Annotated in this window: 51 protein-coding genes and 1 pseudogene (1 of these 52 running past the window's edge); 15 read left to right on the forward strand and 37 right to left on the reverse strand. The window is 72.2% G+C overall.

From position 1 onward, the window contains the following. Positions 1–101: 101 nt before the first annotated feature. The 3 genes and pseudogenes from ACFXAZ_RS01670 to ACFXAZ_RS01680 form a co-directional block, all read left to right on the forward strand. Positions 102–1,356: pseudogene (locus ACFXAZ_RS01670) on the forward strand (ADP-ribosylglycohydrolase family protein); the annotation flags it as partial. Between the two features lie 15 nt (positions 1,357–1,371). After that, the gene (locus ACFXAZ_RS01675; protein ID WP_384583401.1) at positions 1,372–2,574 is read left to right on the forward strand and encodes a CaiB/BaiF CoA transferase family protein; all 1,203 of its coding nucleotides are present in this window, start codon (positions 1,372–1,374) and stop codon (positions 2,572–2,574) included. Next, complete coding sequence (locus ACFXAZ_RS01680; RefSeq protein ID WP_384583404.1) at positions 2,571–3,419, forward strand: HpcH/HpaI aldolase/citrate lyase family protein; 849 nt, start codon at positions 2,571–2,573, stop codon at positions 3,417–3,419. Before ACFXAZ_RS01675 ends, ACFXAZ_RS01680 begins: the two co-directional genes overlap by 4 nt. Positions 3,420–3,521: 102 nt before the next feature. Here the strand turns inward: ACFXAZ_RS01680 and lgt are convergent, their stop codons facing one another. The 11 genes from lgt to hisI all read right to left on the reverse strand — a co-directional run bounded on the left by lgt (position 3,522) and on the right by hisI (position 12,944). Beyond that, entirely contained in the window at positions 3,522–4,538 is a 1,017-nt protein-coding gene (lgt, locus tag ACFXAZ_RS01685; RefSeq protein ID WP_384583407.1) for a prolipoprotein diacylglyceryl transferase, read from the reverse strand. Positions 4,539–4,638: 100 nt separating this feature from the next. Then, a complete protein-coding gene (locus ACFXAZ_RS01690) occupies positions 4,639–5,412 on the reverse strand; it encodes a DsbA family protein (protein ID WP_384583410.1) in 774 nt (257 codons plus the stop codon). A gap of 229 nt (positions 5,413–5,641) precedes the next feature. Further along, entirely contained in the window at positions 5,642–6,475 is an 834-nt protein-coding gene (gene trpA / locus ACFXAZ_RS01695; protein ID WP_384583413.1) for a tryptophan synthase subunit alpha, read from the reverse strand. Continuing rightward, positions 6,472–7,761 carry a tryptophan synthase subunit beta gene (gene trpB, locus ACFXAZ_RS01700; RefSeq protein WP_384583416.1) on the reverse strand — a complete coding sequence of 430 codons (1,290 nt, stop codon included), beginning with the start codon at positions 7,759–7,761 and terminating at the stop codon, positions 6,472–6,474. The genes trpA and trpB overlap by 4 nt, the downstream gene beginning before the upstream one ends. Positions 7,762–7,983: 222 nt before the next feature. After that, positions 7,984–8,208: a tryptophan biosynthesis modulator TrpM gene (gene trpM / locus ACFXAZ_RS01705; RefSeq protein ID WP_384583419.1), complete on the reverse strand. Its 225-nt coding sequence runs from the start codon at positions 8,206–8,208 to the stop codon at positions 7,984–7,986. A 21-nt stretch (positions 8,209–8,229) separates the two neighbouring features. Beyond that, positions 8,230–9,039 carry an indole-3-glycerol phosphate synthase TrpC gene (gene trpC, locus ACFXAZ_RS01710; protein ID WP_384583422.1) on the reverse strand — a complete coding sequence of 270 codons (810 nt, stop codon included), beginning with the start codon at positions 9,037–9,039 and terminating at the stop codon, positions 8,230–8,232. Between the two features lie 162 nt (positions 9,040–9,201). Beyond that, the gene (locus tag ACFXAZ_RS01715; protein ID WP_384583425.1) at positions 9,202–9,669 is read right to left on the reverse strand and encodes a DUF2752 domain-containing protein; all 468 of its coding nucleotides are present in this window, start codon (positions 9,667–9,669) and stop codon (positions 9,202–9,204) included. 240 nt (positions 9,670–9,909) lie between these two features. Then, entirely contained in the window at positions 9,910–10,182 is a 273-nt protein-coding gene (locus tag ACFXAZ_RS01720) for an HGxxPAAW family protein (RefSeq protein ID WP_384583428.1), read from the reverse strand. Positions 10,183–10,337: 155 nt separating this feature from the next. Continuing rightward, positions 10,338–10,982, reverse strand: a complete 645-nt coding sequence (locus ACFXAZ_RS01725; protein ID WP_384583431.1) for a TIGR02234 family membrane protein — start codon at positions 10,980–10,982, stop codon at positions 10,338–10,340. Positions 10,983–11,034: 52 nt separating this feature from the next. Beyond that, positions 11,035–12,522 (reverse strand): anthranilate synthase component I, encoded by a 1,488-nt coding sequence (locus tag ACFXAZ_RS01730; RefSeq protein WP_384583434.1) that lies wholly within the window; start codon positions 12,520–12,522, stop codon positions 11,035–11,037. Positions 12,523–12,533: 11 nt separating this feature from the next. After that, a complete protein-coding gene (hisI, locus tag ACFXAZ_RS01735) occupies positions 12,534–12,944 on the reverse strand; it encodes a phosphoribosyl-AMP cyclohydrolase (protein WP_384583436.1) in 411 nt (136 codons plus the stop codon). 163 nt (positions 12,945–13,107) lie between these two features. Here hisI and ACFXAZ_RS01740 point away from each other — a divergent pair, with 163 nt between their 5' ends. Then, positions 13,108–13,743, forward strand: coding sequence for a TIGR03085 family metal-binding protein (locus ACFXAZ_RS01740; RefSeq protein ID WP_384583439.1), 636 nt, complete (start codon positions 13,108–13,110; stop codon positions 13,741–13,743). A 265-nt stretch (positions 13,744–14,008) separates the two neighbouring features. On the opposite strand, the gene hisF is transcribed toward ACFXAZ_RS01740, so the two are convergent. Genes hisF through hisD form a run of 8 tightly spaced genes read right to left on the reverse strand, consistent with a single transcriptional unit; the run spans position 14,009 to position 19,776 of the window. Next, positions 14,009–14,764: an imidazole glycerol phosphate synthase subunit HisF gene (gene hisF / locus ACFXAZ_RS01745; RefSeq protein ID WP_384583442.1), complete on the reverse strand. Its 756-nt coding sequence runs from the start codon at positions 14,762–14,764 to the stop codon at positions 14,009–14,011. Further along, complete coding sequence (locus ACFXAZ_RS01750; RefSeq protein ID WP_384583445.1) at positions 14,761–15,195, reverse strand: Rid family hydrolase; 435 nt, start codon at positions 15,193–15,195, stop codon at positions 14,761–14,763. The genes hisF and ACFXAZ_RS01750 overlap by 4 nt, the downstream gene beginning before the upstream one ends. After that, positions 15,192–15,920 carry a bifunctional 1-(5-phosphoribosyl)-5-((5-phosphoribosylamino)methylideneamino)imidazole-4-carboxamide isomerase/phosphoribosylanthranilate isomerase PriA gene (gene priA / locus ACFXAZ_RS01755; RefSeq protein ID WP_384583448.1) on the reverse strand — a complete coding sequence of 243 codons (729 nt, stop codon included), beginning with the start codon at positions 15,918–15,920 and terminating at the stop codon, positions 15,192–15,194. Before priA ends, ACFXAZ_RS01750 begins: the two co-directional genes overlap by 4 nt. After that, positions 15,920–16,567 (reverse strand): imidazole glycerol phosphate synthase subunit HisH, encoded by a 648-nt coding sequence (gene hisH, locus ACFXAZ_RS01760; RefSeq protein ID WP_384583451.1) that lies wholly within the window; start codon positions 16,565–16,567, stop codon positions 15,920–15,922. The genes priA and hisH overlap by 1 nt, the downstream gene beginning before the upstream one ends. Then, entirely contained in the window at positions 16,558–16,722 is a 165-nt protein-coding gene (locus ACFXAZ_RS01765) for a hypothetical protein (protein WP_384583453.1), read from the reverse strand. The genes hisH and ACFXAZ_RS01765 overlap by 10 nt, the downstream gene beginning before the upstream one ends. Continuing rightward, on the reverse strand, positions 16,719–17,312 hold the full coding sequence (gene hisB, locus ACFXAZ_RS01770) for an imidazoleglycerol-phosphate dehydratase HisB (protein WP_382688722.1): 594 nt from the start codon (positions 17,310–17,312) through the stop codon (positions 16,719–16,721). The genes ACFXAZ_RS01765 and hisB overlap by 4 nt, the downstream gene beginning before the upstream one ends. Further along, positions 17,309–18,454, reverse strand: coding sequence for a histidinol-phosphate transaminase (locus ACFXAZ_RS01775; RefSeq protein WP_384583456.1), 1,146 nt, complete (start codon positions 18,452–18,454; stop codon positions 17,309–17,311). The genes hisB and ACFXAZ_RS01775 overlap by 4 nt, the downstream gene beginning before the upstream one ends. Then, complete coding sequence (hisD, locus tag ACFXAZ_RS01780; protein ID WP_384583459.1) at positions 18,451–19,776, reverse strand: histidinol dehydrogenase; 1,326 nt, start codon at positions 19,774–19,776, stop codon at positions 18,451–18,453. The genes ACFXAZ_RS01775 and hisD overlap by 4 nt, the downstream gene beginning before the upstream one ends. A gap of 320 nt (positions 19,777–20,096) precedes the next feature. Here hisD and ACFXAZ_RS01785 point away from each other — a divergent pair, with 320 nt between their 5' ends. From ACFXAZ_RS01785 to ybaK, 4 genes are all read left to right on the forward strand, one after another. Next, positions 20,097–21,677, forward strand: a complete 1,581-nt coding sequence (locus ACFXAZ_RS01785) for an oxidoreductase (RefSeq protein ID WP_384583462.1) — start codon at positions 20,097–20,099, stop codon at positions 21,675–21,677. Positions 21,678–22,068: 391 nt separating this feature from the next. After that, positions 22,069–23,133 (forward strand): hypothetical protein, encoded by a 1,065-nt coding sequence (locus ACFXAZ_RS01790; RefSeq protein WP_384583465.1) that lies wholly within the window; start codon positions 22,069–22,071, stop codon positions 23,131–23,133. An 11-nt stretch (positions 23,134–23,144) separates the two neighbouring features. Continuing rightward, on the forward strand, positions 23,145–23,885 hold the full coding sequence (locus ACFXAZ_RS01795) for an LON peptidase substrate-binding domain-containing protein (RefSeq protein WP_384583468.1): 741 nt from the start codon (positions 23,145–23,147) through the stop codon (positions 23,883–23,885). Between the two features lie 161 nt (positions 23,886–24,046). Next, positions 24,047–24,550, forward strand: a complete 504-nt coding sequence (ybaK, locus tag ACFXAZ_RS01800; RefSeq protein WP_384583471.1) for a Cys-tRNA(Pro) deacylase — start codon at positions 24,047–24,049, stop codon at positions 24,548–24,550. A 313-nt stretch (positions 24,551–24,863) separates the two neighbouring features. Here ybaK and ACFXAZ_RS01805 read toward each other — a convergent pair whose 3' ends face one another. From ACFXAZ_RS01805 to ACFXAZ_RS01820, 4 genes are all read right to left on the reverse strand, one after another. Beyond that, complete coding sequence (locus ACFXAZ_RS01805) at positions 24,864–25,580, reverse strand: AAA family ATPase (RefSeq protein ID WP_384583474.1); 717 nt, start codon at positions 25,578–25,580, stop codon at positions 24,864–24,866. 34 nt (positions 25,581–25,614) lie between these two features. Continuing rightward, a complete protein-coding gene (locus ACFXAZ_RS01810) occupies positions 25,615–26,439 on the reverse strand; it encodes an ABC transporter permease (protein ID WP_384583477.1) in 825 nt (274 codons plus the stop codon). A gap of 136 nt (positions 26,440–26,575) precedes the next feature. After that, positions 26,576–27,550, reverse strand: coding sequence for an ABC transporter ATP-binding protein (locus ACFXAZ_RS01815; RefSeq protein WP_384583599.1), 975 nt, complete (start codon positions 27,548–27,550; stop codon positions 26,576–26,578). A 164-nt stretch (positions 27,551–27,714) separates the two neighbouring features. Further along, entirely contained in the window at positions 27,715–28,926 is a 1,212-nt protein-coding gene (locus ACFXAZ_RS01820) for an NYN domain-containing protein (protein ID WP_384583480.1), read from the reverse strand. 225 nt (positions 28,927–29,151) lie between these two features. On the opposite strand from ACFXAZ_RS01820, the gene ACFXAZ_RS01825 reads away from it, so the two are divergent. Beyond that, positions 29,152–29,316, forward strand: coding sequence for a hypothetical protein (locus ACFXAZ_RS01825; protein WP_384583483.1), 165 nt, complete (start codon positions 29,152–29,154; stop codon positions 29,314–29,316). Positions 29,317–29,583: 267 nt separating this feature from the next. Here ACFXAZ_RS01825 and dnaE read toward each other — a convergent pair whose 3' ends face one another. Beyond that, positions 29,584–33,123 carry a DNA polymerase III subunit alpha gene (gene dnaE, locus ACFXAZ_RS01830; protein WP_384583486.1) on the reverse strand — a complete coding sequence of 1,180 codons (3,540 nt, stop codon included), beginning with the start codon at positions 33,121–33,123 and terminating at the stop codon, positions 29,584–29,586. 225 nt (positions 33,124–33,348) lie between these two features. Between dnaE and ACFXAZ_RS01835 the strand changes: the two genes are divergently transcribed. The 4 genes from ACFXAZ_RS01835 to ACFXAZ_RS01850 all read left to right on the forward strand — a co-directional run bounded on the left by ACFXAZ_RS01835 (position 33,349) and on the right by ACFXAZ_RS01850 (position 38,445). Then, entirely contained in the window at positions 33,349–34,674 is a 1,326-nt protein-coding gene (locus tag ACFXAZ_RS01835; RefSeq protein ID WP_384583489.1) for a DUF2252 domain-containing protein, read from the forward strand. A gap of 88 nt (positions 34,675–34,762) precedes the next feature. Next, entirely contained in the window at positions 34,763–35,458 is a 696-nt protein-coding gene (locus tag ACFXAZ_RS01840; RefSeq protein WP_384583492.1) for a hypothetical protein, read from the forward strand. A gap of 314 nt (positions 35,459–35,772) precedes the next feature. Next, positions 35,773–36,612: a thioredoxin domain-containing protein gene (locus tag ACFXAZ_RS01845; RefSeq protein ID WP_384583495.1), complete on the forward strand. Its 840-nt coding sequence runs from the start codon at positions 35,773–35,775 to the stop codon at positions 36,610–36,612. A 177-nt stretch (positions 36,613–36,789) separates the two neighbouring features. After that, positions 36,790–38,445: an alkaline phosphatase D family protein gene (locus tag ACFXAZ_RS01850; protein ID WP_384583497.1), complete on the forward strand. Its 1,656-nt coding sequence runs from the start codon at positions 36,790–36,792 to the stop codon at positions 38,443–38,445. Positions 38,446–38,460: 15 nt separating this feature from the next. On the opposite strand, the gene ACFXAZ_RS01855 is transcribed toward ACFXAZ_RS01850, so the two are convergent. Then, the gene (locus tag ACFXAZ_RS01855; RefSeq protein ID WP_384583500.1) at positions 38,461–39,030 is read right to left on the reverse strand and encodes a dienelactone hydrolase family protein; all 570 of its coding nucleotides are present in this window, start codon (positions 39,028–39,030) and stop codon (positions 38,461–38,463) included. Positions 39,031–39,141: 111 nt separating this feature from the next. Between ACFXAZ_RS01855 and ACFXAZ_RS01860 the strand changes: the two genes are divergently transcribed. After that, positions 39,142–40,275 (forward strand): mechanosensitive ion channel family protein, encoded by a 1,134-nt coding sequence (locus ACFXAZ_RS01860; protein WP_384583503.1) that lies wholly within the window; start codon positions 39,142–39,144, stop codon positions 40,273–40,275. Between the two features lie 46 nt (positions 40,276–40,321). On the opposite strand, the gene ACFXAZ_RS01865 is transcribed toward ACFXAZ_RS01860, so the two are convergent. From ACFXAZ_RS01865 to ACFXAZ_RS01890, 6 genes are all read right to left on the reverse strand, one after another. After that, positions 40,322–41,062, reverse strand: a complete 741-nt coding sequence (locus ACFXAZ_RS01865; protein ID WP_384583506.1) for an SDR family NAD(P)-dependent oxidoreductase — start codon at positions 41,060–41,062, stop codon at positions 40,322–40,324. A 48-nt stretch (positions 41,063–41,110) separates the two neighbouring features. After that, on the reverse strand, positions 41,111–42,697 hold the full coding sequence (locus ACFXAZ_RS01870) for a Na+/H+ antiporter (RefSeq protein ID WP_384583509.1): 1,587 nt from the start codon (positions 42,695–42,697) through the stop codon (positions 41,111–41,113). Between the two features lie 335 nt (positions 42,698–43,032). Continuing rightward, positions 43,033–43,503 (reverse strand): GNAT family N-acetyltransferase, encoded by a 471-nt coding sequence (locus ACFXAZ_RS01875; RefSeq protein ID WP_384583512.1) that lies wholly within the window; start codon positions 43,501–43,503, stop codon positions 43,033–43,035. Then, positions 43,500–44,444, reverse strand: coding sequence for an RluA family pseudouridine synthase (locus ACFXAZ_RS01880; protein WP_384583515.1), 945 nt, complete (start codon positions 44,442–44,444; stop codon positions 43,500–43,502). Before ACFXAZ_RS01880 ends, ACFXAZ_RS01875 begins: the two co-directional genes overlap by 4 nt. 73 nt (positions 44,445–44,517) lie before the next feature. Further along, positions 44,518–45,177 (reverse strand): signal peptidase II, encoded by a 660-nt coding sequence (lspA, locus tag ACFXAZ_RS01885; protein ID WP_384583518.1) that lies wholly within the window; start codon positions 45,175–45,177, stop codon positions 44,518–44,520. Positions 45,178–45,274: 97 nt separating this feature from the next. Next, the gene (locus tag ACFXAZ_RS01890; protein WP_384583521.1) at positions 45,275–45,748 is read right to left on the reverse strand and encodes a TraR/DksA family transcriptional regulator; all 474 of its coding nucleotides are present in this window, start codon (positions 45,746–45,748) and stop codon (positions 45,275–45,277) included. A gap of 2,438 nt (positions 45,749–48,186) precedes the next feature. Between ACFXAZ_RS01890 and ileS the strand changes: the two genes are divergently transcribed. Next, positions 48,187–51,333: an isoleucine--tRNA ligase gene (gene ileS, locus ACFXAZ_RS01895; RefSeq protein ID WP_384583526.1), complete on the forward strand. Its 3,147-nt coding sequence runs from the start codon at positions 48,187–48,189 to the stop codon at positions 51,331–51,333. Between the two features lie 358 nt (positions 51,334–51,691). Here ileS and ACFXAZ_RS01900 read toward each other — a convergent pair whose 3' ends face one another. The 6 genes from ACFXAZ_RS01900 to ftsZ all read right to left on the reverse strand — a co-directional run. Then, positions 51,692–53,050, reverse strand: a complete 1,359-nt coding sequence (locus ACFXAZ_RS01900; RefSeq protein ID WP_384583529.1) for a DivIVA domain-containing protein — start codon at positions 53,048–53,050, stop codon at positions 51,692–51,694. Between the two features lie 53 nt (positions 53,051–53,103). Then, positions 53,104–53,388: a YggT family protein gene (locus tag ACFXAZ_RS01905; RefSeq protein WP_384583532.1), complete on the reverse strand. Its 285-nt coding sequence runs from the start codon at positions 53,386–53,388 to the stop codon at positions 53,104–53,106. A gap of 60 nt (positions 53,389–53,448) precedes the next feature. Continuing rightward, positions 53,449–54,090, reverse strand: a complete 642-nt coding sequence (locus ACFXAZ_RS01910) for a cell division protein SepF (protein ID WP_384583535.1) — start codon at positions 54,088–54,090, stop codon at positions 53,449–53,451. Between the two features lie 129 nt (positions 54,091–54,219). Continuing rightward, positions 54,220–54,939 carry a YggS family pyridoxal phosphate-dependent enzyme gene (locus ACFXAZ_RS01915; protein ID WP_384583538.1) on the reverse strand — a complete coding sequence of 240 codons (720 nt, stop codon included), beginning with the start codon at positions 54,937–54,939 and terminating at the stop codon, positions 54,220–54,222. Between the two features lie 6 nt (positions 54,940–54,945). Continuing rightward, positions 54,946–55,674: a peptidoglycan editing factor PgeF gene (gene pgeF, locus ACFXAZ_RS01920; protein WP_384583541.1), complete on the reverse strand. Its 729-nt coding sequence runs from the start codon at positions 55,672–55,674 to the stop codon at positions 54,946–54,948. Next, positions 55,671–56,788, reverse strand: partial view of a cell division protein FtsZ gene (ftsZ, locus tag ACFXAZ_RS01925; protein ID WP_384583544.1) — the 3' portion only. Its footprint extends 70 nt past the window's final position; 1,118 of the gene's 1,188 nt are visible here — the last part of the coding sequence; its start codon lies beyond the right edge, outside the window; its stop codon occupies positions 55,671–55,673. Before ftsZ ends, pgeF begins: the two co-directional genes overlap by 4 nt.

The following is a 56,788-nucleotide window of genomic DNA, read 5'->3' on the forward strand; positions in this document are numbered from 1 at the left end:
GCCTCCCACGGCGACACCGTGACCGTCGTCGGGGGGCCCCCCGCGCCCCCCGCGGGCGGCGCCCCCACATAGCCCGCCGCCCGGGGGCGCGCGGCGGGCGGCCCCCCGCCCCCCACCCGAGCAGGCGCCTCCCCCACCCCATCCACCCGCTACCTACGCCTCCTCGCAACCGACCTCCTGGACGAACTGGCAGACCTCCCCAGCACATTGACAGAAACAGAACCAACAGACCTCCCGTCGATCCTCTCCAGCGGCACCCCGCCGACGCAGGCGAGCGACACGCCCCCCACCCCTATCCCCACCGCCACCCACCGCACCCGCCTGCACGCCGCCTGGCTAGGCCGAGCAGCCGGCTGCCTCCTGGGCAAACCGGTCGAGAAACTCCCCCTCACCGGCATCCGCCAACTCGCCAAATCCACCGGCAACTGGCCCCTCACCACCTACTTCACCGCAAGGGGCGTCCCCCAGGCCCTCCTCACCGAACACCCCTGGAACCGCCGCTCCGCCCCCACCTCCCTCGCCGAGAACATCGACGGCATGCCCGAGGACGACGACCTCAACTACCCCCTCCTCAACCTCCTCCTGCTCCAACGCCACGGAAAAGCCTTCACCACCACCGACGTAGCCCGCCTCTGGCTGGACGAACTCCCCGCCGGCCGCACCTTCACCGCCGAACGCGTCGCCTACCGCAACCTCCTCACCGGCATCGAACCCCCGCACACCGCCCGCCACCGCAACCCCTTCCGCGAATGGATCGGCGCCCTGATCCGCGCCGACGTCCACGGCTGGACCAACCCCGGCGCCCCCGAGTCCGCCGCCGCCCAGGCCCACCGCGACGCCACCCTCACCCACACCGCGAACGGCGTCTACGCGGCCATGTTCACCGCCGCCACCATCGCGACCGCGGCCACCGGCACCGCCGACATCCACACCAGCCTGCGCACCGGCCTGACGGTGATCCCACCCCGCTCCCGGCTGGCCGAAGCCATCACCCACGCGATCCGACTGGCCGAAACCCACGACGACTTCGACACGGTCGTCGACGAACTCCACACCCGCCACGCCCCCTACCACTGGGTCCACGCCGTCCCCAACACCGCCCTGATCGCCGCCGCCCTCACCCACGCCGACGGCGACTTCACCGGCTCCATCTGCCGCGCGGTCTCCGGCGGCTGGGACACCGACTCCAACGGCGCCACCGCCGGCGGCATCGCCGCCCTGCTGGCCGGTTCCCCCACCGCGCTCCCCGACCGCTGGACCGCCCCCCTGAAGAACCGCCTCGCCACCTCCATCGCCGACTTCAACGGCACCGGCTTCGACACCCTGGCCGACCTCACCGCCGACCTCTCCCACTAGGAGACCCCCCACCCCATGTCCCCCACACCCCCCACCACCCCCCTCACCGGCCTCCGCGTCCTCGACCTCGCCACCCTCTTCGCCGGTCCCCTCGCCGCCACCCTCCTCGGCGACTTCGGAGCGGAGGTCATCAAGGTCGAGCACCCCACCCGCCCCGACCCCTCGCGCGGCCACGGCCCCTCGAAGGACGGCATCGGCCTGTGGTGGAAGTTCCTCGGCCGCAACAAACGCACGATCACCCTCGATCTCTCCCGCCCCGGCGGCCGACGCACCCTGCTGCGCCTCGCCGCCTCCGCCGATGTGATCATCGAGAACTTCCGCCCCGGCACCCTGGAGAAATGGGACCTGGGCTGGCCGGAACTGTCGGCCGCCAACCCCCGTCTGGTCCTCACCCGCGTCACCGGCTTCGGCCAGTTCGGCCCCTACGCCCACCGCCCCGGCTTCGGCACCCTCGCCGAGGCCATGAGCGGCTTCGCGGCGATCACCGGCGAGCCCGACGCGCCCCCGACCCTCCCGCCGTTCGGCCTCGCCGACTCCATCACCGGCCTGGCCACCGCGTACGCGGTGCTCACCGCGCTCGCCGCCCGCGACCGCACCGGACAGGGCCAGGTCGTGGACATGGCCCTCATCGAGCCGATCCTGACCGTCCTGGGCCCGCACCCCACCTGGTACGACCAGCTCGGCCACGTCCAGCCGCGCACCGGCAACCGCTCCGCGAACAACGCCCCCCGCAACACCTACCGCACCGCCGACGGCACCTGGGTCGCCGTCTCCACCTCGGCCCAGTCGGTCGCCGAGCGCGTGATGCGGCTGGTCGGCCGCCCCGACCTGATCGACGAACCCTGGTTCGCCACGGGCGCCGACCGGGCCCGCCACGCCGACCTCCTGGACGAGGCCGTCGGCTCCTGGATCGCCGCCCGCCCCCGCGCGGAGGTCCTCGCCGCCTTCGAGAAGGCGGAGGCGGCCATCGCCCCCATCCAGGACGTACGGGATGTGATGACCGACCCGCAGTACACGGCCCTGAACACCATCACCACCGTCGACGACCCCGACCTCGGCCCCCTGCGCATGCAGAACGTCCTCTTCCGCCTCTCTCAGACCCCCGGCGCCATCCGCTGGGCCGGCCGCCCGCACGGCGCCGACACCGACACCGTCCTCACCGACCTGGGCCTCACCCCCGCCGACCTCACCGCCCTACGCGCCGAGGGCGCCGTATGACCCGCGAGATCCCTGGAACCCCTGTACCCCCACTGACCTGGCTGTACGTTCCCGGCGACCGCCCGGAGAGAGTCGCCAAGGCCCTCGCCTGCGGCGCCGACGTCGTGGTGATCGACCTGGAGGACGCGGTCGCGCCCGACCGCAAGGAGTACGCCAGGGCCGCCACCGCCGAGCTGCTGGCCGACCCGCCACCGGTCCCGGTGCACGTCCGGGTGAACGCCCTCGACGGTCCCTGGGCCGCCCTGGACCTCAAGGCCCTGGCCGCCCTTCCCGGCCTCGCGGCGCTGCGCCTGCCGAAGGTCACCGCACCGGCCCAGCTCGTCCGGATCGCCGGGACCACCGCCGCCGAAGGACGGACCCCGCCCCTCCATCCCCTCCTGGAATCGGCCCTCGGTATCGAACACGCCTACGCCATCGCCACCGCCCACCCGGCGGTGGCCGGGCTCGCCCTGGGCGAGGCGGACCTCCGCGCCGATCTCGGCGTCCGTGACGACACCGCTCTCGACTGGCCCCGCTCCCGGATCGTCGTGGCGGCCCGGGCAGCCGCCCTGCCGCCCCCGCCCCAGTCGGTCCACCCCGACACCCGCGACCTGACCGGCCTGGCCGCCACCTGCGCGCACGGCCGCGCCCTGGGTTTCCTGGGCCGCGCCGCCATCCACCCCCGCCAGCTCCCGGTCATCGCCCGCGCCTACCTCCCCACCCCCGAGGAGATCGAGCAGGCGCAGGCGATCGCCGAGGCGGCGGCCCGGCGGACGGGCGCCCAGTCCCTCCCCGACGGCACCTTCATCGACCCGGCGGTCACGGCCCAGGCCCACCGCACCCTGTCCCTGGCCCACCGCCGCTAGCCCACCGCCCGCGCACGACGAAGGGCGCCCTGGAATCCCGGGGCGCCCTGACCGTCGTAGGACCTGCTGTCAGATCCTCTTCAGCTCGTCTTCAGCTCTTCTTCAGCTCTTCTTCAACCGATCGCCGGAGGCGTCGGCGGCGACCTCTTCCCTGCCGTCGGACCCCTCCGAAGCACTCTCCGAGTCATCCTTCGAGGCATCCTCGGACGCGTCCTCGGAAGCCGTGTCCCGCGGACCCTTGCCCTCGGCGTCGCTCGCTCCGGCGGCGGCCTCCCCGGCCTCACCGGGTCCGTCCCCGTCGGACGCGCCCGGCTCGACGATCTCCTCCCGGCCCGGCCGCTTCTTCGCCGAGACGACGATGTAGACCACCGCGAGGACGAACACCACCAGCGCGGTCCAGTTGTTCAGCCGCAGGCCGAGGATGTGGTGGGCGTCGTCGACGCGCAGGTACTCGATCCAGAAGCGGCCCGCGCAGTACGCGGCGACATACAGGGCGAAGGCCCGGCCGTGGCCCAGCTTGAAGCGCCGGTCGGCCCAGATGACCAGCACGGCGACGCCGACGCACCACAGGGACTCGTACAGGAACGTCGGCTGGTAGTAGCCGGGGACCCGGCCGTCCGCCGAGGACGTGATGTGCAGCGCCCACGGGAGGTCGCTCTCGCGTCCGTACAGCTCCTGGTTGAACCAGTTGCCCCAGCGGCCGATCGCCTGGGCGAGGGCGATTCCGGGGGCGACGGCGTCGGCGTAGGCGGGCAGCGGGATGCCCCGGCGGCGGCAGCCGATCCAGGCACCGACCGCGCCGAGCGCGATCGCGCCCCAGATACCGAGGCCGCCCTCCCAGATCTTGAAGGCGTCGACCCAGTCACGGCCCTCGCTGAAGTACAGCTCGTAGTCCGTGATCACGTGGTAGAGCCGGCCGCCGATCAGGCCGAAGGGCACCGCCCAGACCGCGATGTCGGCCACGGTGCCGGCCCGGCCGCCGCGGGCGATCCAGCGCCGGTTGCCGAGCCAGACGGCCACGAAGACACCGGCGATGATGCAGAGCGCGTAGCCGCGCAGCGGAATGGGGCCGAGATACAGCACTCCGCGCGACGGGCTGGGGATGTAGGCAATTTCCATGGCAAGGACGACGCTACCGTGCCGGACGGGCCGCACGGCAAGCCGCTCCGGCTACGGGTGCATAACAGGCGGGCGCCCGGCCCGGCCGCCCGCCGCCGGATCAGCCCTTGTCGGCCTCCTGCACCAGCTGCTTCAGCTTGGCCGGGGTCATGGTCTGGTCCTGGTAGATGTTGGTGCCGTTGAGCAGGACGGTCGGGGTGCCGGTGAAGCCGCCGCTGCTGAAGGCGGCGTTGGATTTGTCCACCCAGGCGTCGTGCGTGCCGTCCTGGACACAGGTGCGGAAGGCCGGGGTGTCGAGGCCGTCGACCTTCCCGGCCAGCTCGATCAGCTTGGCGTTGTCGGCGAAGGCGTCATCGGTCTCGGGCGGCTGATTGTCGAACAGCACGTCGTGGTACGCGGTGAACTTGCCGGCGTCCTGGGCGCAGGCGGCGGCGTTGGCGGCCTTGCGGGAGCCGGTGCCGCCCATGTTGCCGTCGATGATCGTGGCCAGGTGGTACTCGACCTTGAGCTGGCCTGCGGTCGTCAGCTCGTGGATGGTCTGGCGGTAGGTCGTCTCGAAGGACTTGCAGGCCGGGCAGCGGAAGTCCTCCCAGACGGTGAGCGTCGACTTGGCGCTCTGCTCGCCGACCGGGATGGCCAGGCCGTCCTCGCCCTGGGCGCCGGAGGGGGCGACCACCGGGCCCGCGCTGCCGCCGGTGTCCTTTCCCGCGTTGGCGGCGACCACGCCGATCACCGCCGCCAGGCCCAGCACACAGACCACGCTCGCACCGACGATCAGGGTGCGCCTGCGCCGGTCCACGGCCTTCTGCTTCTCGCGCTCCACCGCCAGCCGCTCACGGGCGGTGCGCTTTCCGTCACGGTTCTTCTCGCTCACACCCCGGAAACGAACCGGGGAGGCGCGCCGCGCCTCCCCGGCCCCAGGTCCACCCGTTCGAGTGACCTGGCACGATTCCGGCAGGAATGGGACAGGGATCTGGCAGGAAAAATCCCGCTATCCCCTGCCGGTCAGGGCGGCCGAGGCGGCCCGACCGAGGGCAGCCCCACGGCCGACTCCGGCGGCCCCGCACCCGCCCTCGCACGCCCCGCACCCGCCCACGTACGCCCTACGCCTGCCCGCGCACGCCCTTCGCCAGTTCCCCGGCGAGTTCCCGGACCGCCGCGATGGCGGCCGGGTGGTCCGGCGCGTCCAGCATCCGCTTGACGAAGGCCGAGCCGACGATCACGCCGTCGGCGAAGCCCGCCACCTCGGCGGCCTGGGCCGCGTCGGAGACGCCGAGGCCGACACAGACCGGCAGGTCGGTGGTGGCGCGGGTGCGCCCGACCAGGGTCTCGGCCTGGGCGCCCACGGACGCGCGGGTGCCGGTGACGCCCATCAGCGAGGCGGCGTAGACGAAGCCGCTGCCCGCCGCGGTGATCTCGGCGAGCCGCGCGTCCTTGCTGCTGGGCGCGACGACGAAGACGGTCGCCAGGCCGTGCTTCTCGGCGTGCTCGCGCCACAGCGCGGACTCCTGGACCGGCAGATCGGGCAGGATGCAGCCCGCGCCGCCCGCCTCGGCCAGCTCCGCCGTGAACCGCTCGACGCCGTAGCGGTCGATCGGGTTCCAGTACGTCATGACCAGGATCGGCTTTCCGGTGGCCCGGTGGGCCTCGCGGACCGTGCGCATCACATCGGCGATCCGCACACCGCCGCGCAGGGCGATGTCGTCGGCGGTCTGGATGACCGGGCCGTCGAGCACGGGGTCGCTGTGCGGCAGCCCGACCTCCACGACATCGGCGCCGCCGTCGAGCACGGCCCGGATCGCCTCGATACCGCCGTCCACGGTCGGGAACCCGGCCGGAAGATAGGCGATCAGCGCGGACCGGCCCTCCGCCTTCGCGGCGGCGAGGGTGTCCGTCAGCAACTGGATGTTCCCGCTGCTCCCACTGCTCCCGCTCACTTGGCGTCCCCTTCGATCTCGGCGGTGTCGGCGGCGTCCGCGGCCACCTCGGCGTCGGCGTCGGTGTCGTACAGCCCGAAGTAGCGGGCGGCGGTGTCCATGTCCTTGTCGCCGCGTCCGGACAGATTGACCACGATCAGGCTGCCCTTGCCCAGCTCCCTGCCGACCTCCAGGGCCCCGGCGAGCGCGTGCGCGCTCTCGATCGCCGGGATGATGCCCTCGGTCCGCGACAGCAGGCGCAGCGCCTGCATGGCCGCGTCGTCGGTGACCGCGCGGTACTCGCCGCGCCCGCTGTCGCGCAGGTAGGAGTGCTCCGGGCCGACGCCCGGGTAGTCCAGTCCGGCGGAGATCGAGTACGGCTCGGTGATCTGGCCCTCGTCGTCCTGGAGGACGTACGAGCGTGAACCGTGCAGGATGCCGGGCTCCCCGGCGGTGAGCGTGGCCGCGTGCTCGCCGGTTTCGACGCCGTGCCCGGCGGGCTCGCAGCCGATGAGGCGGACGCCCTCGTCGGGGATGAAGGCGTGGAACAGGCCGATGGCGTTGGAGCCGCCGCCGACGCAGGCGATGGCGGCGTCCGGGAGCCGTCCGGCGCGCTCCAGGAGCTGGCGGCGGGCCTCGACGCCGATGACCCGGTGGAAGTCGCGGACCATGGCGGGGAAGGGGTGCGGGCCGGCCACCGTACCGAAGAGGTAGTGGGTGTGGTCGACGTTGGCGACCCAGTCCCGGAACGCCTCGTTGATGGCGTCCTTGAGGGTGCGGCTGCCGGACTTCACGGAGATGACCTCGGCGCCGAGCATCCGCATCCGGGCGACGTTCAGTGCCTGGCGCTGGGTGTCGATCTCACCCATGTAGATCGTGCAGTCGAGGCCGAACAGGGCGCAGGCGGTGGCCGTGGCGACGCCGTGCTGTCCGGCGCCGGTCTCGGCGATCACCCGGGTCTTGCCCATCCGCCGGGTGAGCAGGGCCTGGCCGAGGACGTTGTTGATCTTGTGGGATCCGGTGTGGTTGAGGTCCTCGCGCTTGAGGTAGACGGTCGCGCCACCGGCGTGTTCGGCGAACCTGGGCACCTCGGTGAGCGCCGACGGCCGGCCGGTGTAGTTGACCAGCAGATCGTCCAGCTCGCGGGCGAACTCCGGGTCGTGCTTGGCCTTGTCGAACTCGACGGCGACCTCGTCCACGGCGGCGACGAGGGCCTCCGGGATGAATGTGCCGCCGAAGGCGCCGAAGTAGCCCTCGGCGCTGGGGATGTGACCCTCCGGGTCAGGGATGAAGTAGTCGCTGGGCATGCCAGTACCTCACGGTGAGTGTGTGGGAAATGCACTAGTCGCCGTGGGAGCGGGGGTGGTGTGTCGGCCGCGTGCCGCCGGTGGCGGGTCGCGCCCGCGCGGCGGTGGCCGCCTCTCGATCAGGACCCCGCGCCCCTGGGGCGTGTCCGCGAAGTGGCGTCGTCCGCCCGCGGGGGGCGGGGCTCGCGACACCCGGTGCCGTGCGCCGCGAGGCGGAGAGCCTCAGCGGGAACGCGGTGCCAGGTGTCGCCGGCCGGACGGGATTTCACGGACGCGCCCCTGAAGGGCGCGCTGCCATCGGCGGCCGTTCACCTGGCCCGGCTCGTCGCCGATGACGTACCGCACCCTGCGGCCGTGGACCCGCCTCGCCGGGGCGCGGCAGCCCCGTGGACGGCAACCGCGCGCGAGGCGCGCGTGCCGGTCCACGGTGGTCACGGTGAGAGTCATCGGGCGTCAGCCTACCGGGGGTCAGCCCCGGCCATGGCGCAGTGCCGGGTGTTCGCCCGCCGCGACCAGGTCGGCCACCGCGGACTTGGGGTCGCGGCCGGTGACCAGGGACTCGCCGACCAGGACGGCGTCGGCGCCGTCGTTGGCGTAGGCGATCAGGTCGTGCGGGCCGCGGACGCCGGACTCGGCGACCTTGACCAGGCCGGCCGGGATCTCGGGGGCGACGCGCGCGAAGGTGCCGCGGTCGACGTCCAGGGTCTTGAGGTTGCGCGCGTTGACGCCGATGACCTTGGCTCCCGCGTCGACCGCCCGCTCGACCTCGTCCTCGTCGTGGACCTCGACGAGCGGGGTGAGCCCGATGGACTCGGCGCGCTCGATCAGCGACTCCAGGGCGGGCTGGTCCAGGGCGGCGACGATCAGCAGCGCGAGATCGGCGCCGTACGCGCGGGCCTCCCACAGCTGGTACGAGGTGACGATGAAGTCCTTGCGCAGCACGGGGATGTCCACCCGCGCGCGGACGGCCTCCAGATCGGCCAGCGAGCCGCCGAAGCGGCGCTGTTCGGTGAGGACGGAGATGACGGCCGCGCCGCCCGCCTCGTAGTCGGCGGCCAGTCCCGCCGGGTCGGCGATCGCGGCGAGCGCGCCCTTGGAGGGGCTGGAGCGCTTGACCTCGCAGATGACCTTGACGCCCTCGCCCCGGAGCGCGGCGACACCGTCCCGGGCTGCGGGAGCCTTCGCCGCGCGCTCCTTCAACTCGTCGAGGCTGACGCGCGCCTGCCGCTCCGCGAGGTCGGCACGGACTCCGTCGATGATCTCGTCGAGCACACTCACGCGAGCGGCCCCCTTCCAGACGGTTCGGGCTTCGGTCCTCGCCCTGCGGGCCGCTGCGGCCCGGGGACGGAAACCGGTGGTCATAGCGATGGTATCCGCAGGAAGGCGTAGGCCCCGAATCAGGTTGACGCCGGTCCCACTACCTGGACGGACAGTAAATGATCAAGGATGCAACCAGCCACCGAAGGGCAAGTTCCGGACAACCGTGAAAACCAGCAGCGCGGCGCCCGCCGCCCACAGCCAGGCCGGATGCGGGTCGATGTGCATCGGCCGCCCGCGCGCCGCGCGAACCACCCAGACGGTCCACACGACGGCGAAGAAGGCGTAGCCGAGGACCGCGGCGGCGTTCGCCTGGAAGGCGGTGGCGAGATCGCCGTGGGCGACGGCGTACGCGCTGCGCAGACCGCCGCAGCCGGGGCAGTAGATGCCGCTGTACTGGAGCAGCGGACAGGCGGGATAGTGGCCGGGCTCGTTGGGGTCGACGGCACCGACATAGGCGAAGGCGGCCCCGAGGGCCACGATCACCCCGACGGGGGTGGCGAGCCGCCGGGCCACGGAGGCGGGAGCGGCTGCGGCACCAGGGGCGGGGGCGGGATTCACGCGCGGGCTGTCGGCGGTCACGCCTCGCATTGTGCCGCGCGGGGCGACCGGACGCCCCCTCGGTGCGGATGCGTGGGGGCTGGTCGCGCAGTTCCCCGCGCCCCTGAGGGGGTTGGGGTGGAGGGCGCTCGTGGGGGGGGGCGGCGATGTCCTCGGCAGGTGAGCGGGGGTCAGCCGTGACGCCTCAGGGGCGCGGGGAACTGCGCGACCAGCCACCGACTACCCGCACCCGGCCAACCACCTCCGCCGGCCCCCACCCCGTACGACGGGTCAGCTCTCCGCAGGAACCGGCTCGCGGGTCACGGCGGGCCGCTTGGCGGGCGCGACCTGCACCATCTTGAGCGGCTTCTTCTTCGGCAGGCCCAGGCCCATCGCGCGCATGATGCCGCCGACCGCGCCGCCGAGGAGGGTGATCGCCATGCCGCCCCAGAAGCCGAGCGGGTTGTCGGCCACCATGAAGACGCCCGCCACGCAGAACCCGATGAACACGATGCCGGCACCCGTCCATGCGGCCGGGGTGTGACCGTGGCTGCTGTCCGCCATTGCTTTGCTCCTCGTTGCTGTGCGTGGGCTGTGTGCGTGTCGAGCGGGACGCTCTCGCTCCATTGTCCCGTACCCGCGCGCGTGCGGGACGCGGGGGTCGGCCCGGATCGTGTCCCGTTCGCCACATCGGGACCTGCGGCCCGGGACGAAGGTCCCTAGGGTTTGTCGCCGCCCGTGGGGTCCTCGCCGCGGTCCAGGGCCTTCCAGAGGTCCTCGGGGCGGTCGGGGTCGAGCGGGGCGGGGGCCCGGCGGGGGGCGCCGGCGCGCTCGTAGCGGCCGGACATGGCGGGCCAGAAGCGGCCGTAGCGCAGAGCGAGGAGTCCGGCCAGCAGGATGAGGGCGCCGCCGACAGCGGCGGCGTAGGGCCACGCGGTGTGGCTGAGGGAGCCGACGGTGGCGGCGGTGTCGCCGGACGCCTGGGCGGCCTTCTCGTCGAGGGCGGCGCTGTCGGAGGCGCCGAGCAGCGCGGCGGCGAGGGTGCCGGCGCCGGACAGGGCGAGCAGGGCGGCGACCGCGTAGCGACCGGTGCGGCGGACGGCGAAGACGGCGACCATGGCGGCGAGTCCCACTATGGCCAGCGCCGCGGGCACGCCCGTGACATCGCTGCCGCTGGCGGTGAGCGGGAAGTCGCCGCCGGCCACGGTGGCGGTGCCCGCCGACCACTGCTGCCGGGTGGCCAGCAGCGCCACGGCCGCGCCGAGCGCGCCGAACATCAGGGCGAGGGCGAGGCTGAGCCGGCCGGCCCGGAGGGAGCCGACGGCCACGGTGCGGGGGTGAGGTACGGCAGTCACGTACTCCACTATCGCTTGCCTCCCCCGCCCCGTGTCACGCGGGGTTCACGTGAGAAGCGCCCTATTGTGCGAGCCGGTTCGCCGTATGGACCGCGCGGAGCACCGCCGCGGCCTTGTTGCGGCACTCCTGGTCCTCGGCGACCGGGTCGGAGTCGGCGACGATCCCGGCGCCCGCCTGGACGTAGGCGGTGCCCTCGCGGAGCAGGGCGGTGCGGATGGCGATGGCGGTGTCCGAGTCGCCCGCGAAGTCCAGGTAGCCCACGCAGCCGCCGTACAGGCCGCGCCGGGAGGGTTCGAGTTCGTCGATGATCTGCATGGCGCGGGGCTTGGGGGCGCCGGAGAGGGTGCCCGCGGGGAAGCAGGCGGTGAGCACGTCGAAGGCGGTGCGGCCGGCGGCGATCCGGCCGGTGACCGTGGAGACGATGTGCATGACGTGCGAGTAGCGCTCGACGGACATGAAGTCGACGACCTCGACGGAACCGGGCTCGCAGACCCGCCCCAGGTCGTTGCGGCCCAGGTCGACGAGCATCAGGTGCTCGGCGCGCTCCTTGGGGTCGGCGAGCAGTTCGTCGGCGAGGGCCTGGTCCTCCTGCGGGGTCGCGCCCCGGTGCCGGGTCCCGGCGATGGGGTGCACCATGGCCTGTCCGTCCTCGACCTTGACGAGCGCCTCGGGGCTGGAGCCGACGACATCGAAGCCGTCGAAGCGGAAGAGGTACATGTACGGCGACGGGTTCGTGGCGCGCAGGACCCGGTACACGTCCAGCGCGCTCGCCGTGCACGGCGTCTCGAAGCGCTGGGAGGGGACCACCTGGAACGCCTCTCCGGCCCGGATGCGCTCCTTGATGTCGTCGACGGCCGCCCGGAAGTCGGGGCCGCCCCACAACGCGGTGTACTCGGGCAGCTCCGAGGGCGGCAGCACGGCGGGCGGCTGGGCGACCGCGCGGCCGAGGTCGGCCTCCATGGCGTCCAGCCGGGCCACCGCGTCGGCGTACGCCTCGTCCACGCCCGTGTCGAGGTCGTTGTGGTTGATCGCGTTGGCGATCAGCAGGACGGAGCCCTCCCAGTGGTCCATGACGGCGAGATCGCTGGTCAGCAGCATGGTCAGCTCGGGCAGCCGGAGGTCGTCGCGGTCGCCGGGGCCGATCTTCTCCAGGCGGCGCACGATGTCGTACCCGAGATAGCCGACCATGCCGCCGGTGAAGGGTGGCAGGCCGTCCTGGTGGGGGGTGTGCAGGGCCTCGATGGTGGCGCGCAGGGTGGCGAGCGGGTCGCCGTCGGCGGGGACGCCCGCGGGCGGTGTGCCCAGCCAGTGGGTGCGGCCCTCGCGCTCGGTGAGGGTGGCGGCGCTGCGGACGCCGACGAAGGAGTAGCGCGACCACTGGAACGCCGTCCGGCCGTTCTCCGCGGACTCCAGCAGGAAGGTGCCGGGGCGTTCGGCGGCGAGCTTGCGGTAGAGGGCGACCGGGGTGTCGCCGTCGGCCAGCAGCTTGCGGGTGACCGGGATGACCCGGCGGTCGGAGGCGAGCTTGCGGAACGTGTCGAGGTCCATGGCGGCCGACCCTACTGATCCGCGCCCGGTACGCCGGAATCGGCGCCGGTGCCGTCCTTGAGGAGCACGTCCGCGTCGAAGCAGGTCCGCGCGCCCGTGTGGCAGGCGGCGCCCACCTGGTCGACCTGGACCAGGACGGTGTCCGCGTCGCAGTCCAGGGCGACCGACCTCACCCACTGGAAGTGGCCGGAGGTGTCGCCCTTGACCCAGTACTCCTGGCGGCTGCGCGACCAGTAGGTGCAGCGGCCGGTGGTCAGGGTGCGGTGCAGCGCCTCGTCGTCCATCCAGCCCAGCATCAGCACCTCACCGGTGTCGTACTGCTGGGCGATGGCGGGCAGGAGCCCGTCCGCGCTGCGCTTGAGGCGGGCGGCGATCTCGGGGTCGAGGCCGCTGGGCCCGCTGGGGGACGGCGTACTGGTCATGCCAGCCATTGTGCCGCGCGCGGGCGGCGACCGAGGGTGTCTGTCCGGTGACCGGACACGGTGGGGTGGCCCCAGCGGGATCGTGGGGTGTCGCAGGCGCGCGGGGCCACCCGCGCGCGTGCGTCCGCTGGGCGTTGTCGGTGCCCGGTCGTAGGCTGAACGCATGTCGACCTTTGCCAAGCGTGAACGGCTTCTGCTCGCAGATCTCTTGGAGACCACCGGTCCGGACGCCCCCACTCTGTGCGAGGGCTGGACCACCCGTGATCTCGCCGCGCACGTGGTGGTGCGCGAGCGCCGCCCCGATGCCGCCGGCGGCATCCTGATCAAGCAGCTCGCGTCGCGCCTGGACAAGGTGATGGAGGAGTTCACGGCGAAGCCGTACGAGGAGCTGATCCAGCTCATCCGTACCGGTCCGCCGCGTTTCTCCCCGTTCTCCCTGAAGCAGATCGACGAGGCGTCCAACACCGTCGAGTTCTACGTCCACACCGAGGACGTCCGGCGCGCCCAGCCCGACTGGACCGCCCGGGAGCTGGACACGGTGTTCCAGGACGCCCTGTGGTCCCGTCTGGAGCGCACGGCCCGGCTGATGGGCCGCACCGCACCCACTGGCCTGGTGCTGCGCCGCCCCGACGGCCAGACCGCGATCGCCCACAAGGGCGCCCCCGTGGTCACCGCCACGGGCGAGCCCTCCGAGCTGCTCCTGTTCGTCTGTGGACGCCAGGGCGCGGCCAGGGTGGCCCTGGAGGGCGAGGAGAGCGCCATCGCGAAGCTCCGGGAGGCCAAACAGCTGGGGATCTGAGCGGCGGAGGCGGGGGGTACTTCACCCCCGTACGACCTCCGCGGCGGACCGCAGGAGTGCCCCCACCCCCGTACGGCACCTGGGACGCACACGGTCCGCGCGGCAGACGCAGTAGGGCGCCTCGCGTCCCCGTGCGGCCCCTGGGGCGGGCGTAGGGGGCGCGGCGGCCTCTCTCCCACACAGGCCCCCGCGCAGGCGCGGGAGGGCACCTCACACCCCGTACGCCCCCGGGCGGCCACGCGGGAGCGTCCGCCCCCGGACAGCCTCACCGCACCGGGTGGCCCGCCTCCCGCAAGGTCTGCTTGACCTCGCCGATCCGCAGGTCGCCGAAGTGGAAGACGGAGGCGGCCAGGACCGCGTCCGCGCCCGCCTCGATGGCCGGGGGGAAGTCGGTGAGACGGCCCGCGCCGCCGGAGGCGATCACCGGGATGGTGACCTGCTTACGGACGGCCGCGATCATTTCGAGGTCGTAGCCGTCCTTGGTGCCGTCCGCGTCCATGGAGTTGAGCAGGATCTCGCCCGCGCCCAGTTCCGCGGCCCGGTGGGCCCATTCCACGGCGTCGATGCCGGTGCCCCGACGGCCGCCGTGGGTGGTCACCTCGAAGGCGCCGGACGCGGTGCGGCGGGCGTCCACCGACAGCACCAGCACCTGACGGCCGAACCGCTCGGCGATCTCCCGGATCAGCTCGGGACGGGCGATGGCGGCGGTGTTGACGCCGACCTTGTCGGCACCGGCCCGCAGCAGCTTGTCCACGTCCTCGGTGGTGCGCACACCGCCCCCGACGGTCAGCGGGATGAACACCTGCTCGGCGGTGCGGCGCACCACGTCGTAGGTGGTCTCCCGGTTGCCCGAGGACGCGGTGATGTCCAGGAACGTCAGTTCGTCGGCGCCCTCGGCGTCGTACACCTTGGCCATCTCGACGGGGTCGCCCGCGTCGCGCAGGTTCTGGAAATTGACGCCCTTGACGACCCGGCCGTTGTCCACGTCCAGGCAGGGGATGACTCGGACCGCCAGGGTCATGACTCCACGGCTCCTCTCGCACTCACGTCGGCGTCCGCAGCGCCTCTGAACGCTTCCAGTTCGACCTCGACCAGGATGCGCGGGTCGACGAACCCCTCCACCACCAGGAGGGTCGTCACCGGACGCACCGCGTCGAAGAGTTCCTTGTGGGCGCGGGCCGCGTCGTCCACGTCCCGTGGATGGGACAGGTACACGCGCGTGCGGATCACGGACCCGATACCGAGGCCGAACTCGCCGATCGCCTCGATCGCGCTGGTGAACGCGACCTTGGCCTGCTCGTACGGGTCGCCCTCCCCGTAGAGCACGCTGCCCTGGAAGGACGTGGTGCCGCCCACCAGCACCCGGTCCCCGGCCGCGACGGCCCGCGCGGAGCCGAACGTCTCCTCCCAGGGACTCTCGCCCTGTGCGCGCCGCACGGCTGGGGACGTCATGACGACACCGCCTCCAAGGCTTCCTCCAGGGTGAACGCCTTCGCGTAGAGGGCCTTGCCGACGATGGCGCCCTCCACCCCGAGAGGTACCAGGTCGGCGATGGCCCGCAGGTCGTCCAGCGACGACACGCCGCCGGAGGCCACGACCGGCCGGTCCGTCGCCGCGCAGACGTTCTTCAGCAGCTCCAGGTTGGGGCCCTGGAGGGTGCCGTCCTTGGCGATGTCGGTGACCACGTACCGCGCGCAGCCCTCCTTGTCGAGGCGTTCCAGCGTCTCGTAGAGGTCGCCGCCGTCGCGGGTCCAGCCCCGGCCGCGCAGGGTCGTACCGCGTACGTCGAGGCCGACCGCGATCTTCTCGCCGTGCTCGGCGATGATCCCGGCGACCCACTCGGGGGTCTCCAGGGCGGCGGTGCCGAGGTTGACGCGGGTGCAGCCGGTGGCGAGGGCGGCGGCCAGCGAGGCGTCGTCGCGGATGCCGCCGGACAGCTCGACCTTGATGTCCATGGCCCGGGTGACCTCGGAGATCAGCTCGCGGTTGTCGCCGGTGCCGAAGGCGGCGTCCAGGTCGACCAGGTGCAGCCACTCGGCGCCCGCGCGCTGCCAGGCGAGGGCGGCCTCCAGCGGGGAGCCGTAGGAGGTCTCCGTGCCGGACTCGCCGTGCACCAGGCGCACGGCCTGGCCGTCGCGGACGTCCACGGCGGGGAGGAGTTCGAGCTTCGCGGTCATCAGAGGGTTCCGATCCAGTTGGTCAGCAGCTGTGCGCCGGCGTCGCCGGACTTCTCGGGGTGGAACTGGGTGGCCCACAGGGCGCCGTTCTCGACGGCCGCCACGAACGGCTCGCCGTGTGTGGTCCAGCTGACCAGCGGGGCGCGCAGGGCGGCGTTGGTGATCTCCAGCGTCCAGTCATGGACCGCGTAGGAGTGCACGAAGTAGAAGCGGGCGTCCGGGTCGAGACCGGCGAACAGCGCGGAGCCGGCCGGGGCGTCGACGGTGTTCCAGCCCATGTGGGGCACGATCTCGGCCTGGAGCGGCTCGACAGAGCCGGGCCACTCGTCCAGGCCCTCGGTCTCCACGCCGTGCTCGATGCCCCGCGCGAAGAGGATCTGCATGCCGACGCAGATGCCCATCACCGGGCGCCCGCCGGCCAGCCGGCGCCCGACGATCCAGTCCCCGCGCGCCTCGCGCAGCCCGTTCATGCAGGCGGCGAACGCGCCGACGCCGGGCACCAGCAGACCGTCCGCGTTCATCGCTCTGTCGAAGTCGCGGGTTATCTCGACGTCGGCGCCCGCGCGGGCGAGGGCGCGCTCGGCGGACCTCACATTGCCGAAGCCGTAGTCGAAGACCACGACGCTCTTGGCAGCGGTCAACTCCACACCTCCAGTCGCAGCACGCCCGCGACCAGGCACATCGCGGCGCCGACGGAGAGCAGCACGAGCAGGTTCTTCGGCATCTTCTGCTTGGCGAAGGAGTAGACCCCGCCGGCCAGGAACAGGCCGACGATGATCAGCAGGGTGGAGGTGCCGTTCACAGGGCGCCCTTCGTGGAGGGGAGGATCCCGGCGGCGCGCGGGTCGCGCTCCGAGGCGTAGCGCAGGGCCCGGGCCAGCGCCTTGAACTGGCACTCCACGATGTGGTGCGCGTTGCGCCCGTACGGCACGTGCACGTGCAGCGCGATCTGCGCCTGGGCGACGAAGGACTCCAGGATGTGCCGGGTCATGGTGGTGTCGTAGGCGCCGATCATGGGCGCCATGTTCTCGGGCTCGGTGTGCACGAGGTACGGGCGGCCGGACAGGTCGACGGTCACCTGGGCGAGGGATTCGTCCAGCGGGACCGTGCAGTTGCCGAAGCGGTAGATGCCGACCTTGTCGCCGAGGGCCTGCTTGAAGGCGGCGCCCAGGGCGAGGGCGGTGTCCTCGATGGTGTGGTGGGTGTCGATGTGCAGATCGCCCTCGGTCTTCACGGTCAGGTCGAACAGACCGTGCCGGCCGAGCTGGTCGAGCATGTGGTCGTAGAAGCCGACGCCGGTCGCCACCTCGACCTTCCCGGTGCCGTCGAGGTCGATCTCGACCAGGACGGAGGTCTCCTTGGTCGTCCGCTCCACGCGTCCTGTGCGGCTCATGCTTCGTGCTCCTTCTTCAGCTCACGGACCGCGTCGAGGAACGCGTCGTTCTCTTCGGGTGTCCCGGCGGTGACCCGCAGCCACCCCGGTACGCCGTTGTCCCGGACCAGCACGCCCCGGTCGAGGATCTTCCGCCAGACCTCGTGGGCGTCCTCGAACCGGCCGAACTGCACGAAGTTCGCGTCGGACGCGGTGACCTCGTAGCCGATGGCGCGCAGTTCGGCGACCAGCCGGTCCCGTTCGGCCTTGAGCTGCTCGACGTAGCCGAGCAGGGTTCCGGTGTGTTCCAGGGCGGCCAGCGCGGTCGCCTGGGTGACGGCGGAGAGGTGGTAGGGCAGCCGGACCAGCTGGACCGCGTCCACGACGGCCGGGTGCGCGGCGAGATAGCCCAGGCGCAGGCCGGCCGCGCCGAACGCCTTGGACATCGTGCGCGAGACGACGAGGTGCGGGCGGCCTTCGAGCAGCGGCAGCAGTGAGTCGCCGTGGCTGAACTCGATGTACGCCTCGTCGACCACGACCATGGACGGCTTGGCGGCCTGCGCGGCCTCGTACAGCGCGAGGACGGTCCCGGGCGGCATCGCGTTGCCCGTGGGGTTGTTGGGGGTGGTGAGGAAGACGACGTCGGGCCGGTGCTCGGCGATCGCCCGCTCAGCGGCGGGCAGGTCGACGGTGAAGTCCTCGGCGCGCGGCCCGGAGATCCAGCCGGTGCCGGTGCCGCGCGCGATCAGCGCGTGCATCGAGTACGACGGTTCGAAGCCGATCGCGGTGCGGCCGGGCCCGCCGAAGGTCTGGAGCAGCTGCTGGATGATTTCGTTGGAGCCGTTGGCGGCCCAGACGTTGGCGAGGCCGACCTCGTACCCGGAGGTGTCGGTCAGGTAGGCGGCGAGTTGGGTGCGCAGCTCGACCGCGTCCCGGTCCGGGTAGCGGTTGAGGTGGCGGGCCGCCTCCCGCACCCGCTCCGCGATCCGCTCGACGAGCGGCTCGGGCAGCGGGTAGGGGTTCTCGTTGGTGTTCAGGCGTACGGGCACGTCCAGTTGGGGCGCGCCGTACGGGGTCTTGCCGCGCAGCTCGGCGCGGACGGGGAGGTCGTCGATGCGCACGGGGGGCCGGCCCCCGGCGTTCGGTGCGGTGTTGCCGCTCACTTGCCCTCGGGAACCTTCCAGTCGAACCTCGCCTTGATCGCCGCGCCGTGCGCGGGCAGATCCTCGGCCTCCGCCAGGGTCACCACGTGATGGGCGACGTCGGCGAGCGCGTCGCGCGTGTAGTCGACGAGGTGGATGCCGCGCAGGAAGGACTGCACGGACAGGCCGGAGGAGTGGCAGGCGCAGCCGCCGGTGGGCAGGACGTGGTTGGAGCCCGCCGCGTAGTCGCCGAGCGAGACCGGCGCCCAGGGGCCGATGAAGATCGCGCCCGCGTTGCGCACCCGGTCGGCGACGGCGGTGGCGTCGCGGGTCTGGATCTCCAGGTGCTCGGCACCGTACGCGTCGACCACGCGCAGGCCGTCCTCGACGCCGTCGACCAGCACGATCGCGGACTGCTTGCCGCTGAGCGCGGGCGTGATCCGGTCCTCGACGTGCTTGCTGGCGACGACCTGGGGGGCCAGTTCCTTCTCCACGGCCTCGGCCAGCTCGATCGAGTCGGTGACCAGGACTGCGGCGGCCAGCGGGTCGTGCTCGGCCTGGCTGATCAGGTCGGCGGCGACGTGCACCGGGTCGGCCGTGTCGTCGGCGAGGATCGCGATCTCGGTCGGCCCGGCCTCGGCGTCGATGCCGATCTTCCCGGTGAAGTAGCGCTTGGCGGCGGCGACCCAGATGTTGCCGGGGCCGGTGACCAGGTTGGCGGGCGGGCAGGACTCGGTGCCGTACGCGAACATCGCGACGGCCGTCGCGCCGCCGGCCGCGTACACCTCGTCGACGCCGAGCAGGGCGCACGCGGCGAGGATGGTGGGGTGCGGCAGCCCGCCGAAGTCCCGCTGGGCGGGGGAGGCGAGCGCGAGGGACGGGACGCCGGCCTCCTGCGCGGGCACCACGTTCATGATCACGGAGGAGGGGTAGACGGACCGTCCGCCGGGCGCGTACAGCCCGACCCGGTCGACGGGGACCCACTTCTCGGTGACGGTGCCGCCGGGCACGACCTGGGTGGTGTGCGTCGTACGGCGCTGCGCGCGATGGACGATGCGGGTGCGCCGGATGGACTCCTCCAGCGCCGCCCGCACGGCCGGGTCGAGTCCCGCGAGGGCCTCGGTGAGCGCCTCGGCGGGCACCCGCACCCGCTCCAGCCGCACGCCGTCGAACTTCTCCGCGAAGTCGATCAGCGCCGCGTCGCCCCGATGATGCACGGCCTCGCAGATCGGACGCACCTTGTCCAGGGCGGCCGAGACGTCGAAGTCGGCTCGGGGCAGCAGGTCGCGCAGGGCGGGTCCCTCGGGGAGGGCGTCGCCGCGCAGATCGATTCGGGAGATCACGGGGTCAATTCTCGCAGACCGCCGTCGGACACCGTTCGCGCGTATCAATGGTTGATACAGACCCCGCCCGCACCGGCGCCGCGGTGATCGACACAACTGATCGACACAACTGGCGGTGACCGCCCGTGAAATCAACCACGATCCTCTTCACTTTCCGTGTTCAATCCGTCACCCAGCGGGCATGAACGGCTGTACGAACCTGTGCGACCCCGTGCGACCCACAGGGCGCAGCAGCGAGGGCGCGGCAGCGGCGAAGGACCAGCGAAGGACCAGCCGAGGACCAGCGATGGACCGGTCGGGGACCGGGGAGGAAGGACACCGTGACCGAGGGGGCCGGCCTGCGGACCGTAGAGCCGCCGCAGGATCTGACCGACACCGAGGCCGGCCTGTGGCGGGCCTACCGCACCGGCGGCGAGTACGACCTGAGCAGCGGCGACAGCGCTGCGGACGACCCGCACGGCGGGCACCCGTGGGGGCCCACGCGGACCGTGCGGGCGCGCATCGTGTGCTGGCTGCTCCTGGACGGCCCGCCGCCGCTCGCGGGCCGGGTCGCCGCGCTGAAGCTGACCGGCGCGCGGATCAGCGGCACGCTGGACCTGGCGGGCGGGGTGGTCGAGCCGTACGTGGAGCTGCGCCGCTGCCGCTTCGAGGGCGAGGTGCTGCTGCCGGAGGCGCGGTTCCGCACGGTCCGGCTGATCGACTGCTCGGTGCCGCGTCTTGAGGCGGCGCGGGTGCACACCGAGGGCGATCTGCATCTGCCGCGCTGCCGCTTCCACAACGGGGTGCGGCTGACCGACGCGCACATCGGTACGGACCTGCTGCTCAACCAGGCGGTGGTGCACCGGGACCGCAGCGGGCGCTCGATCGCGGCGGACGGGCTGTCGGTCGGGCAGGACCTCCAGGCGGAGATGCTGGAGTCGCACGGCGAGGTGAGCCTGCGCGGCGCCACCGTCGGGGTCTCGCTGAGCCTGCGCGGGGCCCGGCTGGCCAACCCGTACTCCCGGCTGGCGCTGAACGCCCCGCAGCTGACCGTGGAGCGCACGCTGTACCTCACCCCGGCGGGCCTGGGCGGCATCCAGCTCAGCGGGCGGACGCCGACGCACGGGACGCCGGTACAGCGCTTCGAGTGCCGGGGCGGGATCCGGCTGGACGACGGGCGGTTCGGGGACGCGGTGGACATGGAGCGGGCCCGGTTCGTCTTCACCGACGACCAGGAACTGTCGCTGCGCCGGGTCCAGGTGCCCGAGCTGCGCTTCCTCGGGGAGCCGCCGCAGCGCGGCAAGGTGGTGCTGTCCGGCGCCCGGATCGTGATCCTGATCGACCGGGCGAGCGCATGGCCGGGGCCGGGCAGGCTCCACATGGGCGGCTTCACCTACGAGAACCTGGTGCCGCAGGGCCCGTTCCCGCTGGCCGAGCGGCTGGCGTGGGTAGCGGCGGCGACCGCCGAGTACAACCCGGAGCCGTACGAGCGGCTGGCCGCCGTGCTGCGCGAGGGCGGCGAGGACGAGGACGCCCGCGAGGTGCTCCTCGCCAAGCAGCGCCGCCGCCGCGAGACGCTCCCGCCGGGCGCCAAGCTCTGGGGGTACGCCCAGGACGTCACGGTGGCCTACGGCTACCGGCCGGGCCGCGCGGCGGTGTGGATGGCGGTCCTGTGGGCGGCGGGCTCCCTGGCCTTCGCGTACGCCGGAAAGCCGCAGGCGGGCGGCAGCGCGGGCGATCCCCCGTGGAACCCGGCCCTGTACGCCCTGGACCTGCTCCTCCCGGTCATCGACCTGGGCCAGGTCGGCTTCTGGCAGCTCCGCGGCGGCTGGCAGTGGCTGGCGACGGGCCTGGTCCTGTCCGGCTGGGTCCTGGCGACGACGGTGGCGGCGGGGGCCACGCGGTTGCTGCGGAGGGGGTGAGGGGTGAGGCGTGGGGGTGAGGGGGGCGCGGGGGCGCGCGCTGGGGGCGTGGGGAGTGGCGTGGGGGTGTGCCGGTGAGGAGCACGGGGGTGCGGGTGGGGCGGGGTGGGTGACGGACGGGGTGCCGACGGCCGTCCGGCGCGGCTGTCCGGCGTGGGCGGCCGTGCGGGCGGCGCGTGCGTGGGCAGCCCGCGTGGGCGGCGCGTGTAGGCGGCGCATGTGGGCGGCGTGTGTGGGCGGCCCGAGTGAGCCGCCCGCGTGGGAGCCGCCGTCTCCGCTCCCCCGTCCCGCATCACCGATCCTTACCCTTTACCCGGCCTTGACCCGGCCGCGTACAACTTTCCGGAGGTTGTGCGGAGAGGCTGGCGCGGGGCGGATTCGCGGACTTTCAATGGTCGACACCATGGCTCTGCTGCCCCCTTTCCTGCGCGGTGCCCGGGTCACCCGGGGTGCCGGGCCTCAGCCCGCCGGGCACCTCCCCGCCGGACTGCCGGCCGACGACGAGGTGCTGCTCGACGCGCCCGACGACCGGCTCGGCCCCGCGCTGGTCGCGGCCGGGCGCGGGGAGTGGGACGCGGCGGCCGGGCTGCTGTCCGGCACCCGCGAGGCGGCCGAGTGGGAGAACCGCGACCGCTACGCCCGCCGCCTCGCCGCGTTCGCGCACGCCCGCACCGAGTGGTTCAGGGACTGGCGGGCCGCCGCCCCCGACGACCCGGACGCGCTGCTGCTCGCCGCCCAGCTCGCCACGGACCGGGCCTGGCGCTCCCCGGCCCGTGCCGAGCTGCTGGCGCCGGTGGGCGCGCTGGTGACGGCCGCCGCCGACGCCGTACCGCACGATCCGGTGCCGTGGCGGCTCGCGCTGGACCGGGCGCGGGGGGCGCACGCCGGGGATGCGGGGCACGCCGAGTTCGAGCGGCTGTGGACGGAGGCGGTACGGCGCTCGCCGCACCACTACGGCTGTCATGTCGCCGCCCTGAAGTACCTCGCCGCCTCCTGGCACGGCTCGCACCGCGAGTGCTTCGACTTCGCCGAGCCCGCCGCCGATGACGCCCCGCGCGGATCACTCGTGCGGGCGCTGCCGGTGCGGGCCGCGTTCGGCTACCTCACCGACGGCTGCGGCGAGGCGCTGCCGCGTGCCCGGCTGGACGCGGCGGCGGACCGCGCGATCGATCTGTCGGCCGCGTTCGCCGCGGCCGACCCGTGGCCGGCCGAGATCCGCAATGTGCTCGCGTACGTGCTGCTGCGGCTGGACCGGCGCGCGGACGCGCTGGAGCAGCTGCGGCTGATCGGCCCGTACGCCACGTCGTTCCCCTGGGACCGGGTCGCGGACGACCCGCTGGGCCTGTTCCTGCTGGCCCGCCGGGAGCTGCGGACGGCCCCGGACGGGGCGGTGCGCAGGGGGTCCGTCCATCCATCAGGTGGGCACGGGGGACACACCGGCCGCGGCGACCACTAGGCTTCTGCGGCGTGACGACCGTCCGGCTCCCGCTCTTCCCGCTGAACTCCGTGCTGTTCCCGGGGCTGGTGCTCCCGCTCAATGTGTTCGAGGAGCGCTATCGCGCGATGATGCGCACGCTCCTGAAGACGCCCGAGGACGAACCGCGCCGCTTCGCCGTGGTGGCGATCCGCGACGGCCACGAGGTGGCCACGAGCGGTCCCGGCATGCCCGATCCCACCGCGCTGCCCGAGCGCGGGCCCGCGGCGGGCTTCGGCCCCGACCCGCAGAAGTCGTTCCACGGCGTGGCGTGCGTGGCGGACGCGGCGACGATCCGGGAACGGCCCGACGGCACGTTCGAGGTGCTCGCGACCGGGACGACCCGGGTGCGGGTGCTGTCGGTGGACGCGTCCGGGCCGTTCCTGACGGCCGAGCTGGAGCCGCTGGCGGAGGAGCCGGGGGACGAGGCGGGGGCGCTGGCGCAGGGCGTGCTGCGGGCGTTCCGGCAGTACCAGAAGCGGCTGGCGGGGGCGCGGGAGCGGTCCCTGGCGGGCGGCGCCGAGCTGCCGGACGAGCCGCAGGTGGTGTCGTACCTGGTGGCCGCCGCGATGATGCTGGACACCCCGGCCAAGCAGCGGCTGCTCCAGGCACCGGACGCGGCGTCCCGGCTGCGCGACGAGCTGAAACTCCTGCGCACGGAGACCGCGATCATCCGTACGCTGCCGTCCTTGCCGGCGGCGGATCTGACGCGCGGGCCGACGAGTCAGAACTGACCGGCGAGCCAGAACTGGCCGACGAGGCCGGAGCGAGCGGTGAGGCCGGACCGAGCGGCTGACCGGCGCGTCCGGACCGCGCGGTCCGACCTGGGGCCCGGCGCGTCCGGACCGAGCGGCGCGTCCCGACCGACCCGACCCGACAGAACTGGCACAGGCGGATGGCGAAGAAGGCGAAGCAGAAGCAGCAGTCCGGCGGCACACCGGCGACGGTGGCGCTGACGGCGGCGGGCGTGCCGTACACGGTCCACGCCTACGACCACGACCCCGCCCACCCCTCGTACGGGGAGGAGGCGGCCGAGGCGATGGGGGTGTCCCCCGAACGGGTGTTCAAGACGTTGGTGGCGGACGTCGACGGGGCGCTCACGGTCGCCGTCGTACCGGTCGCCGGGTCGCTGGACCTGAAGGCGCTGGCCGCGGCGGTCGGCGGCAAGCGGGCCGCGATGGCGGACCCGGCGCTGGCCGAGCGCACCACGGGCTATGTGCGGGGCGGAATCTCGCCGCTAGGCCAGCGCAAGAGGCTGCCGACGGTGGTGGACGCGTCGGCCTCCGGCCATGCCACGATCTGTGTGTCCGCCGGGCGCCGGGGGCTGGAGGTCGAGCTGTCGCCCGCCGACCTTCAGGTCCTCACCGGGGCCGTGCTCGCGCCGATCGGGCGTGCGTAGCCCCTCGCCGGGGTGTCTGGGGATGCCTGCGCAGAGGGTGGGTCGGGCGTCGTTCGGGTGCGGGTGGTCCGTGGCTGGTCGCGCAGTTCCCCGCGCCCCTTGGGGACGACGGCTGCCCGGCGTCGATCAGTGAGCGGCGGGGGCCTCAAGGACGCCCGCCCCGGCCCTGATCAGTGAGCGGCGCGGCCCCTCCAGGACCTCCGCCCGACCCTGATCAGTGAGCGGCGGGACCCCACTAGGACCTCAGCCCAGCCCCGAACAGGAGGCGGCACGCCCGGCAGGGTGCCCGCCCAAGGGTCTCCGTCCGGCCCCGTCAGTGCGCGGCCTGCCCCTCGCCCCCGTCCGTGAGGCCCTGGGGCTGTTCCTCGCCCAGGGGCTCCGGGGTCTCGTCGCGGGGGGCGAACAGGGCCGTCAGCGCGAGGTGGACCAGCAGGGCCGCCACCGACCAGGCCAGCAGCGCGCCCTTCGCGCCGAGTTCCAGCGGCGCCGAGAAGGTGACCCCCTGGCCGGCTTCCTTGGCGTGGGCCAGTACGTCGTCCGTGGGGCCGAGCCAGACCCCGACCCGCCAGGCGATGAAGGAGGCGAGAAGCCCGCCGACACCGAGGGCGAGCACCAGCGGCACCCCGCCCCGCCGTCGCCACACGAACACCGCGAGCGCGGTCACGGCCCCGAACGCCAGCGCCAGCAGAGTGAACGTGCCGTCCGCGCCGATCGCCTGTTCCCCCTCGGTGTCCCGCACGTACACCGCCCACGTGCCGTCCACCACGTCCCCCACGAGGGCCACTCGCGGCGCCAGCCACACCCACAGCGCCCCGAGCCCCACCCCCAGTACCGCCAGCGCGACCAGGATCACGCCGGCCTCGCGTATCTCGGTGCGCGGCGCGGGCCCCACAGGCTTGCCGGTCCCGGCGTCCCACAACGGGGTGTCCGCGGGCGCGTGCCACACCGGATCGCCGGGCGAGGACTCGTCGTGCGGACTGCCGTGCGAGGACTCGTGCGGCGGAGGCGGCGGCGTCAAGGGAGCGGTCACCCTGACATCGTGCCAGTACCGCCTGTGCGGCGCGTCATCGGACGGCGGCCCGGCGGTAGGCCCAGGTGGCCACCGCCAGCGAGATCACCCCGACCCCGGCGCACACGGCCAGGTCGCCGAGGACGTACGCCCACTCGGTGCGCCCGGAGAAGGTCCGCGCGTACGCCTCGACGCCGTACGTCGACGGCAGCAGATCGCGGGCAAAACGCACCGCCTCCGGCATCCGCTCGGGCGGCAGCACGCCCAGCAGCAGCGCCGCCGACATTCCCAGCTGCCCGAGCAGTGTCGCCAGCTCCGGCCGGGGCGCGAGCAGCCCGAGCGCCGCGCCGAGCCCGGCGAGCGCGGCCCCGGCCAGCGGGATCACGGCGACCAGGATCCACAGGTTGGTCAGCGGCAGCCCGAACAGCACGCACCCGAAGACGGCCGTGACCACGGTCCCCGGCACGGTGAAGGACGCGTACGCGCCCGCCGCGCCCAGCACCACCGCGGCCGGCGGCACCGGCAGGGTGGCGTAGTGGTCGAGCCCGCCGGTGGCCCGCAGCTGGCCGAAGTACTGGGCGAGCAGGTTCAGCGCGACGAACGCGACGACCAGGATCGACGACCCGGCGACCACGGCCTCGGCCTGGCTGCCGCCCTCCACCACCCCGCGCATCATGATCAGGATGCCGACGGACTGGAAGGTCGCCACGAACAGCAGCGGGATCCGCGCGACCCGCGCCCGCGACAGCTGCGCCCGGTACACGGCGGCCAGCGACGGCCACAGCCGCGCCTTCGGCCCCAGCTCGGCGGCGGCGCGCCGGGGGCGTTCCTCCGTGGCCAGGGCACCGCCCGGCAGCACCTCTGCGGGTACGACACTCACGTCGCGCTGCTCCCCTTCCCAGGGTTCGCGGGGTCTTCGCGGTCTTCGGGGTTCCCGGGGCGCGGTCCGGCGGCGGTCCGGCTCACCCCGTCCACGTCCACATGTACGGTCCGCGGGCCCATGTCGCTCAACGCGCTCACGCCTTCACCAGTCCCTGCCGGGCCCCGCCGCCGAGGGCGAGGTACACGTCCTCCAGGCTGGGTGTGGCGAGCGTGAAGTCGTCCAGCGCGGCGAACGCGGCTCCGCCGGTGACGGTGGCGACGACCGCGCGGGCCTCGTCGGGGGCCAGCCGGAGCGTCCAGCGCCGGCCGGACTCGACGGCGGCCTCGCGCAGCGCGGCGACCTCGGGCACGTCCAGCGGCGCCCGCTCGCGCCACACCAGCTCCACCCGTACCTCACCGGCGACCCGCTCCTTGAGCCCGGTCGGGGTGTCGCAGGCGATCACCCGGCCCCGGTCCAGGACGGCGACCCGGTCCAGTACGGTCTCGGCCTCGATGACGTTGTGGGTGACCAGCAGCACGGTCGTACCGCGCTCGGCGCGTCGGCGGTCCACGGCGGACCACACCGCGCGCCGCGCCACCGGGTCCATGCCGGTGGTCGGCTCGTCCAGCACCAGCAGGGGCCGTTCGCCGACCAGCGCGGCGGCGAAGCAGGCGAGCCGCCGCTGGCCACCGGACAGCTTGTTCAGCGCCCGCCCGGCGATCGGCGCGAGTCCCAGTTCGTCCAGTACGTCGTCACGCTCGGCGCGCGCCCGCTTCACCGGAAGACCGCGCAGCCGCCCGGTGGTCTCGGCGGCCAGAGAGACGGTCAGCTCGTCCAGCGCGGTGGACTCCTGCCCGAGGTACGCGAGGATCCGCGAGGCCCGCTCGGGGTGGCGCACGATGTCGTGCCCGAGGATCTCGACACTGCCCCGGTCGGGCCGCATCAGACCGGTCAGCTGCCGTACGACGGTGGACTTCCCGGCCCCGTTCGGCCCGAGCAGCCCGAAGATCTCGCCGCGCAGCACATCGAGCCGTACGTCGTCGGCCGCCCGTACCTCGACAGTGGCGGGTACCCCCCGCCGTCCCCGTACCGCCGGATAGGTCTTGGTCAGCCCGCGCACCGCGCACACGACCTCACGCGTGTCGTGGATGGCCCCTGCCGCGCGCGTACTCACAAGGGAGGAGCCTAAGGGGTCGCTGTCACCGACCCGCTCCCGGGTCGCCCGTTGCCCCCGAATCCACCGCAAATGACAGCGCTCCGAGGGGACCGGGACCCCCCGCCCACCTGGCGCCTTCAGTCCCCCGTCGGCGCGTGTTCCACCCCCGTGCGGACGTCGATCTCCCGCCAGAAGCCCGCGCGGATCGCGTACCGGTCGTGTTCGTCGATCTGGTCGTCCTTGTGGGCGAGGAGCCCGAAGCGGGCGGCGTAGCGCAGGAGTTCGCCGTCCACGCGGTGCGGGATGCGCGGGTACATGCCGGACAGCCGCTGGACGTGGATCTGGTCGCCGAGGCGGGACAGCCAGCGGCGGGCGAAGACCTGGCCGACCTCGAAGGGGTCGCCGCCGACCGTGGTGATGTCCTCCTCGCGGTCCGCCCAGCGCTGCTCGGCCGTGGTCACTTGCGCCAGCGTCGGCATGGAGGCGACCTCGGGCGGCTCGGCGGCGGTGCCGGGGCGGTCCACCCAGCCCTTGTCGGAGGACCAGCGCAAGGTGGCCGAGGCGGGGTGGGGCTTGTCCGGGTGGGCGCCGGGGGCGCGCAGCGCGGCGAGGTCCTTCGGGGTGGGCACGCCCTTGGCGGACGGTACCCGCTCCTCGGTGGAGCCGGGCTGCCCGCCGGCCTGGTGGGCCGTCTGCTCGGAGGGCCGCTCGGCGGCGGGGCCGAGGGCCGTCTCGGGCAGCGGTGCCGACAGGATCGCGGCGATCTCCGGGCGGGGCTGGGGCGGCGGCGCGCAGACCCGTTCCTTGGCCTGCACGGCCTGGGTGATCCAGGCCCGGTCCAGTACCCGCCGCTCGTCGGCCTCGGCTACCAGGTCCTCCGACTGGTTGTAGTCGCCGTCGGCGGCCTGTACGGCCCACAGATGAACGGCGACCCCGTGCTCCTTCGCGGCCATCATGCCCGGCAGCAGATCGCCGTCGCCGGTGACCAGTACGACGTCCGAGCAGGCGCGGTTGCGGGCCAGTTCGGTCAGCTCGGCGTGCATCGCGGCGTCGACGCCCTTCTGCGCCCAGCGTCCGTCGCTGCGGGTGAGCGCCCCGAGCCGGACGGTGACCCGGGGCATCACACGCAGCCTGCGGTGCTCGGGCTGGGGCACCCGGTCGGGGGCGCCGTCGAACCAGTAGATGCGCAGCAGCGGCTGCTGGGTGTCGGACTCGGCGCGGTCGCGGATGCCCTGGATGAGGGCGGCGTGGTCGACGGTGATGCGGGACCTGGAGGGCTCTCCGGCCAGGAGGCTCGCGGCGGCCCCCAGCAGATACCCGGCGTCCACCAGGACGATGCAGCGGTCCACGCGACTCACCCTCTTCCTGGGAGGTTTGCTTGGGGCTTTCTTCGAGTCTGCCCGACGGCGCGGAGGTTAACGGCCCGAACTCGATCTTCGGCGTGGCGTTTCGGAGTCCCACCCGCGCCACGCCTCCTGTTACACACGGTAATTCTCCGAAATGCGTTCATTGGCGGCGTATGTGAGTCTGGTCGCGGCCCTGGCCCCTAGATCCCCCTCAGGAGGCTGATCACCATGGCCAAGAACAAGAAACAGGACCGGAAGCAGCCGCAGTCCGAACGTGGGCAGCAGTCCGCCCAGCACACCTCGATGGAGTCGCAGGCCGAGCAGCGCATCTCGCAGGTGACGCCCGCCGACGTGGCGCGCAAGGGCCGGCAGAAGCGATTCGGCCACAACTGACATCTGCATAAAAGGGTCGATACGGCCCGGATATCCGAGGGCCCGCACACGGCCCCGGGCACATGACGAGGGGCGCACCCACATCCGGGGTGCGCCCCTCTCACACATGTGTGCACCGATCACACTTCCATGCACCGATCACACTTCTATGTGCCCATCACACTTCCATGAGCCGCTCGCACGTCCATGAGCTGCTCACACTTCCATGAGCCGCTCACACCGCACTTCGCCGCTCAAAGCCACCCAGCGCTCGCACAGGGCCCCCGGTCAGCCCGCCAGGCAGGACGGTCCCAGCAGCACCTTCAGGTCGCCGAACAGCGCCGGATCCGGCTTCACCCTCAGCCGGTCCAGGCGCAGCACGGTCGTCTTCGTCGGCCCCTGGAGCTTGATCCGCACCTCGCTGTCGCCCTTGTGGTGCTGGAGGATCTCGCCGAGGCGGCTGACCATCGGCGGGGTGACCCGGGTCGCCGGGATGGTGAGCACGACCGGCGCGTTGGTGCCCGCGTTCGACAGATCGGGGATCATCAGCTCCATCGCGACCAGCCGCGGCACGTCCTCCCGCTTGTCGAGCCGGCCCTTGACGAACACCACCGCGTCCTCGACCAGTTGGGTCGAGATCAGCTGGTACGTCGCCGGGAAGAACATGCACTCGATGGAACCCGCGAGATCCTCCACGGTGGCGATGGCCCAGGCGTTGCCCTGCTTGGTCATCTTGCGCTGGAGGCCGGAGATGATGCCGCCGATGGTGACCACCGCGCCGTCGCCGAAGTCACCGCCGGTGAGCTGGGCGATCCCCGCGTCCGCCTTGTCGGAGAGCACATGCTCCAGGCCGAAGAGCGGGTGGTCGGAGACATACAGCCCGAGCATCTCCCGCTCCTGGGCGAGCAGATACGTCTTCTCCCACTCCTCGGTCGCGAACTCCACGTCCAGCCCGAAGCCGGGCTCGGTGGTGTCGGCCTCACCCATGCCGCCGAAGAGGTCGAACTGTCCCTCGGCCTCCTTGCGCTTGACCGCGACCACGTTGTCGATCATCGGTTCGTACTGTGCGGTCAGGCCCTTGCGGGTGTGCCCCATGGAGTCGAAGGCACCGGCCTTGATCAGGGATTCCGTGGTCCGCTTGTTGCAGACGACGGCCTCGACCTTGTCGAGGTAGTCGGGGAAGGAGGCGTACTTCCCCTTGGCCTTGCGGGACTTGATGATCGACTCGACCACGTTGGTGCCGACATTGCGCACCGCGGAGAGGCCGAAGAGGATCACGTCGTCACCCTGCGCGGCGAAGTTCGACATCGACTCGTTGACGTTCGGCGGGAGCACCTTGATGCCCATCCGGCGGCACTCGTTGAGATAGATCGCCGACTTGTCCTTGTCGTCCTTGACCGAGGTGAGCAGCCCGGCCATGTACTCGGCGGGGTGGTTCGCCTTGAGATAGGCGGTCCAGTACGAGACCAGTCCGTACGCGGCCGAGTGCGCCTTGTTGAACGCGTATCCGGCGAACGGGACCAGGACGTCCCACAGGGCCTGGATGGCCTCGTCGCTGTAGTCGTTCTTCCGGGCGCCGGCCTGGAAGATGGTGAAGTTCTTCGCCAGTTCCTCGGGCTTCTTCTTGCCCATCACGCGGCGCAGGATGTCGGCCTCGCCGAGCGAGTACCCGGCGATGATCTGGGCGGCCTTCTGCACCTGCTCCTGGTAGACGATCAGGCCGTAGGTGACGTCCAGGACCTCCCTGAGGGGGGCCTCCAGCTCCGGGTGGATCGGGGTGATCTCCTGCTGTTTGTTCTTGCGCAGGGCGTAGTTGGTGTGCGAGTTCATGCCCATCGGGCCCGGCCGGTACAGGGCCGACACGGCGGAGATGTCCTCGAAGTTGTCGGGCTTCATCAGCCGCAGCAGCGAGCGCATGGGGCCGCCGTCGAACTGGAAGACGCCGAGGGTGTCGCCGCGCTGGAGCAGTTCGAAGGTCGTCGGATCGTCCAGCGGGAGGCCCAGCAGGTCGATGTCGATGCCCTTGTTGAACTTCACCATCTTGACGGCGTCGTCCATGATGGTCAGGTTGCGCAGGCCCAGGAAGTCCATCTTCAGCAGGCCGAGCGACTCACAGCTCGGGTAGTCCCACTGGGTGATGGTCACGCCGTCGGTGTGCCTGACCCACACCGGGACATGCTCGGTGATGGTCTCGCTGGACATGATCACACCGGCCGCGTGCACACCCATCTGCCGGACCAGGCCCTCCACCCCGCGCGCGGTGTCGATGACCTTCTTCACATCCGGCTCGTTCTCGTACATCCCGCGGATCTCGCCCGCCTCGCCGTAGCGCGGGTGGGCGGAGTCGGTGATGCCGGAGAGCGGGATGCCCTTGCCGAGGACGTCCGGCGGCATGGCCTTGGTGAGCCGGTCGCCCATCGCGTACGGGTAGCCGAGCACCCGCGCGGAGTCCTTGATCGCGTTCTTGGCCTTGATGGTGCCGTAGGTGCCGATCATGGCGACCTTGTCGGCGCCGTATTTCTCCGTCACGTACCTGATCACCTCGACGCGCCGACGCTCGTCGAAGTCGATGTCGACGTCGGGCATCGAGATGCGCTCGGGGTTCAGGAACCGCTCGAAGATCAATCCGTGCGGGATCGGGTCGAGGTCGGTGATGCCCATGGCGTAGGCGACGATCGAGCCGGCCGCGGAGCCACGGCCGGGGCCGACGGCGATGCCCTGCTTCTTGGCCCACATGATGAAGTCGGCGACCACGAGGAAGTAGCCGGGGAAGCCCATCGAGATGATGACGTCCATCTCGTAGTGGGCCTGCTTCATGCGGTCCTCGGGGACGCCGCCGGGGAAGCGGCGCTCCATGCCGAGGCGGACCTCCTCCTGGAACCAGGTGACCTCGGTGTAGCCCTCGGGGATGTCGAACTTGGGCATGAGGTTGCGCGACTCGAACATGCCCGTGGTGTCGACCATCTCGGCGATCAGCAGGGTGTTGGCGCAGCCCTGCTGCCAGGCGTCGGAGGAGTCGATGGCGTACATCTCGTCCGTGGACTTCAGGTAGTAGCCGGTGCCGTCGAACTTGAAGCGGTCGGGGTCGGAGATGTTCTTACCGGTCTGGATGCACAGCAGCGCGTCATGGGCCGTCGACTCGTGCGCGTACGTGTAGTGCGAGTCGTTGGTGACCAGCGGGGGGATGCCGAGCTTCTTGCCGATCTCCAGCAGGCCGTCACGGACCCGGTGCTCGATCTCGATGCCGTGGTCCATCAGCTCCAGGAAGTAGCGGTCCTTGCCGAAGATGTCCTGGTAGTCGGCGGCGGCCTTGAGGGCCTCGTCGAACTGGCCGAGGCGCAGCCGGGTCTGCAACTCGCCGGAGGGGCAGCCGGTGGAGGCGACGATGCCCTCGGACCACTGGGAGATGGTGTCCTTGTCCATCCGGGGCCACTTCTGGAGCCAGCCCTCGGCGTAGGCGTCGGAGGACAGCCGGAAGATGTTGTGCAGGCCCTTGCTGTTCACCGCCCACATCGTCTTGTGGGTGTAGCCGCCGGAACCGGAGACGTCGTCGCGCTTCTGGTGCGGCTGGCCCCACTGGATCTTGCGCTTGTTGCGCCGGGACTCGGGGGCGACATACGCCTCGATCCCGATGATCGGGGTGACCCCGGCCTTCTTGGCGGTGTGGAAGAAGTCGTACGCCCCGTGCAGATTGCCGTGGTCGGACATGGCGATATGGGTCATGCCCATCTCATTGCACGCGTTGAACATGTCCTTCAGCCGCGCGGCACCGTCCAGCAGCGAGTACTGGGTGTGGACGTGCAGGTGCGTGAACGGCGGCTTTGACACGGTGTGACCTCCAGGGAAAACACGGGGTGACAGGCGGGCGGACACTTCTGGGGACAGCGTCGAAGTCTATGCCTCGGCACTGACAATCCGGCGCCCGCCCCGCGTACCTTCACAGCGTGGGCCGGGCCCCGAGAAGGGGGCACTTTCGGGTGGCCCCGCCCGTTGGACACGACAGAAACGCTGTCGTACACATGCACCAGCACACGCACCAGGAGGCACTCCGCGATGTCGGTTCCACAGCTCAGTGACGAGCGGCGCGGTGAGGAGATCCTCGCCGTCTTCGACACCGCCTTCGGCCAGCTCCTGGCCGCCGACCCGGCCGCGTTCCGTGTGAAGTTCCGCAAGATGGCGGCGTCCGCGTTCGCCTTCTACCGCGGCACGGCGTGTCTGTACTACCACGACCTGGAGGGCGAGCGGCGCGGCGGCCCGTTCCTGGACGAGCGCACCTCGCGCGTGTGGATCCACGGCGACCTGCACGCGGAGAACTTCGGCACGTACATGGATTCGAACGGCCGGCTGGTCTTCAATGTCAACGACTTCGACGAGGCGTATGTCGGGCCCTTCACCTGGGACCTCAAGCGGTTCGCCGCCTCCATCGCGCTCGTCGGATACGCGAAGGCGCTCGCCGACGAGCAGATCACCGAGCTGGTGACCGTCTACGCGACGGCCTACCGCGACCGGGTGCACGCGCTGGCCACGGGCGCCAAGAGCGACGAGGTGCCGCCCTTCACCCTGGACACCGCCGAGGGCCCGCTCCTGGACGCGCTGCGTGACGCCCGCGCGCTGACCCGCTTCGGGCTGCTGGAGTCGATGACCGAGATCCGTGACTTCGAGCGCCGCTTCGCGCCCGGCGGCGGCTCCATCGAGCTGGACGCCGCCACCCGCTACAAGGTGCTGGCGGCCTTCGACGGCTATCTGGAGACGCTCCCGGAGACCTCGCTGACCCACCCCGACTCCTATCGCGTCAAGGATGTCGTGGGCCGCCGCGGCATCGGCATCGGCTCGGCCGGGCTGCCGTCGTACAACATCCTGCTGGAGGGCCACAGCGACGCCCTGGAGAACGATGTGGTGATCTACATCAAGCAGGCCCAGACCCCGGCCGTCTCCCGGCACATCACGGACCCGGCGATCCGCGACTACTTCCAGCACGAGGGGCACCGCACGGTGATCTCCCAGCGCGCCCTCCAGGCGCACGCCGACCCGTGGCTCGGCTGGACCGAGCTGGACGGCACGGGCCAGCTGGTCGCCGAGGTCTCGCCGTACGCGGTGGACCTCGACTGGGGCGACATCGACGACCCGGAGGAGATCGCGGCGGTCGTCGCCGACCTCGGCCGGGCCACGGCGACGATGCACGCGGCGGCGGACACCACCTCCGGCGAGTCCCTGGTGCCGTTCTCCACCGAGCGCGCCATCGACGCGGCCATCGCCGGCGACGAGGAAGGCTTCGCCCCGCTGCTGGTGGACTTCGCGCACTCCTACGGCGCCCGCGCGCGTGCCGACCACCAGATCTTCGTCGACCTGTTCCGCAACGGCCGCATCCCCGGCCTGTGACGAGGGGGTCACCCAGAGGGAACGGTACGGCGTCCACAGGGACCCTTTAGGGGTCTCTTACCGGACTCCGTGGCACACTCTGACCGCTATGGACATACCAGGGACCCCGATCAGAGCCGTACGCGCGGCGCTGTTCACGGCACTCGTCGTGACGCTCGGCACCGCGTCGCACGTGCTGCTGTCCGGGGTCCCGCTGCCGCTGGCCACGGTGGCGCTCGCCGCCGCCGCGGTCTTCGCCGTGGCGTACGCGCTGGCGGGCCGCCGCGAGGCCGGCCTGGGCCGGATCGCCGCCCTGCTGATCCCGCTGGAACTGGCGGTCGACACGCTCTTCACGGCCGGCCAGCACGCCTGTTACGGCGCCGCGGGCGGCCCGGTGACCGGCCCGCTGCGCGCGGTGGGCCTGGACGTGCTGTGCGGGGGCGCGGTCGGCTCCCCGCTGGCCCGGATGACCGCCACCACCACGGCCCCGGACGCCGCCACCGCGCTCTTCGCGAACGCCGACCCGCGGGCCGCCTGGCTCCTGCTGGGCGCCCATGTCTCCATCGGCCTGCTGGCCGCGGTCTGGCTCCGCCGGGGCGAGCGCGCCCTGGCCCAGTTGCTGGGCGCCGCCACCGCGACGACGTTCCGCCCCCTGCTGCTGGCGGTGACCGCCATCGTCGTACGGCCGGCTCCGTCGGCCGCCCGTCCGCCGCGCCCCACGCACCGCGCGGCGATCATCCGCGACCTCCTTCTGTCGCACACCCTGGGCCGCCGCGGCCCACCGCCCCACCTCTCCGCCGCCTGACGCCCGGCACCGTCCGGCGACGCCGCCCCGCCTGAAGAGGCATGGGGCCGCAGCAGACCCCACACCCCAGCGGCGCGGAAATCCGCGCACACCTCCCGGCCCCGGGCACCGCACACCCCCAGGGACACGGGGCGCCGGAACGCGGGATACCGCACACGCCCTCAGGGGCGCGGGGAACCGCGCGACCTGCCACCACGCACGCGCGACCGAAAAACCACCCCCGCCACCCCACAACCTCCGCGCCCCGCCGCGCCCCCGCCGGGCACCCGCATCGAGCGATCACCACACCATCCCCACCCCACATGGAGATCACCATGAGCAAGCGAAACACCAACGCCGCCAAATCCGCCGCGCGAGACCGCCTCCGCGAGGAACGCGAGCGCGAGGCGAAGCGCGCGAAGACCAAGCGCCAGATCATCGTGGCCTGCACGGTCGTCGGCGTGCTGGCCGCGGCCGGCGGCATAGGCTACGCGGTCGTCCAGTCGAACAAGCCCAGCCACTGGGAGGCCGCGCAGGACGAGAAGGTCACCGCCCCGGCCAACACCACCGGCACCGACGGCACCACCGTCGTCATCGGCGAGGAGAGCGCCCCCAAGACCCTCAAGGTCTACGAGGACCCGCGCTGCCCGGTCTGCGCCTCCTTCGAGCAGACGGTCGGCTCGACCGTGGACAAGGACATCGCCGACGGCAAGTACAAGGTCCAGTTCGTGGGCGGCACCTTCCTGGACGGCGACTCGCTCGGCGACGGCAAGGTCGGCTCCAACGGCGAGGGCTCCAAGAACGCGATGAGCGCGCTGGGCGCCGCGCTGAACGTCTCCCCGGACGCGTTCCTGGCGTACAAGACCGCGCTGTACTCGGCGGACTGGCACCCGGAGGAGACCGACGACAAGTTCGCGAACGACAGCTACCTCATCGAGATCGGCGACACCGTCCCGGCCCTCAAGGACAACGCCACGTTCCAGAACGCGGTGAACAACGGCACGTACGACGCCTGGGCGCTGGCGATGTCGAAGACGTTCGACACCAACAAGGACGACGTGACGGGCACCCCGAGCTTCGTCATGGACGGCAAGATGCTCACGACCTCCGACGGCAACCCGCCGATGACGGTGGCGGACTTCAACACGGTGGTGGACGCGGCCCTCCAGGGCTGAGCCCCGGCCCGCGAGGGCTTGGCGAGGACCCCCGAGAGCTGAACGGTGGCCCGCGAGCGCTGAACGGTGGCCCGCGAGGGCCGAACCGAGGACGCCCCGGCGTCCATGGACGAAAGAGCGGGCGAACTTTCCGAGTTCGCCCGCTCTCTTTCGTACCCCTCAGTAACCTGATCGCTCGTGACCAGTCATGACAGATCACCCGACCCCAACTCCCTTACCCCGCGCCGCCGTACGGTCGTCAAGGCCGCGGCGGCCACCGCGGTGCTGGCCGCTCCGCTCGCCGCCGCACTGCCCGCCCGCGCCGCCGCGGCCCCCCTCTTCGCGCACGGCGTGGCCTCCGGCGACCCGCTGCCCGACGGCGTCCTGCTGTGGACCCTGGTGACGCCCTCCCCGGAGGCCACCCCCGGCTCCGGGCTCGGCCCGGACACCGAGGTCGCCTGGACCGTCGCCAAGGACAAGGCGCTGACGCAGATCGTCGCCCAGGGCTCGCTCACCGCGCGGGCCGCCACCGACCACACCGTCAAGGCGGATATCCGCGGCCTGGAGCCCGGCACGGCCTACTGGTACCGCTTCTCCGCCGGCGGCACCGACTCCCCCGTCGGCCGCACCCGCACCGCGCCCGCCGCGAGCACAGCCGTCGCGGGCCTGCGCTTCGGCGTGGTCTCCTGCGCCAACTGGGAAGCCGGCCACTTCGCGGCGTACCGCCATCTCGCCGCGCGCGGCGACCTGGACGCCTGGCTGCACCTCGGGGACTACCTCTACGAGTACGGCGGCGGCGAGTACGGCACCCGGGGCACCGTCGTTCGCCCGCACGCCCCGGCGCACGAGATCCTCAGCCTCGCCGACTACCGCACCCGGCACGGCCATTACAAGACCGACCCCGACCTCCAGGCGCTGCACGCGGCGGCGGCCTGCGTCGCCATCTGGGACGACCACGAGATAGCCAACGACGCCTGGTCGGGCGGCGCCGAGAACCACACCGAGGGCCCCGAGGGCGCCTACGGTGACCGTCAGGCCGTCGCCAAGCAGGCGTACTTCGAGTGGATGCCGGTCCGCCCCGCCCTCGCCGGCACCACCTACCGCTCGCTGCGCTTCGGCAAGCTGGCCGATCTCTCCCTCCTCGACCTGCGCTCCTTCCGCTCCCAGCAGGTCGCGTCCGGCAGCGGCGAGGTCGACGACCCGGACCGCACCCTCACCGGCCGCGCCCAGCTGGACTGGCTCAAGGCGGGCCTCAAGGCGTCCGACACCACCTGGCGGCTGGTCGGCAACTCGGTGATGATCGCGCCGTTCGCGATCGGCGCGCTCACCGCCGAACTGCTGGGGCCGCTCGCCGAGCTGCTCGGGCTGCCCCAGGAGGGCCTGGCGATCAACACCGACCAGTGGGACGGCTACACCGACGACCGGCGTGAGCTGCTGGACCATCTGCGCGCGCACGCCATCCGCAACACCGTCTTCCTGACCGGCGACATCCACATGGCGTGGGCCAACGACGTGCCCGTGCACGCCGCGACATACCCGCTGTCGGCCTCCGCCGCCACCGAGTTCGTGGTCACCTCGGTCACCTCCGACAATCTGGACGACCTGGTGCAGGTCCCCGAGGGCACGGTCACCGCCGTCGCCGCGCCGCTCATCCGGGCCGCCAACCGGCATGTCCACTGGGTCGACACCGACCGCCACGGCTTCGGTGTCCTGGACCTCACCGCCGAGCGCGCGCAGATGGACTACTACACGCTCTCCGACCGCACCAGGGCCGACGCCACCGCCGCCTGGCAGCGCTCGTACCGCACCCGCAGCGGCACCCAGAGGATCGAGCGCGCGTACGACCCGGTGTAGCCGCCGGCCGGCCGTCTAGAGGGAGTCCAGGAAGCCGAGCGCCACCCGCCAGGTGGCCTCGGCCGCCTCCTCGTCGTGGTCGGGCAGCCCGGGGTCGGTGTAGAGATGGCCCGCGCCCGCGTAGCGGTACACCTCCACGTCCGCGCCCGCCCGGCCCATCTGGAGATACCAGGCGCTCAGCCAGTCGTCGGTCTCGAACGGGTCCGGCTCGGCGACATGCAGCTGCACCGGGAGCCCGTCCACCGACGCGTTGGGCGCGAGGTCCGACGTGCCGTGCACCAGCAGCAGGCCCCGGGCCTTCTCGTCGCCGAGGGCGAGGGTCTGGGCCAGGGAGGCGCCGAGCGAGAACCCGGCGTACACCAGACCGGCCCCGGAGTAGGGCGCGGCGGCCAGCACCGCCCGCTTGAGCAGCTCGTCCTTGCCGATCCCCGCCTGGGCGGCCATGCCCTCCTCGACCGTGTCGAACGTACGCCCCTCGAACAGGTCCGGGACCAGCACCTCATGGCCCGCGGCACGCAGCCGCTCGGCCGCGTCCCGCACCGCCGGTCTGAGTCCGTAGGCCGAGTGAAAGAGCACGATGTTCATGAGCCCCATGGTGCCAGCCACCACTGACAACGCGGTCCGGACCCGGGACGGGCCCGGACCGGATCAGGGAGATATGTTCACGACCCCCGAACCCCGGTTACGTTCACTGACATGGAAAATCTGCTCCGCCCCCTGATCGTGATCGGCGGTTCGGTGCTGCTGACCCTGGTCATCGGCTGGGCCACCGACTTTCTGCTGCGCAAGGCCGACGCACGGCACGGCGGGACGTCCCTGTGGGGCGAACTGCGCCGGGCCGGGATTCCGTACCAGCTGGTGCTGTGTGCCGCCCTGCTCAGAGGCTCCTACGACCAGGCGCGGCTGCTGACCGGGTTCCGCGAGGGCGTCGGGCAGACGCTGACGCTGCTGCTGATCGGCTCGGCGGCGTGGCTGGCGGTGCGGATCGCGGCGGCGGTGGTCGGGGCGTCGTACTCCCGCTACGCCCACGCGCACACCGAGCGGGACCCGGCCCGGGTGCGCCGGGTGCGTACCCAGGTGACGCTGATCCTGCGGGTGGTCGCGGCGGTCGTCGGGGTGATGGCGGTGGCGGCGATGCTGCTGACGTTCCCGGCGATGCGCGCGGCCGGTGCCTCGCTGCTGGCGTCGGCGGGCATCCTCGGCATCGTCGCCGGAGTGGCCGCGCAGTCCACGCTGAGCAATCTCTTCGCGGGGCTCCAGATCGCGTTCGGCGACATGGTCAGGATCGGCGACACCGTGGTGGTGGACGGCGAGTGGGGCACGGTCGAGGAGATCACGCTGACCTTTCTGACCGTACGGACCTGGGACGAGCGCCGGATCACCATGCCGGTGTCGTACTTCACGTCCAAGCCGTTCGAGAACTGGTCGCGCGGCACCCCGCAGATGACCGGCACGGTCTTCTGGCAGCTCGACCACTCGGCGCCGATGGCCCTGATGCGCGCGCGGTTGCAGGACATCCTGCGCGAGTGCCCGGCCTGGGACGGCCGTTCCTTCGATCTCGCGGTCACCGACTCCACCCCGAGCACCATGGAGGTGCGGGCCCTGGTGACGGCGAAGGACGCCGACGACATCTGGACGGTCCGGGTCGCCGTGCGCGAACAGATGCTCGACTGGTTGGTCCGGGAGCATCCGTACGCGCTGCCCAGGGTGAACGCCACGGACGCCGTACTGCCTCCCGGCGCTCCGGGCGCGAACGGCGGGCGGCGCGCCGGTGAGGGCACCCCGGCGCCGCGCCGCGCGGTGGAACCGCACCGCCCGGACCGGGTCTGACCGCCCTCCGGGCCGCCTCCAGGGCCGTGCGTCTCCCGGGCCGCTGTCAGTGGCCCCGCTCCGCGCCCCCGTTGACCTGGATGACCTGGGACGTGAGGTGCCCGGCGTGCGGCGAGGCCAGCCAGTGCAGGGTGGCCGCGACATCGCCGGGCATGCCCACCCGCCCGGTCGAGGTCTCCGCGACGAGCCGCTCCCGCCGCTCCGGCTCCATGGTGTCGCCGAAGAACTCCGTGTCCTCGATGTAGCCGGGCGCCACCACGTTCACGGTCACCCCGCGCGGCCCCAGCTGCCGGGCCAGATCATGGGCGTACGGATGCAGCGCCGCCTTGGCCGCCGCGTACGCCCCGGTGCCCGAGCCGCGGTACGCGGCGATCGAGCTGAGGAACAGCACCCGGCCGCCCGGATCGGCGAGCCGGTCCTTGAGGGCCTCGGTGAGCAGCACGGAGGTCAGCGTGTTGATCCGGAAGTTGACGTTCCAGGCGTGGGCCACGGCGTCGAGCGGATCGTCGCCGGCGGCGGGCGGCTCCAGCAGCCCGTTGCCGCCCGCGCCGTGGATCAGCACGTCCACGGTCCCCAGCTCGCGCGCCACGAAGGCGGCCACCTCCCGCACCCGCTCCGGCTCGGCGAGGTCCGCCGCGAAGGTCAGCGCCCCCGGCACCCCGGCCCGCTCCAGCACCTCCGGCCGCCGCCCGACCAGCAGCACCTGGTCCCCCTCCGCCGCGAACAGCCGCGCCGCCGCGAGCCCGATCCCCGTACCACCACCGCTGATGACCACGTTACGTGACATGATCACATCGTACGGCGGTCCGCGCGGCGGCGGCCGGACGAATCCGGCTCAGCGCATGCTGCGCACGTCGAGCTGGCGCAGCACCCGGTCCACGATCTCCGGGTCGGAGCCGGGCTCGCCACGGGCCGCCAGCACCTCGTGGCGGGCCGCGCTCATCATCTCCCGCTCGATCCGGCGCAGCCGCCTGACCCGTTGCGCCCGCTGCTCGTGCCCCTCCCGGCGCTCCTCCTCGCCGAGCTGCGGATCGATCCGTACGCCGATCTCGTAGGCCCGGCGCAGCATCCGCTCGGTCAGTTCCTCCGGCAGGTCCTCGACGTCCTCGATCTCCTTGAGCCGGCGCCGGGCGGCCTTCGCCGCGCGCACGGCGAGGGTGTGCTCGAACTCCTTCTCCCGCTCGCTGTCGGCCCGTACCCCGAGGCGTTTCACCAGCCAGGGCAGGGTCAGGCCCTGGACCACCAGGGTGGCCATGATCACCGCGAAGGCGATGAACACGATCTCGTCGCGGTCGGGGAAGGGCGAGCCGTCGTCGGTGGTGAGCGGGATGGCGAGGGCCAGTGCCACGGAGGCCACCCCGCGCATGCCGGACCACCACATGACGACCGTCTCGCGCCAGGTCGTGGGGATCTCCTCGTCATGGTCGCGCCGCGCGTGCAGCCGCTGGGTCACCCAGGTCGCGGGCAGCAGCCACAGCAGCCGTACGAAGACCACGACGCCGACGACCGCCGCCGACCACAGCAGCAGTTCGCCCCAGCGGCCGGAGGCGGTGCGCAGGGCGTTGTGCAGCTCCAGGCCGATCAGCCCGAAGGCGACGCCCGTGACGAGCGTGTCGACGATGTCCCAGAAGGTGTGCCCGGCGAGCCGGGTCATCACGTCGTCGGCGTCGGTGGCGTAGTCGGTGAGATAGAGCGCGGTGACCAGGACGGCGAGCACGCCCGAGCCGTGCAGTTCCTCGGCGGCGACATAGGAGGCGAACGGCACCAGCAGGCTGAGGCCGATCTGGAGGGTGGCGTCGCCCAGCAGGTCCGCCAGCTTGTTGGCGCACCAGCCGAGCGCGAGCCCGACGACGAGCGCGACCACGGCGGACAGCACCAGGTCCAGCCCCGCCCGCCAGGGCGAGAAGGTGCCGCTGACGGCGGCGGCGATGGCCACGTGGTAGAGCACGATCGCGGTGACGTCGTTGAACAGCCCCTCGCCCTCCAGGATGGAGACGAGCCGACGGGGCAGTCCGAGTTGTCCGGCGACGGCGGTCGCGGCCACCGGGTCGGGCGGCGCGACCAGCGCGCCGAGCGCCACGGCCGCCGCGACGCCCAGCCCGGGCACGATCGCGTTGGCCACGACGGCGACACAGAGGCTGGTGACGAACACCAGAGCGACGGCGAGCAGCAGGATCGGCCGGAGGTTCGCCGCGAACTGCCGCCAGGAGGTGCGCCGTACGGCCGCGTAGAGGAGCGGTGGCAGCAGCAGCGGCAGGATCAGATCGGGCGGGATGTTGACGTTGGGCACGAAGTCCAGCAGCGCCAGCACGATCCCGAGCAGGGTCATCAGCACCGGCGCGGGCAGTCCCAGCCGGTCCCCGACCGGGACGCTGAGCACGGCCCCGACCAACAGCACGAACAGCAGGGCCAGTTGATCCACGGTCGGCGCTCCGGGTGATCGGCGGTGGTACGACGGCGGCTCCGCGCCGGGGGCGGCCTCTGAGGCGGTGGTACGTCGGCTCTGAGGGCGCTGGTACGACGGCTCTCAAGACTGCCACGCCCGGCCGGTCCGGCCCGGTGCCACACACGGACCACGGCTCGGGCCACGGCTCGGGACACAGCTTGGGCCATGGCTCGGGCCACGGCTCGGGCCACGGCTCGGGGCACGACGAGGGCCGTGGCAGGTGCCACAACGCGGGCCATCGCAGGGGCCAGAACGCGGGGTGCCGCACGCGCCGCGCGCCCGTCCGCCCGCGAACCGTCAGGGGCCGGTCGCTACAGGGCGCGCCGCATCGCCCGGTGAGGTATCCCGGCGTCGGGGAACTCCGGGCCGTACGCCGCGTAGCCCAGCCGTTCGTAGAAGCCCAGGGCGTGGGTCTGGGCGTGCAGATCGACCGCCGTGAGCCCTCGCGCGCGTGCCGCGTCCTCGATGGCCCGTACGAGTCCGGCGCCGACGCCGAGCCCGCGCGCGTCCGGGGTCACCGCGAGCCGGCCGAGCGAGCCCACCGCCGGGTCGCCGCCGTTCTTCGCGGTGGCGGCCGGGCCGTGCAGCAGCCGGCCGGTGCCCAGCGGCACGCCGTCCGCCGCGCGCACGGCCAGCACATGGACGGCGCCCGCGTCGTACACGTCGTACTCGATGTCCTCGGGTACGCCCTGCTCGGCGACGAAGACCGTCTTGCGCAGGGCGAAGCACGCCTGGAGGTCGGCCGGGTTCTCGGCGACCCGCACCTCGTAGGGGGCACTCACCCGTAGGTCTCCGCGCGGACCTGGTCCAGGGTGCGCTGGAGGTCCTCGGGGTAGTCGCAGGAGAACTCGACCCACTGGCCGTCGCCGGGGTGCTCGAAACCGAGCCGTACGGCGTGCAGCCACTGGCGGGTCAGGCCGAGCCGCTTGGCGAGGGTGGGATCGGCGCCATAGGTGAGGTCGCCGACGCAGGGGTGGCGGTGGGCGGCCATGTGGACGCGGATCTGGTGGGTGCGCCCGGTCTCCAGCTTCACATCGAGCAGGGAGGCCGCGCGGAACGCCTCGATCAGGTCGTAGTGCGTGACGGAGGGCTTGCCCTCGGCAGTGACCGCCCACTTGTAGTCATGCTGGGGATGGCGGCCGATCGGGGCGTCGATGGTGCCGCTCGTCGGGTCCGGGTGGCCCTGCACGAGCGCGTGGTAGCGCTTGTCGACCGTGCGTTCCTTGAACTGGCGCTTGAGCGAGGTGTACGCGCGCTCGGACTTGGCGACCGCCATCAGCCCGGACGTGCCCACGTCGAGGCGGTGCACGATCCCCTGCCGCTCGGCGGCACCGGAGGTGGAGATCCGGTACCCGGCGGCGGCGAGCCCGCCGATGACGGTGGGCCCGCTCCACCCCGGACTGGGATGGGCGGCGACCCCCACGGGCTTCACGATGACGACGACATCGTCATCGTCATGGACGATCTCCATGCCCTCGACCGGCTCGGCGACGATCTGCACCGGCGCGGGCGCCTGGGGCATCTCGACCTCCAGCCAGGCGCCGCCGTGCACCCGCTCGGACTTTCCGGCCACCGACCCGTCGACCGTGACCTTCCCCGCGGCGGCCAGCTCCGCGGCCTTGGTGCGGGAGAAGCCGAACATCCGGGAGATGACGGCGTCGACGCGCTCGCCCTCCAGGCCATCGGGCACGGGCAGGGTGCGGATCTCGGGAAGCGTACTCACCCGTCGAGTATGCCGGACGGGTCCGACAACGCCGTACGCCGTACGCCGCCGTCAGTCCTTGTGGACCGTGCCGTCAGTCCTTGTGGACCGTGCCGTCGGGGTCGAGGCCGCGGAAGGAGAGCAGCACGATGAGGATGCCGCCGCAGACGATCGCCGAGTCCGCGAGGTTGAACACGGCGAAGTGCTTGGGCGCGATGAAGTCCACGACCGCGCCTTCCAGGAAGCCCGGCGAGCGGAAGATCCGGTCGGTGAGATTGCCCAGCGCGCCGCCGAGCAGCAGCCCGAGCGCGAGGGCCCAGGGCAGGCTGTACAGCTTGCGGGCGAGACGCGCGATGACGACGATCACGGCCGCCGCGATCACCGTGAAGATGATCGTGAACGCCTGGCCGATGCCGAAGGCGGCGCCCGGGTTGCGGATCGCGTCGAAGCGCAGCCAGTCGCCGATGACGTCGATCGCCGGGTTGCCCTCCAGCTTCGCCACCACGAGCAGCTTGGTGGACAGGTCCAGGGCGTACGCGAACGCGGCGACGGCGAACAGCACGGCGATCCGCCGCTTGCCCCGGGGCGGCGCGGTGCCGCTGTCGTCGGCGTCCGTGCCCGCTTCCCGCTCCGCGCTCCCACCGGCCGGGGCGGGTGCCGGCTCGGCGGCGGGCCGCTCCTGCTCGGCCTCCGCCTCGGCCTGTCCCGCGTCCGGGTTCTCCGGCGTACCGATGATGCGCTCCGCCTCTGCCACGTGAGTCCCTCAACCTAGGTGCCTGCTGAGCACGAGGGTACGGCACGCCCCTGACACACCCGGTGCTCAGGAGGGCCACCGGGGCGCGGGACGCCTGTCAGTACCGGCGCTCCTGCTTCTGCTTGCACTCCACGCACAGGGTGGCCCTCGGGAAGGCCTGCATACGGGCCTTGCCGATGGGATTGCCGCAGTTCTCGCACAGGCCGTAGGTACCGGCGTCCAGGCGCTGGAGGGCGCGTTCGGTCTGGAGGAGCATCTCGCGCGCGTTGGCGGCGAGCGCCAGCTCGTTCTCGCGCGTGATGTTCTTGGTTCCGGTGTCCGCCTGGTCGTCGCCCGCGCCGTCGCCGGAGTCCCGCATCAGACCGACCAGCGACTGCTCGGTGGTCGTGATCTCGTCCCGCAGCCGCTCCGCCTCGGTGATCAGCTCGGTCCGCGCCTCGGCGACCTCCTCGGGCGTCCAGGGATCCTCCCCGGGCCGCACCGCCAGCTCCCCGGGCTCGGCGGCGGGCCGCGCCTTGGGTACGGCCGTCTTGGCCGCCGTGGCCGCACCAGGACTCTTCTTAGCAACCACCGTCTTGGCTCCCGTCTCCTCCGCGGCCGACGCCGCACTCTTCGCCGTACTCTTCCGCCCACCAACCCGCCCGGAACCCTCCTCACCGGAAACACCCTCACCGGAAACGCCCTCGCCGGGAACTCGCTCGCCGGGAACTTTCCCACCAGATGTCTTCATGCCGGAGGCTTTCTTGCCGGAGGATCCAACGCCGGAGGCTTTCCGCCCAGACAGCCGCTGACCTGCACTTCGCTGGCCTGGGGGTTGCTGTTCGGAGGGCTGCTGTTCGGGGGCCTGCTTGCCGGACGACTTCCTTCCGGGAGGCTTCTTTCCAGAAGGCTGTCCGGAGAGCTGGCCAGGGGTCTGGTCGGGGGGCTGGCCCGGGGGCTGCTTTCCCGTGGCTCTTTGTCGTGGCGACTTCCGTCCGGGGGGTTTCTGTTCGGGGGGTTTCTGTTCGGGGGACCGCGGTCCCGGGGCACGCTCCTCTGCCGACTCCCGGTCAGAGGGCTTCTGTCCCGGCGACGTGCGGTCGGGGGACTTCTTGCCAGAAGATTGCCGCCCCGGGGACTTCGCCTCCGGCGACCTCCGTCCAGGGGGCTTCTGCCCTGGCGACGTCCGCCCAGGGGACTCCCCGCCGGGAGACTGCCGCCCTGGAGCCTTCGCCGCCGGTGCCTTCCGTCCGAAGGACTTCTCGCCGGGGGACTCTCGGCCGAGGGCTTGCTCTGCTGGGGGCAGCTCACCTGCGGCGCCGGTTTCCCCAGCGGCTTTCCGGCGGGAGGCTCCCTTTGCCGGAGGCGGCTCGCCGGTGGCGCCCACGGCACCGGCGGGGCGTTTCCGGCCATGGGTTTCGTCTGCCGGAGGCTGCTCGGCTCCGGCGCCTGCGGCCCTGGCGGAGCCTGTCCGGCCCGCGGTCGCCCTCCTGGCGGAAGTCCCCTCGCCGGCGCCCGCGCCGGACGACGGCTCCCGAGCCGCCGCCTCGCCGCGCGGGACCCTCTTCGCGGTGGCCTTCTTCGTGGAGGTCTTCTTCGTGGAGGTCTTCTTCGTGGTGGCGGTCCCTGCGGCGATCTTCCTGGCGGGCCGCTTCCTGGCGGCCGAGGTTTCCTGGACCGCCGCCTTGCCGTCGTCCGGGGTCCCCTTCCCTGCCCCCCGCGCGGCAGCGGCCTTGGCTGGGGCCTTCTTGCGCGCGGTGGCCTTCGTAGCACCCGCCTTCCCGGCGGAAACCTTCTTGGCCGGGGCCTTCTCGGCCGCCCCCGACCTAGCGGCAGCCTTCCTGGCCGTCGCCTTCCTCGCAGTCGCCCCCTCGCTCCCAGGGGCGACCTCATGGACGGCCCCGCGGGCAGCCTCGGAGGAGACCTGCTCGGAAACCGCCTCCTTGGCGACCGTTTTCCCCGCGACCGCCTTGGGCGAGGTTCTCCCGGCCACCGCCTTCTTCGCGGCACCCTTCCTCGCCCCACCCTTGCCGGCGGCAGCCCTCTTCACCGCAGCCTTCCCGACCGCGCTCGCCCCAGGGGGTTCCTTCGAGGTCTCCTTCACCGGCGTGGCCTCCTCAGCCACCCCCCTGTCGACTGTCACCGCCCGCGCGGACGTCCCTTTCCTCACCGACTCCCACGCGCCACCCCCCGACTCGGCCTCCCCACCTTCTCCCGACCCCCCACTCCCCCGCACCCCGGAAACCCGCTTCTTGCCCCCGACGTCCTTGCCCGCGCCACCGGAAACACCCGCGCCACCCGCCGAAGAACCCGCCCCGCCGCGAAAGCCCCCCACACCCCCCGACGCACCACGCGTCGAGTCCCGTACGGCGGTCTTCTTCGCCACCATGGCCGCGGCCCCTTCACCTACGTGATCTCGCGCGCGAATCGTGCTGGGACGATAAATCGACTTGCGTCCCGCGGCAACGGGGCACGCCGCCCCAGCCGCCCGCCCCGGCACCGCCACCGGCGGGCACGCATCCGTTGTGCCCAGCTCCCCGCAGGGTGAATCCGCCGCGCGGACATCCCCGGACGCCCGCCCCCGCACCGCGCCATTCGGGTCATCCCGCACCCCGCCGGCCCGCCCGAAATCCGGTCGTCCGCTGTCGGTGCGGCGCCGTACACTGGGCGGAGCGAAAGGCGTGGATGGGGACGAGTAGCGGCGTACGCAGCCCAGAGCGACCCGGGGACGGTGGAAGCCCGGGGGCGAGCGCGACGTGAAGATCACCCCGGAGCCGCCGGAGGAAAGCCGCAGCACCTCTCGTACGGAGACCCAGCACACCCCGTACACAGGCCGCCGCGGCGAGTAGAACCGGCTCGCGACCCCAATGAGGGGGCTCCCCGGAGCGCGCATCGGGCGCCGGAGGGCCAAGGAGGGTGGTACCGCGGGAGCGCGCCGCAGCCGGCGCGAAGGCAGGTCCGACACCCGGACCCGGCCAGGCTCTCGTCCCTCCGACGGAAGGCAGAAAGTCCGTTGGAGGAAGCCCGCAGATGACAGCGCCGACGTACCGCCAGGTACCCGCCCAGGTCGATTTGCCCGCCCTGGAGCACGCCGTGCTCGACTTCTGGCGCGAGCAGAAGATCTTCGCCAAGACCCTGGAGCAGTCCGAGGGCCGCCCCGAATGGGTGTTCTACGAGGGCCCGCCCACCGCGAACGGCATGCCCGGCGCCCACCACATCGAGGCCCGCGTCTTCAAGGACGTCTTCCCCCGCTTCCGCACCATGCGCGGCTACCACGTCGCCCGCAAGGCCGGCTGGGACTGCCACGGCCTCCCGGTGGAGCTGGCCGTCGAGAAGGAGCTGGGCTTCTCCGGCAAGAAGGACATCGAGGCGTACGGCATCGCCGAGTTCAACGCCAAGTGCCGCGAGTCCGTCCTGCGCCACACCGACGCCTTCGCCGAGCTGACGACCCGCATGGGCTACTGGGTCGACCTCGACGAGGCGTACGTGACCATGGAGCCGGAGTACATCGACTCCGTCTGGTGGTCGCTGAAGGAGATCTTCTCCAAGGGCCTGCTGGTCCAGGACCACCGCGTCGCCCCCTGGTGCCCCCGCTGCGGCACCGGCCTGTCGGACCACGAGCTGGCGCAGGGCTACGAGACGGTCGTGGACCCCTCGGTGTACGTCCGCTTCCCGCTGACCTCCGGCCCGCTGGCCGGCGACGCCGCCCTCCTGATCTGGACGACCACCCCGTGGACCCTGGTCTCCAACACCGCCGTGGCCGCTCACCCCGAGGTCACGTACGTGGTCGCGACCAATGGCGAGGAAAAGCTGGTCGTCGCCGAGCCGCTGCTCGCCAAGGCGCTCGGCGAGGGCTGGGAGCCCACCGGGCAGTCCTTCACCGGCGCCGAGATGGAGCGCTGGACCTACCGGCGCCCCTTCGAGCTGGTGGAGTTCCCCGCGGGCACCGAGGCGCACTACGTGGTCAACGCCGAGTACGTCACCACGGAGGACGGCACCGGTCTGGTCCACCAGTCCCCCGCCTTCGGTGAGGACGACCTCAAGGTCTGCCGCGCCTACGGCCTGCCGGTGGTCAACCCGGTCCGCCCCGACGGCACCTTCGAGGACGGCCTCCCCCTGGTCGGCGGCGTCTTCTTCAAGAAGGCCGACGAACAGCTCACCGAGGACCTCGGCGCCCGCGGCCTGCTCTTCCGCCACGTCCCCTACGAGCACAGCTACCCGCACTGCTGGCGCTGCCACACCGCCCTGCTCTACTACGCCCAGCCGTCCTGGTACATCCGTACGACAGCCGTCAAGGACCGCCTCCTCGAAGAGAACGAGCGGACGAACTGGTTCCCGGACACGGTCAAGCACGGCCGCTACGGCGACTGGCTCAACAACAACATCGACTGGGCGCTGTCCCGCAACCGCTACTGGGGCACCCCGCTGCCCATCTGGCGCTGCGAGGACGACCACCTCACGGTCGCCGGCTCCCGCGCGGAGCTGACCGAGCTGACCGGCACCGACCAGTCTGGCCTCGACCCGCACCGCCCGTTCATCGACGCGGTCACCTTCCCCTGCCCGCAGTGCGCGAAGACGGCCACGCGCGTGCCGGAGGTCATCGACGCCTGGTACGACTCGGGCTCGATGCCGTTCGCGCAGTGGGGCTACCCGTACAAGAACAAAGAGCTGTTCGAGTCCCGCTACCCGGCGCAGTTCATCTCCGAGGCCATCGACCAGACCCGCGGCTGGTTCTACACCCTGATGGCGGTCGGCACCCTGGTCTTCGACAAGTCGTCCTACGAGAACGTGGTGTGCCTCGGCCACATCCTCGCCGAGGACGGCCGCAAGATGTCCAAGCACCTGGGCAACATCCTCCAGCCGATCCCGCTGATGGATCAGCACGGCGCCGACGCGGTCCGCTGGTTCATGGCGGCCGGCGGCTCCCCCTGGGCGGCCCGCCGGGTCGGCCACGGCACGATCCAGGAGGTCGTCCGCAAGACCCTGCTCACCTACTGGAACACGGTCGCCTTCCAGGCCCTGTACGCGCGCACGTCGAACTGGGCCCCCTCGGCGGCCGACCCGGCCCCCGCCGACCGTCCGCTGATCGACCGCTGGCTGCTCTCCGAGCTGCACGCCCTCACCGACCAGACGACCCAGGCCCTGGAGTCCTACGACACCCAGCGCGCCGGCAAGCTGCTGTCCGCGTTCGTCGACGACCTGTCGAACTGGTACGTACGCCGCTCCCGGCGCCGCTTCTGGCAGGGTGACAAGGCCGCGCTGCGCACCCTGCACGAGGTGGTCGAGACGGTCACCCGGCTGATGGCGCCGCTGACCCCGTTCATCACCGAGCGGGTCTGGCAGGACCTGATCGTGCCGGTCACCCCGGACGGCCCGGAGTCGGTGCACCTGGCGTCCTGGCCGGAGGCGGACCTGACCGGCATCGACCCGGAGCTGTCCCGGCAGATGGTGCTGGTGCGCCGCCTGGTGGAGCTGGGGCGGGCCACGCGCGCGGAGTCCGGTGTCAAGACGCGTCAGCCGCTGCGGCGCGCGCTGATCGCGGCGACCGGGTTCGACACCCTGGACCGTGAGCTGCACGCCCAGATCACGGAGGAGCTGAACGTCGAGGGGCTGGCCTCGCTGTCCGAGGTGGGCGGCAGCCTGGTCGACACCACGGCCAAGGCCAACTTCCGGGCCCTGGGCAAGCGGTTCGGCAAGCGGGTCCAGGAGATCGCCAGGGCCGTCGCCGACGCGGACGCCGCGGCGCTGTCGCTGGCCCTGCGCGAGGGTACGGCGTCGGTGGAGGTCGACGGCGAGACCATCGCACTCGCCCCGGACGAGGTGATCATCACGGAGACTCCGCGCGAGGGCTGGTCGGTGGCGTCCGACGCGGGTGCGACCGTCGCCCTCGACCTGGAGATCACGGAGGAGCTGCGGCAGGCCGGGCTCGCCCGGGACGCGATCCGGTTGATCCAGGAGGCCCGTAAGAACAGCGGGCTGGATGTCGCCGACCGGATCGCCCTGCGGTGGCTCGCCACCGACCCGGCGACGATCGCCGCGCTGAGCGTCCACGCGGGGTTGATCGCGGACGAGGTCCTCGCGACGGACTTCGCGCAGGGCGAGGGCGATGACGGTGGCTTCGGGGAGCCGTTCTCCGACGAGGGGCTGTCGCTCACGTTCCGCCTGCGGAAGGCGTAGCCCGGGCGCCATCGGCGGGTGCGGGGGTGTGGGGGCTGGTCGCGCAGTCCCCCGCGCCCCTCAAAGACAGGCCGGGACGGTCACCCCACGATGGACACGGGTGGCCAGTGTCCCGCCGCTCGAAGCACGCCGGGACGGTCAGCCCGCCATGGACACCCGTGGCCAGTGACCCGCCCCTCACAAGCACGCCGGACGGACACGCTTCGACAGACGCGGGTGCCAGTCGAAGCAGGTCGGGGCCGTCCCGTAGGTGCGCATCGTTCAGCAACACGCGTAAAAGGGGCGGGCCCCGGATGAAGATCCGGGGCCCGCCCTCTTACCGCGACTCCGCCGACGGCTACGCCGTCCTACGGGGCGCTCAGTTGTCGTCCTCGTCGATCAGGAAACCGCGCATCGGGGACGGTGCCTGGCCCATCGGGCCGGGGCCCTGCGGGCGGACCGGGGCCATCGGCTGGGTCATCGCCGGGGACATCTGCTGCTGGCCGCCGCCGTAGGACGGAGCGGCCGGGCTCGGCACACCGCCCATCGACGGGTTGCCGCCGTACGACGGGGCGCTCGCGCCGGCCGGGGCCATGGAAGGCGTCGGGGACGGCGGCAGCGACGCGGTCGCCGGGGTGCGCGGCGGGGCGAGCGAGTCGTCCGCCTGCGTCTCCAGCTGGCGCAGCTGGGACTCCAGGTAGGACTTCAGCCGCGTACGGTACTCGCGCTCGAAGCCGCGCAGGTCCTCGACCTTGCGCTCCAGCGTGGCACGGGCGGACTCCAGGGAGCCCATGGCGACGCGGTGCTTCTCCTGGGCGTCCCGCTCCAGGGCATCGGCCTTGGCGCGGGCGTCGCGCTCCAGGCCCTCGGCGCGCGAACGGGCCTCGCCAACGATCTTGTTGGCCTCGGAGCGGGCCTCGGCGATCGCCTGGTCGGCGGTCTGCTGGGCCAGCGACAGCACACGGGCGGCACTGTCGCCGCCGGGGCCCTGACCGGGCATACCGGGGCCGCCCATCGGACCGCCCATGGGACCCGGGCCCATCTGCTGCTGCATCTGGCCCTGCATCGGACCCTGGCCCATCTGGCCCTGGCCCATCTGTCCCTGCATCGGACCCTGGCCCATCTGGCCCTGGCCCATCTGTCCCTGCATCGGACCCTGGCCCATCGGGCCGGGACCCTGCGGGCCCTGTCCGCTGGGGCCGGCGGGGAGCTGCGGCGCACCGCTCGGCAGCTGGGGCGGGCCACCCATGGGGCCACCCATCTGCTGCTGCGGCGGGCCCGATATGCCGGCGGGCACCGGAGCGCCGGGCCCTCGCATACCCTGCTGGGGCATCCCGCCCTGTTGCTGCATGCCACCCTGCTGCATGCCGCCTTGCTGCATTCCGCCCTGCTGCGGCATGCCTCCTTGCTGGGGCATCCCACCCTGCTGAGGCATCCCGCCCTGTTGCATGCCGCCCTGCTGAGGCATCCCGCCTTGCTGGGGCATGCCACCCTGCTGGGGCATCCCGCCCTGCTGGTCCTGCGGCTCCGGGGGCTTGCGCATGTTCTGCTGGTTCTGCGCGGCGGCTCGGGTGGCCGCGGCCAGTTTGGCGCGCAGATCCTCGTTCTCGCGGAGCAAGCGGGTCAGTTCGGCTTCGACCTCATCGAGGAAGGCATCGACCTCGTCCTCGTCATAGCCTTCTCGGAGGCGGACGGTCGTGAACTGCTTGTTCCGCACATCCTCGGGGCTCAACGGCATCTCTTCACCTCAACGTAGTCGTCGGCAGTCGGCAAGACGGTAGTTGACATCGCTCACAGCCGGCTCACGATCGAGATCAGGATGTAGACGATGATCATCAGTACGAAGAAGGACAGGTCGAGCGCCACGCCCCCGAGACGCAGCGGCGGGATGACCCGCCGCAGAAGCTTGAGCGGTGGATCGGTGACAGTGTAGGTGGCCTCCAGAAGGACCACCATCGCCTTGCCGGGTTGCCATGAGCGGGCGAACTGGAAGACGTAGTCCATGACCAGCCGGAAGATCAGCACGATGAGAAACACCATCAGCGCGATGTAGATGACATCCAGGACCACACGCATTTTCGGTGCTTCCCTCTCCCCAGTCCGTGCTCTGTTGTACCGCTGTTCCGGTCGTGCGTCTCAGCTCTGGTTGAAGAACCCGCCCTCTGCGATGCGGGCCTTGTCCTCCGCCGTGACATCGACGTTAGCAGGCGACAACAGGAATACCTTCTGCGTCACCCGCTCGATGCTGCCGTGAAGACCAAACACCAAACCGGCCGCAAAGTCGACAAGTCGCTTTGCGTCTGTGTCATCCATCTCGGTCAGATTCATGATCACCGGGGTGCCCTCACGGAAGTGTTCCCCGATAGTACGGGCCTCGTTGTAGGTCCGTGGGTGGAGTGTGGTGATCCGGTACGGCTCTCGTTCCGACACGACCTTGGGCATGATCACCGGTGCGTTCTTCTCGATGGACTGACGTTCTTGTGTGATGGACGCCACGGGCGCGATACGCGCCGGACGCCCGGATTCAGCGGCGAGCGAAGCGGATCGACCCACCGGCTCGCGAGGCGCGGGCGGTTGGACGATTCGCACCTCTTCGTCCCTTTGGGACTGATGTGCCGCGTGGGATTGACGGGACGGCTCGTGCCGTCGGTGGTCACGCTCGGGCTCCGGGTCGAGTTCGGGCTCGAAGTCGTCATCGGGGTCGAAGCCCCGGCCGTCGTACCCGTCGTCCTCCACGAGGCCGAGGTAGACCGCCATCTTGCGCATCGCGCCGGCCATGCTCTGAGTCCTCCGCTCTGTGGTGGATCGACTGACGACTGCCAAGTGCCCGCGATCCACGAGGTCGTTGCGCCCGCCTTTCGGCGGTAATGACCATATTTTCTGCTGTGGTCCGACTTCTTGGCGACGTTACCCGAGCCTGGGGCGGACTCCGAGTACCGCCGTACCGACGCGCACATGTGTCGCCCCGGCCGCCACGGCCTGCTCAAGGTCCGCACTCATCCCTGCCGAGACCATGGTGGCAGCCGGATGGGTCCGGCGCAGGTCGGTCGACAAATCCATCAACCGCCCGAACGCCGCGTGTTCCCGCCCCGCGTACGCACCGGTGAGCGGGGCGACGGTCATCAGCCCGTCGAGCCGCAGCCCCGGCGATCCGGCGACGAGATCGGCCAACTCTTCGATTCCCTCCGGCGCCACGCCCCCGCGCTCCCCCCGGCCGCCGGCGTCCGCGTCGAGGGCCACCTGGATCAGGCACCCCACCTCGCGCCCGGCCCGGACCGCCTCCTTGGAGAGCGCCGTCACCAGCCGGGACCGGTCGATCGACTGCACGAGATCCGCGTAACCGACCACCGAGCGCACCTTGTTGGTCTGGAGCTGTCCGACAAAGTGCCACTTCAGGGGCAGATCCGAGCATTCCGCAGCTTTGGGTGCCGCGTCCTGGTCGCGGTTCTCCGCGACATCGCGCACACCGAGTTCCGACAGGATGCGCACATCGCTCGCCGGATAGGTCTTGGTGACCACGATCAGGGTCACTTCGCCCGGCGCGCGCCCGGCCGCGGCACACGCGGCGGCGATGCGCTCCTGAACCCTCGCCAGATTCGCGGCGAGTTCGCTCCTACGGTCCGTCATGCCCTATCAGTCCAGCCAGACATAGCCCGCGAGCCGGCCCGTGGTCCGGTCCCGGCGGTACGAGAAGTGGTCGCGTGACTCCCGCGTGCACACCGGCGACTGCGCCCGGTCGCACACCCCGAGCCGGGCGAGCTGCGCGTGCACTCCGGCAGCCACATCGACCGCGGGAGTGCCCCAGCTCGTCACCGCGTGCGCCGCCGGTTCCACCGCGGCGACCTCGGCGCGCATCGGCTCGGGCACCTCGTAGCAGCGCCCGCACACGGCGGGACCAGTGCGGGCGACGATCCGTCCCGGCTCGGCGCCACGTTCGGTCATCGCGCGGAGCACCGCGGGGACCACCCCGGCGACCAGCCCCGGCCGCCCGGCGTGCGCGGCGGCCACCACCCCGGCGACCGGGTCGGCGAGCAGGACGGGTACGCAGTCGGCGGTGAGTACCGCGAGGGCCAGTGCGCGCCGGGTGGTGACGAGCGCGTCGGCCTCGGGCACCGGGCGCTCGCCCCAGGGTCCGTCGGCCTCGGCGACGGCGTCGCCGTGCACCTGGTTCATCCAGACCACGCGGGAGGGGTCGAGCCCCAGCGACTTGGCGGCCAGCTCGCGGTTGACGCGCACCGATCCGGGGTCGTCGCCGACCGCGCCGCCGAGGTTCAGCTCCTCATACGGAGCGGCGCTCACCCCGCCCCACCGGTCGGTGAAGGCGAAGTGCGCGCCGCTCACGCTCTCGCGCTGTCCTATCACTTCAGGAAGTCCGGCACGTCCAGTTCCTCGATCGCGCTGTCGGAGTAGCTCCGCGACGGCGGGACCGGCGGGGAGGTGGGCAGGTCGGCGACCGGCTCCGGCGCGGGCGCCGGCTCCTCCTTGGGCTTGACGCTGCCGAGCGAGCCGAAGGAGGGGCGGCTGTCGGAGGACCGTACCGGGGTGGGCTCGTCGCGCTTGGCGGAGGCCGAGGCGAGGAGGTCGCGCTTGGCGGGCGGCTGGCCGCCGTCGAAGCCGGCCGCGATCACGGTGACCCGGACCTCGTCGCCGAGGGCGTCGTCGATGACCGCACCGAAGATGATGTTGGCCTCGGGGTGCGCGGCCTCGCTGACCAGCTGGGCGGCCTCGTTGATCTCGAACAGGCCGAGGTCGGAGCCGCCGGAGATGGAGAGCAGCACGCCCCGGGCGCCGTCGATGGAGGCTTCCAGCAGCGGCGAGGAGATGGCCATCTCGGCGGCGGCCACCGCGCGGTCGTCGCCGCGGGCCGAGCCGATGCCCATCAGGGCCGAACCGGCCTCGGACATGACCGACTTGACGTCGGCGAAGTCGAGGTTGATCAGACCCGGTGTGGTGATCAGATCGGTGATGCCCTGGACGCCGGAGAGCAGTACCTGGTCCGCCGACTTGAAGGCGTCGAGGACGGAGACCTGGCGGTCCGAGATGGACAGCAGCCGGTCGTTGGGGATCACGATGAGGGTGTCGACCTCTTCGCGGAGTTCGGCGATGCCGTCCTCGGCCTGGTTGGCCCGGCGGCGGCCCTCGAAGGTGAACGGGCGGGTGACCACGCCGATGGTCAGGGCGCCGAGGGAGCGGGCGATGTTGGCCACGACGGGGGCGCCGCCGGTGCCGGTGCCGCCACCCTCGCCGGCCGTCACGAAGACCATGTCGGCCCCCTTGAGGACCTCCTCGATCTCCTCGCGGTGGTCCTCGGCCGCCTTGCGGCCGACGGCCGGGTTGGCTCCGGCGCCGAGTCCGCGGGTGAGTTCACGGCCCACGTCGAGCTTGACGTCGGCGTCGCTCATCAACAGCGCCTGCGCGTCCGTGTTGATGGCGATGAACTCGACGCCCTTGAGACCGACCTCGATCATCCGGTTGA

Source organism: Streptomyces sp. NPDC059477, assembly GCF_042749375.1.
Lineage (GTDB): Bacteria > Actinomycetota > Actinomycetes > Streptomycetales > Streptomycetaceae > Streptomyces.

What these genes read in the sequence shown, in the direction of transcription:
- ACFXAZ_RS01675 (WP_384583401.1), top strand. Translation starts at nt 1,372, where the DNA reads ATGTCCCCCACACCCCCCACCACCCCCCTCACCGGCCTCCGCGTCCTC.
- ACFXAZ_RS01680 (WP_384583404.1), top strand. Translation starts at nt 2,571, where the DNA reads ATGACCCGCGAGATCCCTGGAACCCCTGTACCCCCACTGACCTGGCTG.
- lgt (WP_384583407.1), bottom strand. Translation starts at nt 4,538, where the DNA reads ATGGAAATTGCCTACATCCCCAGCCCGTCGCGCGGAGTGCTGTATCTC.
- trpB (WP_384583416.1), bottom strand. Translation starts at nt 7,761, where the DNA reads ATGCCCAGCGACTACTTCATCCCTGACCCGGAGGGTCACATCCCCAGC.
- trpM (WP_384583419.1), bottom strand. Translation starts at nt 8,208, where the DNA reads ATGACTCTCACCGTGACCACCGTGGACCGGCACGCGCGCCTCGCGCGC.
- ACFXAZ_RS01715 (WP_384583425.1), bottom strand. Translation starts at nt 9,669, where the DNA reads ATGCGAGGCGTGACCGCCGACAGCCCGCGCGTGAATCCCGCCCCCGCC.
- ACFXAZ_RS01720 (WP_384583428.1), bottom strand. Translation starts at nt 10,182, where the DNA reads ATGGCGGACAGCAGCCACGGTCACACCCCGGCCGCATGGACGGGTGCC.
- ACFXAZ_RS01730 (WP_384583434.1), bottom strand. Translation starts at nt 12,522, where the DNA reads ATGGACCTCGACACGTTCCGCAAGCTCGCCTCCGACCGCCGGGTCATC.
- hisI (WP_384583436.1), bottom strand. Translation starts at nt 12,944, where the DNA reads ATGACCAGTACGCCGTCCCCCAGCGGGCCCAGCGGCCTCGACCCCGAG.
- ACFXAZ_RS01740 (WP_384583439.1), top strand. Translation starts at nt 13,108, where the DNA reads ATGTCGACCTTTGCCAAGCGTGAACGGCTTCTGCTCGCAGATCTCTTG.
- hisF (WP_384583442.1), bottom strand. Translation starts at nt 14,764, where the DNA reads ATGACCCTGGCGGTCCGAGTCATCCCCTGCCTGGACGTGGACAACGGC.
- ACFXAZ_RS01750 (WP_384583445.1), bottom strand. Translation starts at nt 15,195, where the DNA reads ATGACGTCCCCAGCCGTGCGGCGCGCACAGGGCGAGAGTCCCTGGGAG.
- priA (WP_384583448.1), bottom strand. Translation starts at nt 15,920, where the DNA reads ATGACCGCGAAGCTCGAACTCCTCCCCGCCGTGGACGTCCGCGACGGC.
- hisB (WP_382688722.1), bottom strand. Translation starts at nt 17,312, where the DNA reads ATGAGCCGCACAGGACGCGTGGAGCGGACGACCAAGGAGACCTCCGTC.
- ACFXAZ_RS01790 (WP_384583465.1), top strand. Translation starts at nt 22,069, where the DNA reads ATGGTCGACACCATGGCTCTGCTGCCCCCTTTCCTGCGCGGTGCCCGG.
- ybaK (WP_384583471.1), top strand. Translation starts at nt 24,047, where the DNA reads ATGGCGAAGAAGGCGAAGCAGAAGCAGCAGTCCGGCGGCACACCGGCG.
- ACFXAZ_RS01825 (WP_384583483.1), top strand. Translation starts at nt 29,152, where the DNA reads ATGGCCAAGAACAAGAAACAGGACCGGAAGCAGCCGCAGTCCGAACGT.
- ACFXAZ_RS01835 (WP_384583489.1), top strand. Translation starts at nt 33,349, where the DNA reads ATGTCGGTTCCACAGCTCAGTGACGAGCGGCGCGGTGAGGAGATCCTC.
- ACFXAZ_RS01840 (WP_384583492.1), top strand. Translation starts at nt 34,763, where the DNA reads ATGGACATACCAGGGACCCCGATCAGAGCCGTACGCGCGGCGCTGTTC.
- ACFXAZ_RS01845 (WP_384583495.1), top strand. Translation starts at nt 35,773, where the DNA reads ATGAGCAAGCGAAACACCAACGCCGCCAAATCCGCCGCGCGAGACCGC.
- ACFXAZ_RS01855 (WP_384583500.1), bottom strand. Translation starts at nt 39,030, where the DNA reads ATGAACATCGTGCTCTTTCACTCGGCCTACGGACTCAGACCGGCGGTG.
- ACFXAZ_RS01860 (WP_384583503.1), top strand. Translation starts at nt 39,142, where the DNA reads ATGGAAAATCTGCTCCGCCCCCTGATCGTGATCGGCGGTTCGGTGCTG.
- ACFXAZ_RS01865 (WP_384583506.1), bottom strand. Translation starts at nt 41,062, where the DNA reads ATGTCACGTAACGTGGTCATCAGCGGTGGTGGTACGGGGATCGGGCTC.
- ileS (WP_384583526.1), top strand. Translation starts at nt 48,187, where the DNA reads ATGACAGCGCCGACGTACCGCCAGGTACCCGCCCAGGTCGATTTGCCC.
- ACFXAZ_RS01900 (WP_384583529.1), bottom strand. Translation starts at nt 53,050, where the DNA reads ATGCCGTTGAGCCCCGAGGATGTGCGGAACAAGCAGTTCACGACCGTC.
- ACFXAZ_RS01905 (WP_384583532.1), bottom strand. Translation starts at nt 53,388, where the DNA reads ATGCGTGTGGTCCTGGATGTCATCTACATCGCGCTGATGGTGTTTCTC.
- ACFXAZ_RS01910 (WP_384583535.1), bottom strand. Translation starts at nt 54,090, where the DNA reads ATGGCCGGCGCGATGCGCAAGATGGCGGTCTACCTCGGCCTCGTGGAG.
- ACFXAZ_RS01915 (WP_384583538.1), bottom strand. Translation starts at nt 54,939, where the DNA reads ATGACGGACCGTAGGAGCGAACTCGCCGCGAATCTGGCGAGGGTTCAG.